Source organism: Thermus tengchongensis (assembly GCF_021462405.1).
GTDB classification, from domain to species: Bacteria; Deinococcota; Deinococci; order Deinococcales; family Thermaceae; genus Thermus; species Thermus tengchongensis.
Genome location: NZ_JAKEDU010000002.1, coordinates 55,058 through 107,917, shown reverse-complemented (window position 1 = coordinate 107,917; position 52,860 = coordinate 55,058). Strand labels below are relative to the sequence as shown.

Below are 52,860 nucleotides of genomic sequence, written 5' to 3'. Positions count from 1 at the left end.
TCGTGGGCAGAGAGCCACCCCTCCAGGCAGGCCCGGGCCCTTGGCTCGTCCTCCGCCCCGCGGTAGTGGAAGGCCAGGGCAAATCCCTTATCCTCCAGCCAAACCCCCGGGCAGGAAGGCAACACCCGCCGCAGGGGACCAAGGTCCACAGGGAAAAGGAGGCGGCTTTCCCCTCCCACCTGGCCCTCCTCGAGGCCATGACCCCCCACTACCCTTAAGCCCGGAAGGGGAAGAAGCCTGGCCAGATCCGCCACCCGCCTACCCGTGATCACATAGAGGGGGTAGCGGGCCATCAGGGCCCTGAGGACCTCAAGGGCTTCCGGGTGAGGGAAGGCCTCCTCAGGCCTTGGGGCGATGGGCGCCAGGGTGCCGTCGTAGTCCAGAAGGAAGAGGGGGTTTTCCACCCTCATCCCGCCTCCAAAGAGGAGAGGAACCGATCCGCCCAGCTTTGGGCATCCAGGACCTGGATCCTTGCCTTTAGGGCCAGTAGCCGCTCCCGCCGCTCCCCCTGGGGCATGCGCAGGGCCCTGTCCAAGGCCGCCGCCATGCCGTCCAAATCGTAGGGGTTAACCAAGAGGGCCTCCTTGAGGTACTCCGCAGCCCCTGCCAGGTTGGAAAGAACCAGGACTCCTTCCGAGGAGGTGTAAACGTACTCCAGGGCCACCAGGTTCATCCCGTCCCGCAAAGGGGTAATGAGGGCCACGTCTGCGGCCCGGTAGAAGGCGGAAAGCTCTTCCTGGGTGTAGGTCTGGTAAAAGTACCGGAGGGGTACCCAGTCCTCCCGCAGGAAGCTCCCCAGGATCCGCCCCACCACCTCGTCCACCTGCCGCTTAAGCTCTCGGTAGGCGGCCACCTGGGTACGGCTCGGGGTGGCGATCTGGAAAAAGGCCACCCGGCCCCGCCAGTGGGGGTAGGCCTGGAGGAAGCGCTCATAAGCCAAAAGCCTTTCCCGGATCCCCTTGGTGTAGTCCAGACGGTCCACCCCCAGGATCAGGCGGTCCACCCCGGCCAGGCGCCGCAGGCTCCTGGCGTGGGCCCCCACCTCTGGGCTTTGCGAAAGCTCGTGGAACCGGTGGGTATCGATGCCCAAAGGATGGACCTCCACTCGTACGGTGCGCTCCCCTATCCGCACCCGGTTCCCCTCCACGGGAAAGCCGTAATGGGCAGCGGTGCGCAGGAAGTTCTCCGCATACTCCCAGGTGTGGAAACCCACCAGATCCGCTCCCAAGACGCCCGCCACCAAGGCCCGTCCCCAGGGAAGGATGCGGAAGACCCCACTGGAGGGCCAGGGGATGTGGAAGAAAAAACCCAGGGGCCCCCGGATCCTCTCCCGAAGAAGCCCAGGAAGAAGCAGGAGGTGATAGTCCTGAACAAAGACCGTATCCCCCTGCCGGTAGATGCGGACCACCGCCTCGGCAAAGCGGCGGTTCACCCGCAGATAATCCTGGAAATACTCCCGCCTAAGTTCGATCTTATCCAAGAAGTAATGACAAAGGGGCCAGAGAACCCGGTTGGAAAAGCCACCGTAATAGCCCTGCCACTCCCTTTCGCTGAGGAAAACCCTCTCCAGACGAATCGCGCTCTGCCGTGGCTGTGCCGTCCGGCCCTTTTCGCCCCACTCGGCCGCGGCCACCCAGGTTCCACCCCGGGCCTCGAGGACCGGGAGCAGCGCGGTGGCCAGCCCCCCCACTGCGGGAACCAGCCCCTCGGCGGTCAGGCGGAAAGGGGCACGGTTGGCCACGATGATCAGGCTCATGAGGGCTAGTATAAACCGCAAGGGAGGGGCTTTTTTGGATCCTCTGCACGATCCACAGGGTTCCTCCTTTTGGAAAGACTTCCATACCCAGCCCCTCCGGGTGTAGACTCCTTGCATGTGGTGGAAGGAAACCGTGATCTACCAGATCTATCCGCGAAGCTTCCAGGACACCAACGGGGACGGCATCGGCGACCTGGAGGGGATTCGCAGGAGGCTTCCCTACCTGAAGGGCCTGGGGGTGGGGACCCTCTGGCTCTCCCCCTTCTACAAGAGCCCCATGAAGGACTTCGGCTACGACGTGGCCGACTACTGCGACGTGGATCCCATCTTCGGCACCCTGGAGGACTTTGACCGCCTCCTAAAGGAGGCCCACGCCCTGGGCCTCAAGGTCCTCATCGACCTGGTGCCCAACCACACCTCGGACCAGCACCCCTGGTTTTTGGAGTCCCGAAGCTCCCGGGACAATCCCAAGCGGGATTGGTACATCTGGAAGGACCCAGGGCCGGATGGCGGCCCCCCCAACAACTGGCAGAGCTTCTTCGGGGGCCCCGCCTGGACCCTGGACGAGTACACCGGCCAGTACTACCTCCACCTCTTCCTCCCGGAGCAACCCGACCTCAACTGGCAAAACCCCGAGGTGCGGGAGGCCATCCACGAGGCCATGCGCTTCTGGCTAAGGCGGGGGGTGGATGGTTTTCGGGTGGACGTGCTTTGGCTTTTGGCCAAGGACCCCCTCTTCCGGGACGAGCCGGGCAACCCCTCCTGGCGGCCAGGGCTTCCCGATCGCCTGCGCCACGAACACCCCTACACCGAGGACCAGCCGGAAACCTACGCCTACGTGCGGGAGTTGCGGTATATCCTGGATGAGTTCAGCCAGCCCGGACAGGAACGGGTCATGGTGGGGGAGATCTACCTCCCCCTCCACCGCCTGGTGCGTTACTACCGGGCGGGGTGCCACCTTCCCTTCAACTTCAGCTTGATCACCGAAGGCCTACCCCACTGGCAGCCCGAGACCATTGCCCGCATCGTGGAGGCATACGAAAGCCTCCTCACCCCCTGGGACTGGCCCAACTGGGTTCTGGGCAACCACGACCAGCCCCGGTTGGCCTCGAGGCTCGGGGAAGCCCAGGCCCGGGTGGCCGCCATGCTCCTTTTCACCCTGCGGGGCACCCCCACCTGGTACTACGGGGACGAACTGGCCCTGCCGAACGGAGAAATCCCCCCGGAAAAGGTGCAGGATCCAGCGGCCTTAAGGCAGAAGGACCGCACCCCTGCGGGCCACCACACCCTGGGCCGGGACCCCGAACGCACCCCTATGCCTTGGGACGCCTCTCCTCACGCGGGTTTCTCCACGGTGGAACCCTGGCTACCCCTAAACCCCGACTGGCCGCTGAGGAACGTGGCCGCTCAGGAGCAGGATCCCCGCTCCATGCTCCAGCTGGTGCGCCGCCTCATCGCCTTGCGGAAGGATCCTGAGCTCCTCTACGGAGCCTACCGCACCTATCAGGCGGCAGGCGGGGTCTACGCCTACCTGCGGGGGGAGGGCTGGCTGGTGGCCCTGAACTTCACCGACAAGGAGCGGGCTTTACCCCTTCCCCGGAGGGGAGGAGTGGTCCTCTCCACCCACTTGGACCGGGAGGAGGCCGTGGAGGGCATCTTGCGCCTGCGCCCAGATGAAGGGGTGGTGGTGCGACTAAGCTAAGGCCAGGATGCGGGAAGATCCCTTTGCGACCCTAGCCGAAGGCTACGAGTCTTGGTACGAGACACCCTTGGGAGCTTTTGTCGTCGCGGAGGAGGAAAAGGCTTTGGAAACGCTTCTTCCTCCGGGGGAAGACCTCTTGGAGGTGGGAGCAGGAACTGGCTACTGGCTTAAGCGCCTTCCCTATGCCCGTAAGGTGGGGCTGGAACCCTCTTCGGCCATGCTCCAGGTGGGGCGAAGAAAGGTGCCGGAAGCCACGTGGGTGGAAGGCCAGGGGGAAGCCCTTCCTTTTCCCGAGAAAAGCTTCGACGTGGTCCTTCTCTTCACCGTGCTGGAGTTCGTGGAGGACGTGGGGAAAACCCTTTCCGAGGCAAGGAGGGTCTTGAAGCCCGGGGGAAGCCTCTTGGTGGGGATCCTTGAGGCCCTCTCCCCCTGGGCGGCCCTGTACCGGAGGCTCGGGGAAAAGGGCGTTCTCCCCTGGGCTCAGGCCCGTTTCCTCACCCGCGAGGACCTGCAAGACCTCCTGGGCCCGCCGGAAGCGGAAAGGGAGGCGGTCTTCCTAGCCCCTGAGGCCGAGCCCCCCTTCCCCGACGCGGATCAGGCAGGCCTACGGGCAGGAAACCGTGGGGCCCTATACTTGGGAAGATGGCGGTGAAGGTCCTGTTCGCCCTCTACCCCCTTCTGCAGGGGGATTACCGGGCGGTGGAACAGGCTCTTTCCACCCTGGAGGCCAGCGGGGTGGAGCACCGCGTCTACCCCACCCACACGGAGCTTTCCGGGGAAGAGGGGGCGGTCTTCCGGGCCCTCGAGGCGGCCTTCCAAGCCGCTGCGGCGGAGGGGGCCACGGTGATGTGGGCCCTGTTCACCAATGCCTGCGAGGCCCAGGACCCCTTCCGTAGCCCTGAGCGCCTCAAGCGCTTTCCCCCTTTGGAAATCGTCCAAAAAGCCCTGGAGGGCCTTAAGGCCCAAAGTGCCCTGGACATCGGCACGGGCACCGGGGTTTTCGCCGAGGCCTTCGCCTCCCTGGGCCTTTTCACCGTGGGGGTGGACCCCAGGTCCGACCGCCTCGAGGTGGCCCGGGCCAAGGTAAGAGAAGCCCACTTCCTGGAAGCCCGAGCGGAAAGCCTCCCCTTCCCCGACCACAGCTTCGACCTGGCTTTCTTCGGCCTCAGCCTCCACCACCTAGACCCCATCCCTGCCCTGAAGGAGGCAGCCCGGGTGGCCAAGCGGGTGGCGGTTTTGGAGTGGCCCTTCCGCCAAGAGGAGGAGGGGCCCCCTCTCGCCCACAGGTTTTCCCCCGAGGAGCTGAGCGATCTCCTTCAAAAAGCGCTCGGTAGCCCACCCCAGCTGGAGTCTGAACCAGGTTACATTCTGGCCCTGTGGGAGAAACCGAGGACCGGCGAGGGAGGGTAGCCCCATCCCCGCCTTGGTAAACCCCCGTAAAGATCCTCCTTGGCGCCACCCCTCTCGCGGTCCCAAGGCAGGATTCCAAGGAATCCCGAAGGGCAAAGGGGGGAAATACGGCGCGATCTTCACTTTTGTTGGGCAACTTCGTGGAAGACAAGACTACGAGGTCATGGTGCCCTTCCAAGCCCTGAAGATGCTGGGCTTTGAGGTGCACGCCGCCTGCCCAGGCAAGCGCTCTGGCCAGCGGATCCGCACCGCGGTGCACGGCTTCGAGGGGGACCAAACCTATTCGGAAAAGCCCGGCCGCAACCTCACCCTGCTGAACCCCACCTTTGACGAGGTGGACCCTGCCCAATACGACGCCCTAGGGGTACCTGGCGGGCGGGCCCCGGAGCACATCCTTGGACGCCCATGGTCCTGGAAATCGTACGCCACTTCTTGCCGCCAATAAGCCCGTGGCCGTCATCTGCCATGGCCTTCAGGTGCTTACAGCCGCCGGGGTCATGAAGGGGCGTAAGGCCACCGCCTACCCCGCGGTAGGCCCGGAGCTTACCCTGGCCGGGGCCCAGTACTGTGGAGGTGCTGGTGGACCAGGCGGTGGCGGACGGCAACCTGGTTACCGCCCCTGCTTGGCCTGCGCACCCCGTCTAGCTGGCCCGGCTTTTGGAGGTCCCGGGGATGCGGGTGGAAGGGGTATAAAAGCCTAAGGGCCAAGCCCTTCAGGCCTGACCCTTTTGGTGCCGGGGGCGGGACTCGAACCCGCACGTCCTTGCGGACAGCAGATTTTGAGTCTGCCGCGTCTACCGGTTCCGCCACCCCGGCGCGCGCATCCTAAGGATAAGGCCCAGGAGAAAGAGCGTCAACGCCAAGCCCACCGCCCAGTCCCCGAGGCGCACATAAGGGGTCCTCCCCTCCCGGAAGGCGAAGGGGGCGAGGAGGTACCCCTCGCGGTGCGGGGGGATCTGGGCCACCACCCGGCCCAAGGGATCGATGCTGGCGGTGATCCCATCGTTGCCCGCCCTTAGCAGCCAGCGTCCCGTCTCCACCGCCCGCAGGCGCCCTAGGGCGAAGTGCTGCCTCCCCCCGAAAGAGGGGCCGAACCAGGCGTCGTTGGTGAGGAGAACCAGGACCCTGGCCCCTTCCCCGGCCAGGGCCCGGGCCACGGAGGGGAAGACCGACTCGTAGCAGATCATGGCCCCGTAAGGGCCCAAGGGGGCCACCCCCTCCCCAGGGATGCGGTCGGTGAGCCCCTCCAGCCCGAAGACCCGGAAGAAGAAGCCGTAAACCCCCCCCAAGGCCTCCCGGAAGGGGAACCACTCCCCGAAAGGCACCAGGCGGGTTTTGTCGTAGTGGGCCAGGACCTCCCCCTCCCCGTAGAGGACGGCCCGGTTGGGGCCCAGGAGGTTGAGGCCGGTGAGGAGGGGGCGCCCCTCCAGGACCTGGGCGGTGCCCTGGGGGATGCGCCACACCGCGGTCTCGGGCCAGACCACGATCCGGGCCTCGGGATGGGCCTCGAGGCCCGCCTCCGTGAGGCGGAGGTAGGTGGCCTCCTCCAGCTCCCCGTGCACCTTCTGGAGGGGGTTGATGTTCCCTTGGACCAGGAGGGCCCGCTCCTCCCCAGCGGCCCCGGGCAGGGGGAGGAGCCAGAGGACCCCCCAGGGCAGGAGGAGGGCCCAAAGCCGCCTCTGGAACCCCCAGGCGAAGAGGAGGACCAGGAGGGAGAGCAGGTAGACCCCGCCCAAGGCGGCGAGCAGCCGCCCCGGGGCCTCCACCAGGCTGTAGCCCAAAAAGCCCCAGGGGAAGGCGAAGGCCCCTTGCTCCGTGAGCCACTCCAGGACCACCCAGCCCCCCACCCGGGCCAGGGGCGTGGGGGTCAGGGCGAAGAGGAGGCCAAAGGAAAGGGCCTTGAGAAGCACTAGGGGAAGGAAGGGCAGGGCGCCTAAGGGGCCGAAGAGGGCGGTGAAGCTCTGGGGGAGCCAGATGAGGTGCAAACCCCAAAACCCAAGGCCCGTGAGGAATCCCGTGCGGAAACCCCCTTGAAGGAGAAAGGCCAGGACCACTGGGGCGAAAAAACCGAAAGGGAAAGGAGGCAGGGTAAGGGCCAGGAGGAGGCCCAGGAGAAAGGGCCGCACCCTTTTAACATAAGGGGTAGGCTCAGGTTCTTTCACAGGTCTTTCCCAAGTTGCGTGGGAAAATGAACCCATGCGGCTAGGGGTCCTTTCCGACATCCACGCCAACCTACCGGCTTTCGAGGCCGCCCTCGAGGCCCTGCGGGAAGAAGGTGTGGACGAGGTCCTGGTGCTCGGGGACCTGGTGGGCTACGGCCCCCATCCCAAGCAGGTCATCGCACGCCTGATGAAGGAAGGGCTTCCCACCATCGCCGGGGCCTGGGACCTGAGGGTAGCCTACCCCTTGCCGGGCACCCTACCCGAAGGGGTGGGCAAGGCCACCTTGGAATGGACCCGGTCCCAACTTTCAGAAAGGGAGCTCAACTACCTCCGCTCCCTAAGGCTTTCCCACCGGAAAGTTTACGGGGAAAACCGGCTGGTGGCCTTCCACGGCACCCCTGGCAACCCCGAGAAACACCTGGACCTCCTGGGCCCCGCCAACCAGCTCCTGCCCCATCTGGAGCGCTACGGTGCCGCTACCCTCCTCCTGGGAGGCCGGCACCTTCCCCTATCCCGCCGGGTGGGCCTGGGCCTGGTGGCGGATCCGGGAAGCGTGGGCCTCTCCTTGAGTGGGGAACCCGGGGCCGACGCCATGGTCCTGGACACGGAGACCCTCGAGGTCCGCTTCCTCAAGGTACCCTACGACCTAGGCCCTCTGATCTTTGACCTCAGGGCCTGGGGACTCCCTCCGGTTCTGGAAAAGGTCTACCGCACCGGGCGCTTCCCCCAGCAGGACTAGGGCCTCGGCCCGCACCTGGGGGTCGGGGTCCTGCCGGAAGGCTTCAACCCCCAGGCCGGCCCGGTGGAGGGCGTGGAGGGCGGTGCGCCGCACCAGGGGGTTGGGGTCCTTGGCCGCTTCCCGCATCAGGCCCTCCCCCAGGCCCAGGTTGCTGAGGACGATGAGGGCGTTGCGGGCCATGCGGGCCCTCCCGGGGCGGGCGAAGGCGGTGCCCCCGTACTTCCTTTGGAAAGCATGCCCGGAAAGGCGGAAGAACTCGGTGAGGTCAGGGTGGGCCAGCTCAGGCTCGGGGCGGAAGCCCCGCCAGACCTTGCCGAACCGCTCCCAGGGGCATACCTCCGTGCACCCGTCGCACCCGAGGAGCCACTCCCCCATTCCCCGCCACAGGGCCGGGGGGATGAAGCCCCGGTGCTCCACCGTGAGGTAGCTCACGCAACGCCGGGCGTCCAGGGTGCCATCCCCCAGGAGGGCCCCCGTGGGGCAGGCCGCCAGGCAACGGGTGCAGCGGCCACAGCGGTCGGGATGGGACGGGGGGGCTTCCACCTCCAGGGGCGTGAGGAGGACGCCGATAAAGGCGTGCACGCCGAAAGCCGGGGAGAGGAACATCCCGCTTTTTCCAATCCAGCCCACCCCAGTTAGGGCTGCCAGGGTGCGCTCGGGGAGGGGCCCATGGTCCACGTAGCCCTTGGCGGGAAGCCCCAGGCCCTGCACCAGGGCCTCGAGGCGCCTCAGCTCCTCCCCCAGGAGGAGGTGGTAGTCCCGCACCCAAGCGTACCGGGCTACCCGCCCCACCCGGAAGCCCCCCTTGGGCACCCCGGGGTCGGGGTAGGCGTAGGGGGCGAGGAGGAGGAGGGCGCTCCTTGCCCAGGGGAAGCGGCTTTGGGGATGGAAGCGCTCCGCCACCCCCCGTTCCAGGTAGGCCATCCCCCCGTGCCGCCCTGCCACCAGCCAGCGGCGGAAGCGGGCCTCGGCCCCGGCCATGGGTTCCAGGGGAGCCCAGGCCACCTCCAGGCCCCGCTCCCGTGCGGCTTCCTCCAGGAGGGCCTTGGGGTCCACCTTCCTAGCCTAAACCCCGAGGGTAGGGGAGGGGCCACCTCTCCGTATAATCTCCCCCATGGAAACCCTAAAGATCGCCCTCTTGGGAGGCGGCACCGTGGGAAGCGCGTTTTACCGGCTGGTCCAGGAGCGCCTTTCGGACTTCCACGCCCTGGGTTTTTCTCCCCGCTTTCTGGGGGTCTTGGTGCGGGATCCCGCCAAGCCCCGTCCCATTCCGGCGGAACTCCTCCGGCTAGAGCCCCCCGACCTCTTGGAGGCGGACGTGGTGGTGGAGGCCATGGGGGGGGTGGAAGCGCCCTTGGGGCTAGTCCTTCCCGCCCTCGAGGCCGGCATCCCCCTCATCACCGCCAACAAGGCCCTTCTGGCGGAGGCTTGGGACAAGCTCCGCCCCTTCGCCGAGGAGGGGCTCATCTACCACGAGGCCAGCGTTATGGCCGGCACCCCAGCCCTTTCCTTTTTGGAAACCCTTAGGGGAAGCCAGCTTCTGGAACTCCACGGCATCCTGAACGGCACCACCCTCTTCATCCTGCAGGAGATGGAGAAGGGGCGCACCTACGGGGAGGCCCTCCTCGAGGCCCAGCGCTTAGGCTACGCCGAGGCCGACCCCACCCTGGACGTGGAGGGTATAGATGCCGCCCACAAGCTCACCCTTCTCGCTAGGCTGCTCGTGGACCCCGGCTTCCCCTTCCCCGAGGTGCGGGCCAAGGGCATAAGCGGCCTCACCCCGGAAGCCCTGAAAGGGGCGGAGGCCCAAGGGGAAAGGGTGCGCCTCTTGGCCAGCCTCTACGGGCAAGGAGGCCGCTGGCGGGCGGAGGTGGCTCCGAGGCGCCTTCCCCAAGGCCACCCCCTGGCCCAGGCCCGGGGGAACGCCCTCCTCGTGCGGGCGCACCCCTTGGGCGAGGTCTTCGTGACGGGACCGGGAGCCGGGGGCGACGCCACGGCCAGCGGCCTCCTCGCCGACCTCTTTCGCCTCCTTTCCGGGGCCCCCGGCCACCTGCCCGCTCCCCAGGCCAAGGCCCCCCTGGCGGAGGGAAGCCCCTTCCCCGAGGTAGAATGAGGGCGTGCCTGTCCTGGACCTCCTGCGCCCGGTGAGCGATGAGGAGCTCCGGGCCCTTTTGGAGCGCAACCCCGGCTGGCAGTTTGAGCGCGGGGCCGATGGGAGGCTTCTCGTGTCCCCCACGGGCGGCGAAGGCGGCAGGATGGGCGCGGCGGTGCTGGGCCAGCTCTACCGCTGGAACGAGGCCCAGTCCCTGGGGGTGGTCTTTGACGCTTCCACGGGCTTTAAGCTGCCCGACGGCTCCGTCCTCTCCCCCGATGCGGCCTTCGTGCGCAAGGAGCGCTGGCTGGCCCTTACCCCGGAGGAGCGGGAAGGGTTTCCTCCCTTGGCCCCTGATGCCGCCTTCGAGGTTCGTTCCCGGAGCCAAAGCGTGGAGGAGCTTCGGGAAAAAGCGGCCCTTTACCTGAAAAATGGAGTGGGTCTGGTGGTCCTCCTGGACCCCTACGCTCACCGGGTGGAGGTGTTTCGGAAGGAGGGGGCGACCTCCTACCAGGACCAGGAGGCGGTGTCCTTGGACCCCGAGCTTCCCGGCTTCCAGCTCCGGACCCGGGGGCTTTTCCTCTAGCCCTTGACGCCCTCCCGCCCTTGGGGGAAGCATATGGCCATGCGCCTGCCCCTCATGGAGCGTTACCGCGCCCACCTGCCGGTTTCCCCAAACACCCCGGTGGTCTCCCTCCTGGAGGGCTCCACCCCCCTCATCCCCCTGAAGGGTCCCGAGGAGGCCAGGAGGAAGGGCGTCCGCCTCTACGCCAAGTTCGAGGGCCTGAACCCCACGGGAAGCTTCAAGGACCGGGGCATGACCCTGGCGGTATCCAAGGCGGTGGAGGCGGGGGCCAAGGCGGTGGCGGCTGCCAGCACGGGAAACACCGCCGCCTCTGCCGCCGCCTACGCCGCCCGCGCGGGGATAAGGGCCATCGTCATCCTGCCCGCGGGGTACGTGGCCCTGGGCAAGGTGGCCCAGAGCCTGGTCCATGGAGCGCGGATTATCCAAATCGAAGGCAACTTCGACCAGGCCTTGGCCCTCACCAAGGCCCTCACCGAGGCCTACCCCGTGGCCTTGGTGAACTCCTTAAACCCCTACCGCCTGGAAGGGCAGAAGACCCTGGCCTTTGAAGTGGTGGACGAGCTGGGGGATGCCCCCCACTACCACGCCCTCCCCGTGGGCAACGCCGGCAACATCACCGCCCACTGGATGGGGTACAAGGAGTATTTCGCCCTAGGGAGGTCCACCAGGCTCCCCAAAATGCTGGGCTTCCAGGCGGCGGGCGCTGCTCCCTTGGTCCTGGGGCGGCCCGTGGAGAAGCCGGAAACCCTGGCCACCGCCATCCGCATCGGCAACCCCGCCAGCTGGCAAGGGGCCATGCGGGCCAAGGAGGAGTCGGGGGGGCTTATAGAGGCGGTGACGGACGAGGAGATCCTCCTCGCCTACCGCTACCTGGCCCAGGAGGAGGGGATTTTCTGCGAGCCCGCCAGCGCCGCCGCCATGGCCGGGGTGTGGAAGCTCCTTAGGGAGGATCGGCTGGACCCGGGAAGCACCGTGGTCCTCACCCTCACGGGCCACGGCCTCAAGGACCCGGCCACCGCGGAAAAGGTGGCCAAGCTCCTATCCCCAGTTCCGGCGAACCTCGAGGCGGTGGCCCAGGCCGCGGGGCTCGTGTGATAAGCTTGGGCCATGTCCGAGGCCAAAAGCACCCCCAAAAAGCCCAAGGAGCCCTTCCCCGGAGCCTACTACCTGGCCGGGGCCATCACCCTCGCCCTCATGCTTCTCTTCATGGTCCTGGGAGCCACCCTTCCCCCAGGGGCGGCGGGGTTCCTGGTGGCCTTCGTCCTGGGCCTTACCGTAAACCCCAAGTACGTCCCCTTCTTTTTCGTGGCGGGGGTCTTCTCCGCGGTCATGGGCTTTTGGGGGCAGGAGCCCCAGGTGGCCTGGGGCGGGGTGGCCCTGGCCCTTTCCCAGGTGCTGGTCAAACGCCTTAACCGGACCGGATGAACCCTAACCGCCTATCCCAAAGCCTGGCCCTCCTGGGTGTGGCCGCCTACGCTTACTTCCTCTTCCTGCGCCCCAACCAGGAGGGCATGGCCCTGGCCGTGGGCCTCTTCGTGGGCACCATGGGTGTAGCCTACGGGGAGAAGCCCTTTCTTGTGCCCTTCTTTGTGGGGCTTTTCGCCTTGCTCTTCCTCCTCCAGCTCTTCTTCGGCCACCCCATCCCCTTCCTCACAGGGGGTGCCCTGGGGGTAGGCCTTCCCTATCTGGTCTACCGCTTGCGAAAGCCCGCCAAATAGAGGAGCGCCCCCAGGAGCATCCCTTCTCCCAGGGCCGGTAGGTAAAGGAGGAGTTCCCGTACGTCCAAGCGCAAGTAGAGGAGGAGGGGCCAAGGGAGGAGGGCCCAGGCCAAGCCAGGCTGCCCGTACCCCGCCGCCAGGAAGATTCCCGCACCCAGGCCCCTCAGGTAGGCCAGCCACCCCGAGCCCAGCTCGTTTTGATACACAAACCAGATGAGATTGACCCAGACCCCCAAGGCCCAGAGGGGAAGGCGGTTCTGCCAGCGGAAGGCCAGGAAGAGGAGGAGCAAAAACCCCAGCACCTCAAGCACGGGCTGCCTCCCGGGAGCCATGGGCCTCGAGGTAGGCCACCAGGACCTCCAAGGCCTTCTCCACTGCCTCATCCAGGTCCTCGCCCGGGATCACAGGAATCCCCTCCTCCTGGGCCCAGCGGAGGAGGTGCTCCTGGATGAGGCGGATCTCGGCGAAGTGGGTGAGGTACTTCTCCTGCGGCCGGGCGTGGGCCGTCTCCCAGTCCCTAAGGAGAAAGCGGTCCCGGTGAAGCTTCTCGTCCTGAAGCACCACCAGCATGGGCACGGTGAGGACCCGCTCCCGGTAGGGATGCTCCAGGTAGCGGGGGACCACGTGAACCCCTTCCAGAACGATGGAGGTCCCCTCGAGGGCGCTTCGTTCTTGGATGGCCCTAAGGCCCACCGCCACCCGGGCCACCTGGTCCAAAAAGCCCCGCATCACCCGCTCCTCGTGGCTTTCCTCCCCGCCCAGGTCTGGCAAAAGGGCCTTCCAGGCCTCAAAGGTGGAAAGGTGCAGGGTGGGAAGGAGATCCTGGGAAAGGGAGGCCCGGAAGACCTCCCGCACGGCATCCGAGGGAACGATGTGGGTGATGCCCAAGCGGTAGGCTAGGGCCGAGGCCAGCACGCTCTTCCCCACCCCAGTCACCCCACCGATGAGGATGTGCACCGGGCGGGCGCTTCGCCTCAGGCTTCTAAGGAGCAGGTACCGCCTGGCCACCTCCTCCCCCGCCTCCTTGAGAAGGGCCTGGTACACCCTTTCCCGAAGCTCATTCCGCCGGATAACCTTACGCCCCTCCTGGCGCAGGGCCTTTTCCATCTCCCGGGCCAGCTGGTATGCCCGCTCGGGGGAGAACCCAATGCCCATCAGGGACTGGGCCAGGATGCCTTTGGAGAAAGGCATCCGGGGTTCGCCGCTTTCCTCTTCCACAAAAAGTTCCCCGGCGAAGGCCTGGCGCTGGAGGTAGCGCCTCCTGGCCCCTTTCCCCAGGGCCCGGCCCACCACCTGGGCCACCACCTCCTCCAGGCGGCGGGCGGAGATCTGCCTGACCCCTTCCTGCCTGAGGAACCCTTCCACTTCCTTGGCCAGGTCGTGGGCTTCCTTCAGGGAAAAACCCGCCTCCTCGAGGCTCCTCGCCAGAAGCCCTTTGGAGAAGGGACGGCGCTTCCTCCCCTGGAGCACCAGGATCTCCTCAAAGGGAAGGGTTTGCCTGGAAAGCCTATCCGCCACCCCCTCCCCCAGGGCCCGGGCCACCTCCTCCAGGAAGACCTTGCGCAGGACCCTAGGGGGCACGGCCAGTTGCCCTTCCCCCTTCAGCCGCTCCTCCACGGTGTGGGCCACGGCCTGAGCGGCCTCGAGGGGCACCCCCAAGGGCAGAAGGGCCTCCACCAAAAGCCCTTTGGAAAGAGGCCACCGGCCTCGCCTTAGGCGCACGAAGACCTCAGCCACTGTCTGGCATCATAGCATCTTCCCTTAAGGAAGCGGCTTTCTTGACAGACTTTTTCCCAGCGTGCTATCCTAACTTACGGCTTGGCGCCGTAGCCAAGTGGTAAGGCAGAGGTCTGCAAAACCTCCATTCGCCGGTTCGAATCCGGCCGGCGCCTCCAGAACATGGGCGCGTAGCTCAGGTGGCCAGAGCACTACCTTGACACGGTAGGGGTCGGTGGTTCAAGTCCACTCGCGCCCACCAAGAACCCCCGGGGCCAGCCCCGGGGGATTTTCCTATCCCAGGCGCGCCACCGGCGCCAGGGGGTGGAACTCGGCCTCCTCCGGGAGAAGGCGCCGCTTCTTGGCCCGCCGGTAGGCCGCGTCCCACATGCGGCAGAAGGAGCAGACCGCCCCCGTGGTGGGGTAGCCGCAGCGCTCGCACTCCCGCAACTGCACCTCCTCAGCCGCCTGCAGGCGGGGCTGGATCCTATCCAGAAAACCCTCCAGGAAGCGCAGCTTGGCCCCGGGCATTTCCCGCTCCACCAGATTTAGGGCCTCCTTGTAAAGGAGGCTCTTGGCCCCCTTGGCGTTGGGGCACTCCTCGTGCAGGTAGCGGATGCCCCGAAGCAGGGTGTAGGAGAGCACCTCCCTCTCGCTGAAGCGGTAGAAGGGCTTGACCCGGGCGGCAAGGCCGGGGCGCTCGGGCAGGACCGGCCCCTGGCGGGTGAGGGCGTCCTCCTGGGGGTTGAGGAGGTTTCCGAAGAGCACCGCCGCCTCGTCGTCCAGGTTGTGCCCCGTGGCCACCACCCTAAAGCCCCCTTCCACCGCCACCTGGTTGATGACGTAGCGCTTGGAAAGCCCGCAGGCGGAGCAGGCCACCCGCCCCGAGAGCTGGGCCAGCTCCGGCACCCCGAAGCCGTAGGCTTGGCGCAGGTCCACCACCAGGAGTTCCAGGCCCCGCTCCCGGGCGAAGGCCTGGGTGACCTCGAGGCTCCGCTCCGAATACGCCCCGATGCCCAGCTGCAGGTGGAGGCCCACCGCCTGGTACCCGAGGCGGTGGAGCACGTCCCAAAGGGCCAGGGAGTCCTTCCCCCCCGAAACGGCCACCAAGACCCGCTCCCCCGGTTGGAGCATCCGGTGGCGCCGGATGGCCCTCTCCGTTTCCTTCACGAACCAGTCCAGGTAGTGCGCCTTGCAGAGGGCGAAGCCCCGGGCGCGGAGTTCCACCTGCGCCTTCTCCCCGCAAACCTTGCAGACCATCCTAACCCCCCGAGATGGCGGAGAGGACCTCGAGGGTCTCCCCTTCCCCCACCCTCTCGTCCGGGGTGAGGAGCTCCTCGCCCCGGATCACCACCACGGTTTCCGGGTTCAAGCCCAGCTCCAGGAGGACCTCCTTTAGGGGCCTATCCCCTTTTACCTCCACCTCTTTGCGCTCGGGCAGGCGCAGAATGACCTTCACTCCGCTAGTCTAGCAGGTGAGGGCCCACCAGCTCCGTAAGCCTTTGCAGGGTGAGGCGGTTGCGCTTTTCGATCTCGGGCTTTCGGGGAATTGCCGGGTAGGGGGCCTCCGGGTCGTGGAGGGTAGGGGTGAGGGGCTTCCCCAGCCTCGCCTCCCACGTCGCGCGCCAGCCTTCGGGCAGGCGCTCGGGGAGGGAAAGGCCGTGGAACACGTGGTAGAGCAGGGCCCAGACCCGGACCGCCGCGTCCAGGCTGTACCCACCCCCCAGGGTGAAGAGCACCCTGCCCCCGGCGTAGGCTTCGGCATACTCCAGAATGAGGCGGAAAAGCCTCTCGTAGGCCCGGGTGGTGAGGAGAAGGTCCGCCAAGGGGTCCAGGAAGTGGGCGTCCGCCCCCGCCTGAACCACCAGGACATCTGGGCGGAAGGCCCCTAGGGCCCACGGCACCAGGGCCTCGAAGACCTCGAGGTAGCTTTCGTCCTCGGTAAAGGGCTCCAAGGGCAGGTTGAGCTTCCGCCCCACTCCTTCCCCCTTACCGATCTCGTGCACGTGGCCGGTGCCGGGAAAGAGGTAGCGCCCGGACTCGTGAAGGCTCAGGGTGAGGACCTCCTTCTCCTCGTAGTGAAGCCACTGCACCCCGTCCCCATGGTGGACGTCTATATCCAAGTAGGCCACGCGAAACCCGGCGCGGGTCAGGTGGCGGATGGCCACGGATAGGTCGTTGTACACGCAAAAGCCCGAGGCGCGGTCGTACTGGGCGTGATGTAGCCCCCCGCCCAGCTGGAGCACCCGCTTCTCCCCGGCCAGGATCCGCCGCGCCCCCTCCAGGGTGCCCCCCACCAGGATCCTGGCCGCCCGGTCCATGCCCGGGAAAACCGGGGTGTCCCCCGTGCCCAGGCCGTAATGCTCCAAATCGGGCACCCTCTCCCCCTGGCCTGCCGCCTCCACCCGCCGCACCAGCCGCTCAGAATGCACGGAAAGCACGTCCTCCCGGGTGGCCTCTCCTGGGACCAGGGGTTCACGCCACACCCCCAGGGCTTGAAGAAGGGAGGTGAGCATCTCCAGGCGCACCGGGCTGAAGGGGTGGCTGGGACCGAAATTGTACAGGCGGTACTCGTCCCGGTAGATCACCATGGCTTCTTGGGAGGCCAGATCACCTCAAACCCCTCCTGGCGTAACCCCTCCGCAAGGAGATGGGTCTCCAGGGTGTTCACCCGTACCACCGCCCGCACGAAATCCCCGTCCTCGGGGTAGGAGAGGAGGGAGTGGATGTTGATCCCCTTTCCGGCTAGGAAGCCGGTGAGCCGGGCCAGTTCCCCAGGGCGGTCGGGCAGGCGCACCTCAAGCCGCCCGGAGGGCTCCGTGACCCCGGTGAGCTTCAGGAGGGCGTCCAAAAGGTCGATCCCCGTCACAATCCCCACCAGGCTGCCGTCCTCCAGGACCGGCAACGAGCCGATCTTCCGCTCCCGCATCACCCGGGCCGCCTCCTCCACCGGGTCTAAGGGGTGGGCGGTGATCACGTCCTTGGTCATCACCTCCCCCACCTGGGTGCACCCCGGGCAGGGGCCTTTGGGGTTCAGGTGGCTGGTGGCCAGGCGGATGTCCCGGTCGGTGATGATCCCCACCAGCCGCCCGTCCGCCACCACGGGGAGGTGGCGGATGCCTCGTTCCAGGAGGAGCTTGTAGGCGTCCTCGAGGGTCCACTCCGGCCCCACGCTGAGCACGGGGGCCCGCATCACGTCCTTGACCAGCATGGGAAGAGTATACCCCGGCGGGGACCAACCCGCCGGGGCCCCCACCCTGACGGCGTCAGGGTGGGTTGGCGTTAGAGGATGTCATCCCGGATGCAGGCCTTGAAGTGGCCGGGGCTCACCTCCTTGAGCTCGGGCACCACCTGGGCGCACTCGGGCAGGGCGTAGCGGCAGCGGGTGCGGAACACGCATCCGGAAGGTGGGTTGATGGGCGAGGGGATGTCCCCCTGGAGCACGATCCTCTCCCGCTTCACCGTGGGGTCGGGGATGGGCACCGCCGAAAGCAGGGCCTCGGTGTAGGGATGCTTGGGATTGCGGTAAAGCTCCCTGGAGGAGGCGATCTCCATCACCTTGCCCAGGTACATCACCGCCACCCGGTCGGAGATGTACTCCACCACCGCCAAGTCGTGGGCGATGAAGAGGAGGGTCAGGCCTAGCTCCTCCTTAAGGTCCTGGAGAAGGTTCACCACCTGGGCCTGGATGGACACGTCCAGGGCGGAAACCGGCTCATCGGCCACGATGAAGTCCGGGGCCACCGCAAGAGCGCGGGCGATGCCGATCCTTTGCCTCTGGCCGCCCGAGAACTCGTGGGGGTAGCGGCGCATGTGGTCCGGGGAAAGCCCCACCAGCTTAAGAAGCTCCGCCACCCTTTCCGTGCGCTCCTGGGGCGTCTTACCGATCCCGTGGATGATGAGGGGCTCGGCGATGATGTCCCCCACGGTCATGCGGGGGTTCAAGGAGCTGAAGGGGTCCTGGAAGATGATCTGCATCCGGCGGCGGTAGGGCCTCAGCTTGTCCTTGGGCAGGTCAGTGATGTCCTGCCCGTCAAAGAGGATGCGCCCCCCCGTGGGCTCGATGAGGCGCAAGAGGGTACGGCCCACGGTGGTCTTGCCGCTTCCCGACTCCCCCACCAAGCCCAAAACCTCCCCCTTCTTGATGGCGAAGGAAACCCCGTCCACCGCCTTCACGCTCCCCACCACCCGGGAGAGGATCCCGCCGCGGATGGGGAAGTGCTTCTTAAGGTCCCGGATTTCCAGGAGGACATGGTTGCCGTTCATGCCCGCACCTCCCGGATCTCCCGCCAGCGCACGCACCGCACCTGGCGGCCGTCACCCGTGTCCTCCAGGGGTGGCACCTCCCGGTCGCAGAGGCCCTCCAGGTAGTGCTTGCACCGGGGGTGGAAGGCGCAACCCGGGGGTAAGTACAAGGGGTTGGGTACGTTGCCGGGGATGGCCTCGAGGCGCTCCTTATGCTCCGCCGCCAGGTCCAGCCGGGGTACGGAGTGGAGAAGCCCCCGGGTGTAGGGGTGGAGGGGTTCCTTGAAGAGGGGCACCACGTCCGCCTGCTCCACCGCCCGGCCCGCGTACATCACCACCACCCGGTCGGCCATCTCCGCCACCACCCCCAGGTTGTGGGTGATGAAGAGGATGCTCATGCCAATCTCCTCCTGAAGCTTCTTCATAAGCTCCAGGATCTGGGCCTGGATGGTCACGTCCAAAGCCGTGGTGGGCTCGTCGGCGATGAGCAAGGAGGGGTTGCAGGAAAGCGCCATGGCGATCATCACCCGCTGCCGCATCCCGCCGGACATCTGGTGGGGGTAGTTGGCGAGCCGCTTCTTGGGCTCAGGGATGCCCACCAGGTCCAGCATGTGGGCCGCCAGCTCCATGGCCTCCTTGCGGCTTTTCCCCTGGTGGAGCATGATGGCCTCGGCGATCTGGTCCCCCACCGTGTACACGGGGTTTAAGGAGGTCATGGGCTCCTGGAAGATCATGGCGATGTCGTTGCCCCTGATCTTCCGCATCTCCGCCTCGGATAGCTTGGTTAGGTCCCGGAGCTCCCCGTCCTTACCGCGGAAGAGGATCTCCCCGGCCACGATCCTACCCGGAGGCGTGGGAATGAGCCGCATAATGGAGAGGGCCGTCACGCTCTTCCCCGAGCCCGACTCCCCCACCACTGCCAGGGTTTCCCCTTTATCCACATGGAAGGAAACCCCGTCCACCGCCTTCACCACCCCGTCGTCGGTGAAGAAGTGGACTTTAAGGTCTCTCACCTCCAGTAACCGCTTTTCGTCCATGCGTACTCCTTTGGGCACCGCCGTCTAAACACCTCATCCGTTATACGCCATACCAGGTCAAAAGAGAAGGGCCTACTGCCTCCGCCGGGGATCCAAGGCATCCCGCAGGCCATCACCCAGGAAGTTCCAGGACAGCACGGAAAGGAAGATGAAGAACCCGGGCCACAGCACCCACGGGCGATCGGTAAAGGAGGCAAACCCCCCCTGCTGGGCCGCCTGCAGAAGAAGGCCCCAGCTGGTATAGGGCTCCGTGACCCCAAGCCCCAGGAAGGAAAGCCCGCTTTCCCCCAGGATGAAGCCGGGTATGGTCAGGGAGAGGCTCACGATCACATAGCTGGCGGTGGCAGGCAAGATGTGGCGAGCGATGATGCGCCCATCCGAAGCCCCCAAGGCCCTCGCTGCCTGCACGTAATCCATCTCCCGCACGGAGAGGACGATGCCCCGCACCACCCGGGCCAACCCCCCCCAGCCGATGAAGCCCAAAAGCCCCACCACCAGGTAAAAGGTGAAGAGGGGATCGATGTTGGTGGGGAACACCGCCCGCAAGGAGATGAGGAGGAAAAGGCTGGGGATGGCGGCGATGATCTCCACGGTGCGCATGATGAGGTCGTCGGGATCGAGCTTCAAAGGCTCCCGGAAAACCTTCCAAAGGATAAGAAGGGCCCCCCCCAAACCCAGGAGCAGGACGAACCCATCCACCGCCAGGGAAAAGACACCCTTGCCCGGGCTGAGCCGCACAAAGGACCAGGCCAGGTACAAAGCCCCCAAGGCCACGGCCACCCACAGGGCGAGGCTCATTGGGCCCAAGAGCAAGCCGACGCCCCGCCACTGCCTAGGAGGAAGGGAAAGGGCGAAAGGGCGCCCAGAGAAGTAGCCGGCAATACCCCCCAGCAATAACCCCAGGGCGAAGGAAACCAAGGCGGAGAGGATACCGATGGTAAGAGACACCTGTCCGCCGTAAACGATGCGGCTATAGAGGTCCCGGCCAAAGTTGTCCGTACCCATAAGGAAGATGCGCCCTGGGGGATCCACCCCAAAGAGCCTGAGGTCCGAGCGGAACACCTTAAAGATGGTGTAAGGCTGGTCGGGGGTGCGGACGAAAAAGCGCAGGTAGAACTTGCCCTGGGATGGATCCTCCTCGTAACGGGGCTGGAGGGTTACCGGATCAATGCTCCGTTTGGTGGCGTAGACAAAAGGCCGACTGAGTCTTCCCGTTTCGGGGTCCACAAAGTGGATTCGGGTGGGCGGGTGGTTTCCCTTGGGGGGATAGAGCTCATAGTAGTTGGGATCGTAGGGGCTGAAAAACCCAGCGAAGGCGGCCATCAGGTAGAGCACCATAAGAATGCGCCCACCCCAGACCGCCAGGCGGTGCTTGCGAAACTGGCGCAAAACCAGCTGGGTTCGGGTGGTAGAAGACGAAAGGCGTTCCACAGGTCACCCCTATTCATAGCGGATCCTGGGGTCCACCCAGGCCAGGAGGAGATCGGAGATGAGGTTGCCGATCATCAAGAGGACCAGGCTCACCGTGAGAAAACCGGCGATCACGTAAAGGTCCTGGTTGGCGATGGCATCCAGGAAAAAGGGGGTAATACCCGGCCAGGCCATAACCACCTCCACGAACCCCGCCCCCGAGATCAGGCTGGGGAGGAGCCCCCCCAACGTGGCCACAAAGGGAATCACCGCGTTACGAAAGGCGTGCTTATAGAGCACCACCCGCTCGGCAAGCCCCTTGGCCCGAGCGGTGCGGATGTAGTCCTGGCCTAAAACCTCCAGCATTTGTCCCCGCATGAGGCGGGAAAGCCCCGCGATATCGTTGGCGGTGGCCACCAGCACGGGCACCACCGCGTGCCAGGCGATGTCCAGAAGCTGGCGCAAGGGCGGTAGCTGCTCAAAGCCGCTGGAGGTCATGCCGGAAACTGGGAAGATCAAGGTACCGGTGCGAAACTTGATCTGCAGAAGGATGTAGATGGCGATGAGGGCCAGGAAGAAGCTGGGAATGGAAAGGCCGATATACGCCAGAAAGGAAAGGATCCTGTCCCCCAAGGAGTACTGGCGCACCGCTCCATACACCCCGATGGGGATGGCCACCAGGTAGAGAAGGATGGTGGAGGGGATGACGATGACCATGGAGTTCACCACTCGAGGCCAGATCACCTCCAGCACCGGGGCCTGATAGGCGAAGGAATAACCCAGGTTCAGGTGCAACAGGTTATCCATCCAAAGCAGGTACTGCTCGTAGATGGGGCGATCCAGGCCGAACTGGGCCCTAAGGCGGGCGATGGTCTCCGGGGTTACCTTGGGATCCAGCTCCAGCTGGGTCAGGTAATCCCCCGGGGCCAGCTGGATGATGAGGAAGGCCAGAAACGTAGCCCCGAAGAAGGTGGGGATCAGGTACAGGATGCGGCGAAGGATGTACGCGGTCATGGCTTCCCAAAGTATCCCCGGGGCCGATGGACCCCGGGGATACCCTACGGCTAGCTCATTTCTTGATGAAAGTCAGCTCCAGCTCCCGCTGGCCCCAGATGGCGCTGATGATGGCGTCGGGGTGCTCCCCGCCCAGGCGGTTGTTCCAGGCGGGGTGGTAGTTGGGCCCGGCGATGTAGATGACGGGAAGAAGCTGGGCCTCAATCTCCTGCATGCGGTAGCCGATCTCCACCCGCTTCTTGAAGTCCAGTTCCGTGCGCCCGCGGGAGTAGAGGGCGTCCAGCTGGGTCTCCCGCGGGTCGATGCACTGGCCCGACTTGTTCCACATGTGCAGGTTGCCCTTGCAGGGCACCACGTTGGACCCAAAGGGCCAGTCCAGGTCCCCACCGGAAAGGCCGATGATGATGGCATCGAAGGGCCGGTCAGGACCAGAGGACAAGAGCTGCCCCACCAGGGTGTTGAAGTCGATGGCGGTGAAGTTCACCTTCACCCCCACCTTTTTGGCCTCGTCCACAAAGAGCTTGGCCATCTGCTCCCGCTGGGCGTTCCCGGCGTTGGTGGCGAGGTTGAACTCCAGCCGCCGCCCCTTGCCGTCCACCAGGTAGCCTTCCTTGTCCTTCTTGGTGAAGCCCAGCTCCGCCAGGAGCTTGGCCGCCTGTTGCGGGTTGTACTCGTACTTGGGCACCTTGGGGTTGATCCACTGGGTGAGCACGGGGTAGACACTGGTGTACATGGGGGTGCCCAAGCCGCCGTAGACGATGTCGATCACCGCCTGGCGGTTGACGATGTGGCTCATGGCCCGGCGGAACTTGTCGGAGCGGAAGAGGCTTTGCTTGAAGGGATCCGAGGCCTTGTTCCAGTTGAAGACCATGAACTGGCTGCTGGCCACCGGGGAAGCGTTCACCTTGATGGTGGCGTCCAGGCGCCCCTGCTGGATGGCCTGGCGGATCTGGGAGATGTGATCCACGGTGGCAGGGGCCATGAGGTCGATGTTCCCCGCTAGGAACTCCGCCAGTTGGGCGTTGGTGTCCTTGACGATCTTGATCTCGTAGCGGTCCAGGTAGGGCAGGGGGTTGCCCGCCTCGTCCTTGTTCCACTCGCCGAAAGCAGGGTTGCGCTTCAGGACCAGGCGCTCCCCTGGGCGGTAGCTTTCGATGAGCCATGGCCCGCCAGAAACAATGTTTTCCGGCTTCTCGTTCAGGGTCCACATCTTCTTGATGCCTTCAGCCCCCTCCCTCTGGTACACAGGACCGAAGACATGGGCAGGCCAGGGCACGAAGGCAGCCACGGCAAACGCTGTGGCATCAGGCTTGGGGTAGGTGAAGCGGATGGTGTAGTCGTCGATCTTCCGCAGGGTGATGGGCTTGCCGTCAATGAAGAAGGAATCGTAGCTGTTGGACCCCACCGCCTTGTCGGTGTGAATGCGCCAGGTCATGATCCAGTCGTCGGCGGTGATGGGCCGGCCATCCGACCACCTCATGCCCCGGCGGATCTTGAAGGTGATCTCCAGCTTGTTGGGGCTCACCGTGAAGGACTCGGCCATGTAGGGGATCCAGTCCCCGGTGGTGGGGTCGCGGGTAACCAGGCCCCTGCCTCCGGAGATAATGCTGGGCACATTCCCCGACTCCGCGGTGATGAAGGGGTTAAAGGTGCGGTAGTCGGAGATAACCGCTGCCCTAAGGGTACCGCCCCTCTTGACCTCGGAGGGCTTGGCCACCGTCCACTTTTGCGGCCAAACAAAGGTCTGGGCACTGGCCACTCCTGCCAGGGCTATAAGGCCCGCCAAAACTGCCAAGGCTCTTCTCATATCGTCTGCCTCCTCTGCTACCTTACGCTGGACAGGGTACCCAGTTATTCTGAACCCTGTCAAGGGTGTGGCCTTCAACTTGACCCCGATGTCGGCGCGTGAAAGAATCCCCTCCATAAGGAGGTGGTGATGAAAGCCGTGGTCATGGAGGCTCGAGGTGGCCCAGAGGTTTTAAAGGTAGCGGAGATGCCTACCCCTGAGCCGGGTCCCAAGGAAGTAAGGATCCGCGTGAAAGCCGCAGCCCTCAACCACCTAGACATCTGGGTCCGCAAGGGAGTGGCTAGCCCCAAGCTTCCCCTACCCCACATCCTGGGAGCCGATGCCTCGGGGGTGGTGGACGCAGTAGGACCCGGGGTAACGGGCTTTGCCCCCGGGGACGAGGTGGTGGTCAACCCCGGCCTTTCCTGTGGCCACTGCGAGCGGTGCCTGGCAGGAGAGGATAACCTCTGCCCCAAATATGAGATACTGGGCGAGCACCGCTTTGGAGCGTACGCCGAGTACCTGGTGGTACCCGAGGCAAACCTCCTCAAGAAGCCCCCAAACCTCTCCTTTGAGGAAGCCGCTGCCATCCCCCTCACCTTCCTCACCGCTTGGCAGATGGTGGTGGACAAGCTCCAGGTACGGCCAGGGGAGGACGTTCTGGTTATGGCGGCGGGTAGCGGGGTGAGTGTGGCCGCCATTCAGATCGCCAAGCTCTTCGGCGCGCGGGTCATCGCCACCGCCGGCTCAGAGGAAAAGCTCCGGAAGGCTAAGGAGCTGGGAGCCGACGAAACCGTGAACTACACCCACCCCGACTGGTACAAGGAGGTGCGCCGCCTCACTGGGGGTAAAGGGGCGGACAAGGTGGTGGACCACACCGGAGCCCTCTACTTCGAGGGGGTGATCCGGGCCACGGCCAACGGGGGCAGAATCGCCATCGCCGGGGCTTCCTCGGGATACGAGGGCACCCTTCCCTTCGCCCACGTGTTCTTCCGGCAACTTTCCATCCTGGGCTCCACCATGGGCTCCAAAAGCCGCCTTTTCCCCATCCTGCGCTTTGTGGAACAGGGAAGGCTAAAGCCCGTGATAGGCCAGGTTCTGCCCCTGGAGGAGGCCGCAGAGGGACACCGCCTCCTGGAGGAGCGGCGCATCTTCGGCAAAGTAGTGCTACGGGTGGACTAGGCCTCTCCAGGCAGGAGCAAGATCCCGCCATAATAGCGAGCTGGCAGGCCAAAGGGCGAAGATCATGGGATGGGGTCAAGACCTTTGTCCCTAACCGGAAGCCGCCGCCCATAGGGCTTCCTCAAGGGTAGAATGCAGGGCGAGGTGAGGCCATGGAGCACACCGACGTGATCATCATTGGCGCGGGCCCCGCTGGGCTTTTCGCGGGTTTTTACGTGGGCATGCGGGGGCTTTCCTTCCGCTTCATCGACCCCTTGCCCGAGCCAGGGGGACAACTTTCCGCCTTGTATCCGGAGAAATACATCTACGACGTGGCGGGCTTTCCCAAGGTGTACGCCAAGGACCTGGTGAAGGGGCTGGTGGAGCAGGTGGCCCCCTTCCACCCCATCTACAGCCTGGGGGAGCGAGCGGAAACCCTGGAAAAGGAAGGGGACCACTTCAAGGTGACCACTTCCTCCGGGAACACCTACACCGCCAAGGCGGTAATCATCGCCGCTGGGGTAGGTGCCTTTGAGCCCAGGCGCCTGGGTGCCCCCGGGGAAAAGGAACTGGAGGGCAAAGGCGTCTACTATGCGGTGAAGACCAAGGCCGAGTTCCAGGGCAAGCGGGTGCTCATCGTGGGAGGTGGGGATAGCGCCGTGGACTGGGCCCTGAACCTCCTGGGCACCGCCCAGGAGATCACCCTGATCCACAGGAGGCCTCAGTTCCGGGCCCACGAGGCCAGCGTGAAGGAGCTCTTCAAAGCCCACGAGGAAGGGCGCCTTACCGTGCTCACCCCCTACGAGGTCCGGCGGATTGAGGGGGATACCCAGGTGCGCAAGGCGGTGATCTTCCACAACGGGACCCAGGAGGAAAAGGAGCTGGAGGTGGACGCTGTCTTGATCCTGGCGGGCTACCTCACCAAGCTGGGGCCCTTGGCCAACTGGGGGCTGGAACTGGAAAAGAACAAGATCAAGGTGGACACCACCATGGCCACCAGCATCGCCGGGGTCTACGCCTGCGGGGATATCGTCACCTATCCGGGGAAACTCCCCCTCATTGTGCTCGGCTTCGGGGAAGCCGCCATCGCCGCCAACCATGCCGCCGCCTACGCCAACCCCGCCCTTAAGGTTAACCCCGGCCACTCCTCGGAAAAGGCCGAGGAGAAAGCCCCCGCCTAAAGACCCCTCCTCCCTTCAGGCCCCGGGCTACCCCGGGGCTCCCCTTTGCTCTAAGATGGGGCATATGCGGGTTGCCCTTTTCATTGACGGATCCTACATGTACCTGGCCACCAAGCGCCTGGGTTGGAACGTGGACCACCGCCGGGTCCTCACCCAGTTCGCCACCCCGGAGCAGCTTTACAACGCCTTCTACTACGTGCCCATCACCGATCCCGAGGACGAGCGCCAGCAGCGCTTCATCGACGCCCTGGTTTTCATGGGGTACACGGTGCGTAGCCGCCTGGTACGGGGGGATGCCCGGTTTGAGGCCATGATGGCCACGGACCTCCTCACCACCGCCCCCCGCTGGGACCGGGCCATCGTGGCCAGCGGTTCGGGAGAACTGGCCCACACCTTCAGCGTCCTGAGGGCCATGGGGAAGGAGATCCACCTCCTCGGCGTGCACGAGCTAGCGGACCTCGAGCTCCGCAACCAGGCGGACCGCTTCCTGAACCTCCCCGAGTGGCGGGAGGTGCTGGAGAGAACCCTGGGGGGCCGCCGCACCTATGTGGGCTATCCCGTGGAGGCTACGGTGGAGGTACCCCCTGCCCCGGTAGAGGACGCCCAGCCCTAACCCATGCCCCCAGGCCCCTGGCTCGTGTTGCTGGCAGCGGGCCTTTTTTACCTGGCCCTTCCCATCCCCCCTACCCTACCCCCCTCCCCCAGCCTCAGGGACCTTCTCCCCTACCCAAAGGAAGAGCGGGAGGCTTGGGTCAGCCTCCACCTGGGCTTGAAGGCCAGCCTGCACCTCCTTCTGGGAGGGAAGGCCGCCCGGGCCTACGACCGCCTGCTCCGCCTCGAGCTCAAAAACCAGCGCTCCGGCAAGCGGTCCGCCTACCCGGAGCCCAAGGGTGCCCTCCTGGCGGCCAAGCGCTGGGTGGAGGCCATCGGCCAGGCCAAGCGGGGCCAGAAGGTGGACCTCGAGGGCCTGCCCACCGCCCCCCACCACGTACTTCCCTACGCCCGGGAGATCCGCGCCGCCGCCTCCGCCCTCGGCATTCCTTATGGGGTGCTGGCCGCCATTGTGGATAACGAGCAGTATGGGGGGGACAAGGCCTTGGGGCTTTCTCGGGGGGTGCGCCAAGCGGCGGATGGCTTCGCCCAAGGCCTGGCCGAGGTCCAGGGCCACGCCCCCTTGAGCCGCACCCTGGGCCTGGCCCAGATGAGCTGGGAGGATGCCCTCAAGCAACAAGACCGCCTGCGCCTCTTCGGAGCTTGGGACCCAGCAAAACCCTTCCCCAAGACCGAGACCGAGGCCAGGAAGGCCCTCGAGGATCCCTACCTCAACCTCCTCTTCACCGCAAGCCGGCTTAGAGGCTACTTCAACGCCCTCCTCGGCCTCCCCCCACGGGATACCCGCCTTCTGGATGACCCCTGGCTCTACTACCTGGGCCCCGCCTGGCACAACTACCCCCTTAGGGCGCAGAACCTGGAAACCTGGGAGGACAGCTTCCACGGCTTTTTCAAGGGCCTCCTCTACCAGGTGGTCCTGGAAGGACGCTGGCACCTGGAAGGCCACACCCTTCTTCCCCTCAAAGCCTGGGGGCCTGGGGCGCAGGACCCCCCTCCGCCTTCTCTCCCCAGCCTGATCCCTTAGATCCGCTCCATCCAGGGAAGGGGCTCCCCGGGAGGCAGCACCGGCCACCTTCCCTGCCGCATGTGGCGGAAGATGGCCTCCACCGCCTTTTCTGCCTCCTCCACCCAATGCCTTGGGTAAAGGGAATGTTTGGCCAAAAACTCCTCCCGGTCAAAGACCTGGCAGGTGTGGTCGGCTCGGCACTTCACATCCAGCTCGAGGTCATACTGGCGAAACCCGTTTCCCGCCCACTCCGCTGGGGTCTGCACGTTCCAGTAGTACTCCAGCACCCGGCCTTCCCGCACGTCCGGCCCCCCGGAATACCAGGCCCCTGGGAAGAAGGCCACGTAGGCGTCGTGGTCCAGCACCACCCTCCTACCCTTGGCCACATGGTGGAAGGTTCCCCCTTGGGGCAAAAGGGTGAGGATCCCTTCGGGGCGCACCTCCACCACCTTGGCCTCCCAGAAGTAATGCAGGTTATCCCCCGGGAACTTGTAAAACTCCACCCGCACGAGGTCCCCGGGAGCCACCGGCCAGGGCAAGGCCCCCATGCAAAGCGCCCAACGGGCCCTGCGCCCCGTTTACTTCTTGGTGCTGATGCCCAGGACCTTGTAAAGGGCGCAGAAGCCAGTGATGGCCGTGAAAAGCAAAACGACGCCCACGATGCCCAAAATCCAGTTCCAGGGCGAGGCCGACTGGAAGGCGAAGTAGAAGAGGACCAAGGCCAAGACAAAACGAATGACCCGGTCGGTGGTGCTCTCGTTCACCGTCATGTTCCACCTCCGCCATCCAGCTTATACCAGAGCGGACCGGGACGTTTGGCCCCCTAGGCCCCTTGTGCTAAAATAAGCCTTCGGCGCGGGCCGTTAGCTCAATCGGTCAGAGCGGCCGGCTCATAACCGGTTGGTTGCAGGTTCGAGTCCTGCACGGCCCACCAGCTTCCCTGTCCGCCAAAGTCCCGCCTCCCAAAGGGGCGGGAAACGTGTTTGTACCAGCCCCTTCTTCTGGCACAATCTAGCCATGGAGGCCCTGCAAGCCTTTCAAATTCTGGACCTGCGCATCGGCCGCATCTTAAAGGCCGAACCCCACGAGAAAGCCCGTAAACCCAGCTACAAGCTTTGGATCGACCTCGGACCCTTAGGGGTTAAACAAAGCTCCGCCCAGATCACCGAGCTTTACCGCCCCGAGGACCTGGTGGGCCGCCTGGTGGTATGTGCGGTGAACCTGGGCACCCGCGTGATCGCCGGCTTCCCCTCGGAGGTCCTGGTCCTGGGGGCCAGGGACGGGGCGGGGCGGGTGGTGCTCCTGGCGCCGGAACGGGAGGTGCCCTTGGGGGAGAAGGTGTTCTGAGGGCTCGTGTGCGAAAGCTGCCCCACCGGTTAAAGCCGAGGCGGCTTGTTCATGGTTTTTCTGGGGCCCCCGTCGTGGCCTGGGCCACGACGGGGTACTTAGCGGGTCCGGGTCACCTTGCTGAGGTGCCGGGGCCGGTCCGGGTCCAGGCCCCGGGCCCGGGCCAGGGCCTCGGCCTTGGGGTAGAAGGCCTGGACCAGGAGGAGGGGGGTGAGCTCCGGCTCCAGGGCCACGGGAAGGGCCAGGGGGGTGTGGGCCAGGGCCAGGGCGTCGGGCTCCGGGGAGAGCACCAGGAGGTGGGCCCCCTTGGCCCGGAGGCCCTCCAGGGTCTTTAGGAAGCCCTCCAGGGCCTCATCCCCCTGCACCAGGGCCAAGAGGGGAAAGCCCTCCTCCAAAAGGGCCTGGGGCCCGTGCAGGAACTCCGCCGCGGAAAACCCCTCCGCGTGCAGGGCGGCCACCTCCTTGAGCTTGAGGGCCGCCTCGAGGGCCACGGGATAGGTGAACCCCCGCCCCAGGACGAAAAGGTTTTCCGCATCCTCCAGGTAGTCCAGTTCGCCCGAGGCCTCCAAGGCCCGGTGGAGGGCCTCGGGCAAAGCCGGCAAAGCCTCCCGGAGCCTCGCCTCCTCCAGGAGGTGGGCGAGGAGCTGGGCGGTGGCGGCCAGCATGGCCAGGAAGCTCTTGGTGGCGGCCACCGCCTTCTCCTCGCCGGCATGGAGGGGAAGGACCACCTCAGCTATTTGGGCCAGGGGGCTGTCCTCCCGGTTCACCAGGGCCACGGTGAGGACCCCCTGGCGGCGGTAGGCGGCCACGGTTTCCACCACGTCGGGGCTTTCCCCGCTTTGGCTATAGGCAAGAAGGAGCGAGGGGAAAGGCACCCGCAGCCTGGCCTGGTAGAGGGTAAGGACGGAAGGGGCCAAGGAAAGGACCGGCCATTCCAGGCGGGCCTCGAGGAGGTACTTGGCAAAAAGGGCCGCATGGTCGGAACTCCCCCGGGCCACGGTAAGGGTGAGGGCCGGGGGGCGCTTCCTCAGGAAGCTGGCCAGGCTCCTTACCTCGGCCTCGTTCTCCCTAAGGAGGCGCTCTATGACCTTGGGAGCTTCCTCCGCCTCGGTACGCATCCAAGAGGCCATAGGTTCACTATAGGGCACGGGAAGCCACCTCCTGCCACCTGGTCCTTCCCAGAAGATGGTGATATACTTCCACGGATGGACCGCATCGTCATCCGGGGGGCACGGGAGCACAACCTCAAGAACATCAACCTGGAGCTCCCGCGGGGCAAGTTCATCGTCATCACCGGGGTCTCGGGCTCGGGCAAGAGCACCCTGGCCTTCGACACCCTCTACGCCGAGGGGCAGCGGCGGTACGTGGAAAGCCTCTCCAGCTACGCCCGCCAGTTCCTGGGGGTCATGGACAAGCCGGAGGTGGAGAGCATCGAGGGCCTCTCCCCCGCCATCTCCATCGACCAGAAGACCACCAGCCACAACCCCCGCTCCACCGTGGGCACGGTCACGGAGATCCACGACTACCTGCGCCTCCTCTTCGCCCGGGTGGGCACCGCCTACTGCCCGGAGTGCGGCCGCCCCATCGAAAAGCAGTCCGCCAGCGAGATCACCGACCGCCTCCTGCAGCGCCCCCCAGGCACCCGGGCCATCCTCCTGGCCCCCTTGGTCCGGGGGCGGAAGGGAGAGTACCGGAAGCTCTTCCAGCAGCTTATGAAGGAGGGATACGCCCGGGTGCGGGTGGACGGGGTCATCTACCTCCTGGAGGAGGCCCAGAACCTAAACCTGGAAAAATATGAGAAGCACGACATCGACCTGGTGATCGACCGGGTGGTCCTCAAGGAGGAGGAGCGCCCCCGCATCGCCGAGGCGGTGGAGCTGGCCCTCCTCCGGGGGGAGGGGCTCATGCGGGTCCTCTACCCCGACACGGGGGAGGAGGAGCTCCTTTCGGAGAAGTTCGCCTGCCCCGAGCACGGGAGCGTGCTGGAGGAGCTGGAACCCCGCATCTTTTCCTTCAACGCCCCCTACGGGGCTTGTCCCGCCTGCTCTGGCCTGGGGTACAAGCAGGAGTTTGACCCCGAGCTCATCGTGAACCCCGAGCTCTCCCTGGCCGAGGGGGCCATCCTGCCCTGGGCCCGGGGCCGGGACACGGGCCGGAGCTACCTCTGGGACCGGCTTCGGGCCTTAGCGGAGCACCTGGGCTTTGACCTCAGGACCCCCTTCAAGGACCTGCCGGAGGCGGCTAAGCAGGCGGTGCTCTACGGCCTGCCCGAGCCCTTTGAGGTGGTCTTCCGCCGTGGGGGGAAGGAGACCTTCCGGGTGGAGGTCCACTACGAGGGGGTCATCCCTTGGCTACAGAAGCGGTACCAGGAAGCGGAGTCCGAGGGGGTCAAGGAGGTGCTGGAAGGCTTCATGTCGCAAAAGCCCTGCCCCGTGTGCGGGGGCACCCGCTACAAGAAGGAGGTGCTCTCGGTGCGGGTGGCGGGGCGGAACATCGCTGAGGTTTCCGCCCTGCCCGTGCGGGAAGCCCTGGAGTTCTTCCAGAACCTCGAGGAGAAGCTCACCCCCTTCCAGGCCCAGATCGCCCGGCCCATCCTGCGGGAGATCGTGGAACGCCTGGGCTTTTTGGTGGGGGTGGGCCTGGACTACCTGACCCTGGACCGGGCGGCCAACACCCTCTCCGGGGGGGAGGCCCAGCGCATCCGCCTGGCCACCCAGGTGGGAAGCGGGCTCACCGGGGTCTTGTACGTGCTGGACGAGCCCTCCATCGGCCTCCACCCCCGGGACAACCAGCGCCTCATCCAAACCCTCAAGCGCCTCCAGTCCCTGGGCAACACCCTCATCGTGGTGGAACACGACGAGGAGACCATGCGGGCCGCGGACTGGATCGTGGACATGGGCCCGGGGGCGGGGATCCACGGGGGGGAGGTGGTGGCCGAAGGCCCCTTGGAGGCCATCCTGCAAAACCCCAGGAGCCTCACCGGGGCCTACCTCCGGGGGGAGAAGAGGATCCCGGTGCCCAAGGAGCGGCGCAAGGGAAACGGCAAGTGGCTGGTCCTTAAAGGAGCCCGGGAGCACAACCTGAAAAACGTCACCCTGCGCATCCCCCTGGGTCGCTTCGTGGCCGTCACCGGCCCCTCGGGCTCGGGGAAGAGCACCCTGATCCACGACGTCCTCTACGCCGCCCTGGCGCAGAGGCTCATGCGGGCCAAGACCACCCCGGGGGCTTTTGACGCCCTGGAGGGTCTGGAACACCTGGACAAGGTCATCGAGATCGACCAGTCCCCCATCGGCCGCACCCCCCGCTCCAACCCCGCCACCTACACCGGCATCTTCGACGAGATCCGCGACCTCTTCGCCAAGACCCCGGAGGCCAGGAAGCGGGGCTACGGCCCGGGCCGCTTCTCCTTCAACGTGAAGGGAGGGCGGTGCGAGGCCTGCGGCGGCGACGGCACGGTGAAGATCGAGATGCTCTTCCTGCCCGACCTCTACGTGCCCTGCGAGGTGTGCAAGGGCAAGCGCTACAACAAGGAAACCCTCGAGGTGAAGCTGAGGGGCAAGAGCATCGCCGACGTCCTGGACATGACCGCCGAGGAGGCCCTGGACTTCTTCCAGAACGTGCCCACCATCGCCCGCAAGCTCCAGCTCATGGTGGACGTGGGCCTGGGGTACATGCGCCTGGGCCAGCCCTCCCCCACCCTTTCCGGGGGAGAAGCCCAGCGGATCAAGCTGGCCACGGAGCTGGGCCGCAAGGCCACGGGCCGCACCCTCTACATCCTGGACGAACCCACCACCGGCCTCCACTTTGACGACGTGGCTAAGCTCCTTTCCGTCCTCCACCGCCTGGTGGACGCAGGGAACACCGTGGTGGTCATCGAGCACAACCTGGACGTGGTCAAGACCGCCGACTGGGTCATCGACCTGGGCCCCGAGGGGGGGGACCGGGGCGGGGAGATCGTGGCCGAGGGTACCCCGGAGGAAGTGGCCCTCACGGGTAGCCCCACAGGAGTCTTTTTGGCCAGAATCCCCGAGATCGCCGAGCGGCTAAAGGTGGCCGCGGACTAAGCGCCCGCGCACAAAGGCTGCCCCATCGGCTAAAGCCAAAGCGGCTTGCTTATCGCCTCTTTGGGGCCCCCGTCGTGGCGCAAGCCACGACGGGGTACTTAAGCGTCCGTACGCAAAGGTTGCCCCATCGGCCAAAGCCAAAGTGGCGCGCTCATGGCTTTTTTGGGGCCCCCGTCGTGGCGCAAGCCACGACGGGGTACTTAAGCCTTGGCTTTGGGGGATTTCCTGGAAACCTGGGCGGGCTGGCTGCGGGCCAGGATCCCCTCCAGGGCCAAGGACAAGGATTTCTCCACCTCCCCCCCGAAGTCCCGGTTAGGGGTATAGGCCGCCCAGCGCAAGGCGGCAAGGAAGTAAAGATCGGCCAAGGTGCGGCCCATGCGTTCCAAGGAAAGGTCCTGCCGCACCACCCCCTTATCCCGCAAAGGCTTTAGGACCTCGGCGATCAGGTCCCCCAAAGGCAGGGCCATGAAGGCCGCCTTGGCCCGGATGGGGTCAGGGTTTAACAGCTCATAGAGGAGAGGCAAGAGGAGATCCTTCTCCGCCTGGGTAAAGGCCGCAAGCCTCCCGAAGAGGTAGCGCAAAAGGGCCAGGGGATCCTCCCCCTGGGCAAGCCGACGCCTAACCTCACCCCGAAGGTCCGCCAACAGGAGACTTCCGTACTCCAGGAGTACCGCCTCCTTGTAGGGGTAGTAGTTGAAGAAGGTACCCCGGGACACATGGGCGGCCTTGGCGATGTCGGTGGCGGTGGTTTCCCGGAAGCCCTGCTGGCGAAAAAGGGCCATGGCCGCCTGAAAGATGCGCTCCCGGCGCCGCTTTTTCTGATACTCCCTCACGGTCATGGGGGTAGTGTACTACCGTATAAACTCAAAGTTCAATCGCTTTTTGCGCCCAATCTTCTAAAGCCTTAAGCAGGGACAATCCCCCCAGGGTGGTATAGACCTTGGCCTCCCGGTGGAAGGAACCATCCGCCACCTGGTAGCCCTGCTTGGCCAAGGCCTGGGCCACCTCGGCCGTGGCCGCCACCCGGGGAGGCAACCGGCCCACCTCCGCCAGGAAGAGGTGGGCGTTGAAGCCCAAAAACACCGCCTCTAATCCCTCCCACATCTCCTCCACAAAGGCCATATAGGAGGGATCCCGGGCCATCCGGCCTGGCCTTTTGGCCCCCGGGATGAGGAGGACTTCCGGGGGTGGGGCTGCGGGGAAGGCGTAGGTGGGAGTCCAAACGGAGCCTGCCAGGGCCGGGGTTCCCTTGCGGCCCTTGGCCACGGTATAGGCGGGAAGGCCTAGGCGCTTGGCCGCCTCGAGGGCTAGGGCCGCCTCCAGCTCGGAGAACTCGGGGAGGAGCAAGATGGCTAGCACTTTAGACCATTATGGCAGAAGCCGGTAGAGGAGAAGGGCCGCCTCCCCCCGGGTCACGGGATCGGCACCTGAAAGCCTGCCCTCCCCCAGCGCCTGCAAGAGCTGATTCAAGGTGAGCCGCTTCAAGGGCTTTTGCAGTTCCTCCCGGAAAAGCTCCCTGGCCTTCAGCACCACCCTGAGGCGCTCCTCAGGACCTTTTGCCCGGTAGTAGTGCTCCAGGTTGGCCAAAAAATCCCCCAGGAGAACGGGTTCAAAAAGGCCCAAGGAGCCTTTTAGGTAGTAGGGTCCGGCGAAGAGCCCCCGCCTCAGGAGGGCCACTGCCTCCCGGTACCCTGGCCTTTCCGCCTCCACCCGGCCTCCCTCGGGAGAGGAAAGCCTGGCCCCCCTTTGGGCAAGCCGCTTGCGCAGGGCCTCGAGGGCCTGCCCGCTTGCGGCCAACTCGTGAAAGTCCGCCAGGGGCACCTTCGTAAGCCCTGCTTGCGGGGCCTTCCGCAAGAGGGCGGCCGCCACCCCTGCCGCCTCCCCCAAGGCCATCTGCAAGGGCACCACCCGGGCGGAAAAGGCGGCCGCACTGTCAAACCCCGCCGCCTGGGAAACCACCAGGAGGTTTCTAAGCTCCCGGGGCACCAGACTCCGGAAGGGCACCCCATAGGGTGCTGGGGTACCCAAAAGGTAAGGGGTTTCCCCCGGAAAGTAGACCTGGCCGTCCAAGGGGTACCCCCCCAGGGCCACGGCATCGGGAAAGGTCCGGCCCAGGAGGACTTCTTCAGCCTTCAAGCGGTAAAGGGCCTTCAGGTGGCGGCTTTCCCGTATGTAGAGGCTAAGCATCCGCACGCAAAGGTTGCCCCACCGGTCAAAGCCAAAGCGGCGCGCTCATGGCCTCTTTGGGCCCCCCGTCGTGGCGCAAGCCACGACGGGGTACTTAGGGGCCACCCCGGCCAGGTGGGCGGTGCCAAAGAGGAGGGGATCCTTCCCCCGCAGGTAGGCCACCACCCGCTCGGCCTCGAGGGCCGCTTCCACGCGCCTGCGCTCCAGGCTCAAAGGATCCGCCCCCTCCACCCCGAAGAGGAGGAGGGCGTTCACCAGGAGGCTTCCATCGTCTTGGCGGCTCAGGTTGAGGCCCCGGAGGGCGTAGCGGCTGGGATCGGAAGGCACGTACCCCCGCACCAGCTCCCCGAAGCCCCAACCGCTTCTTCCCCAGGCCCCGGCCCCTGTGCGCCGCACCTGGCCCTCGTAGTTCAGGGCCAAAAAGACCGCCCCCCAGGGCACCCCCTCCAGGCGGAAGACCAAGGTAGCGGCCATGCTCCGCCGGTCCAGGCCCGTGTCCTCCCGTCCCAGGGTGAAGCCGGCCCCGGCGCGGAAAGCCAGCTCGGCGGTGTCGGTGGCGTCCACGAAGTAGGGGGCCTGGAAAAGGCCCCCAGGGGTAGCCAGGGCCACCACGGTGCCCCCGTCCACCTCCACCCGGTCCAGGGGGCCTCGAGGCGTAGCTCCACCCCGGCCTCCCGCAGCATGGCGAGAAGGGCCTCTTCCGCCCGCTTCACGTCAAAGGAAGCCTCCTCCCCAATGCGGCGGTAAAAGTCCAGGAAAAGCCCCCGCTGGAGCAGGCCCTCCTTGTCCTTGGCCAGGTCCAAGGTGGCCAACCACCCCTGGGTGAGAACCCCTCCCACCCCTCGCCCGGGCTCCAGGAGGAGCACCTTGAGGCCCTCTTGGGCCGCGGCCACGGCTGCCGTCACCCCTTGGGGGGTGGCCCCGTAGACCACCAGGTCATACTGGGCGAGCCCCAGGCCGAAAAAAAGGAGAAAGGCCAGCCACGTGCGCATGTCACCTCAGGAAAAGGCCCGGGGGCGTCCCCAGCGACCTTGCTCAGGATACCGGCTCAGGGCAGAGCTTGCTTGGCCTCCTGGTACTCGGCCACCAGCCGGGCCACCACCTCCTTGGCCGAGGGGATCTCCCGGATGAAGGCCACCCCGTGTCCAGCGGAGTAAACCTCCTTCCAGGCCTTGCCCCCGCCCTGGCGGAAGCGCTCTAAGGACTCCCGGAGGAAGTTGGCGGGCACCCCGGTCACCTCGGGGGTGTACTGGATGTCCTCAGGGGTGGCCCGGAGGAGGGCCTCCTTGTACTCCAAAGGCGCCTCCGACTCCAAGGTGGCGATGAAGCGGGTGCCGATGTAAGCCCCGTCCCCCAGGGCCAAGGCCGCCAGAAGCTGGCGGCCGGTGGCGATACCCCCCGCGATGAGCACAGGTACGCCCAGCTCCTCCTTGAGCCAGGGCCCGAGGACAAAGGGGCTCACCATCCCGGCATGCCCCCCGGCCCCCGCGGCCACCGCCACCAGGGCATCGGCCCCGGCTTCCACCGCCTTTCTGCCGTGGCGCAGGCCCACCACGTCGCACCAGACCACCCCGCCGTAGGCCTTGACCCGCTCCACCACCGGGGTGGGATCGCCCAAGGAGGTGACCACCAGGGGCACCTTGCGCTCGGCCACGGCCTCGAGGTCCTCCCCTAGGCGCGGGTTGTCTTTCAGGATGAGGTTCACCCCGAAGGGCACCCCTTGGGGAAAGTGCTCCAGGAACTCCCGGAAGGCGGCGTGGGTGCGGAAGTTGAGGCTGGGAATGACCCCAATGGCCCCGGCCTCGGCCACCGCCTGAAGGAGCCTGGCTCCGGAAACCAGGAACATGGGGGCAGCCACGATGGGGTAGCGGATGCCCAGCATGCGGGTGATGGCGGTTTCCATGGAGCGGATTTTACCCGGTCCAAGGAGGATCGGAAGGGCCCGGACCTGACCCTCCCCTCTGTCATGGCTCCCGGCGGCCCTCCCCCTAGGGGGAGTCCAGGCCCTTCCGGCGCATCTCTCCCCACACCCCCCGCTTGCGCCAGACCTGGAAGCTGGCCAGGAAGCGCTCCAGGGCGAGGAGCTGGCGGTAACCCAGGGCCTCCAGCAAGGCCAAGAAGAGGAGAGCCAAGCGGTCGGTGAACCTGGGATACCGCTTGAGCAGGAGGGTTTCCATCCCCACCCCCAGCTGGGAGAGGAGGATGCCGTAGCCCACGGCCAGGAGCAGGAAGAGAAGGGCGAACTCGAGGCTGAGGAGGCCCAGGAGGTAGAAAACGGGCAACAGCAGGTAGCCCAACACCTCCACCACCGGGGCCAAGGCCTCGAAGAGCAGGAAATAGGGCATGGCCAAAAGGCCCAGGCGCCCGTAGCGGGGGTTGAAGAGCATGCCCCGGTGGAACCAGAGCACCTCCCAAAGCCCCCGGTGCCAGCGGTTGCGCTGACGGCGGAGGGTTTTCCAGTCCGCCGGCACCTCGGTGTAGCAGATGGGATCAGGGGTGTAGAGGATGCGGTAAGGCCGCCTCTCCTCCCGGGCCCGGCGGTGGAGGCGCACCACCAGCTCCATGTCCTCCCCCACGGTGTCCGTGCGGTACCCCCCTACCCTCAAGACCTCCTCCCGCCGGAAAAGGCCAAAGGCCCCGGAGATGATGAGCAAGGCCCCCATGGCGCTCCACCCCGCCCGGCCCAGGAAGAAGGCCCGGGCGTACTCCAGGACCTGCATCTTCTCCAAAAAGCCCTGGGGCAGGCGCATCGCCTCCACCACCCCCTCCCGGACCACGGCGCCGTTCAGGGGCCGGACAGTCCCCCCCACGGCCAGCACCCGCTCGTCCTCCAGGAAGAGGCGGCTGGCCCGCAGGAGGGCCTGGGCGTCCAGGAGGCTATCCGCATCCACCGCGCAGAAGAGGGGGTAGCGGGCCAGGTTGAGGCCGGCGTTTAGGGCGTCGGCCTTGCCCCCATTCTCCTTGTCCACCACGATGAGGTTGGGATAGATCAGGGAGCGGTAAACCGCCCGCACGGGCTTGGTGAAAAGCGCCCGGCGGTAGACCCATTCCACCTCCACCAGGCGGAAGGCCTCCTTGAGCACCTCCAGGGTACGGTCCTTGGGCCCATCCGCCACCACGATCACCTCAAACTCCGGGTAGTGCAGGCTCAAAAAGGAGCGCACCGAGTGGGCGATGGTCTTCTCCTCGTTGTAGGTGGGCACCAGGATGGACACCGGCAGGTAAGCCTCCCGTTCCAAAAGGTCCTTCAGGGAGAGCTCGGAAAGCTCCCGGGCGTAGCGGGCCACCATCCCTAGGCCGAAGAAGGCGAAGAGGGCATAAAAGAGGTTCAGGAGGGCAAAATACCACAGGATCACCACCTGGTACAAGAACAAAAAGTCCAGGAGAAGGTTCACGCCGCCTCCCGCAACACCTGCTGGGCCATGGCCCGGCCAAAGGGGTCGGGGTGGCCCTCCGCCGCCCGGGCCAGGAATCCCCTATTCATCAGCAAAAGCCCTTCCGCCGCCGCCCGGCGCACGTAAAAGGAAGGGTCAGAAAGCGCCTTCCACAACGCCCTCTGGGCCAGCTCGCTCCCAAGAAGGGCCATGAGCCGGGCGGCGTGGACCCGCAAGAACTCCTGCTCGTCCTTCAGGGCCGCCAGCAAAAGCCCCTCGTACCCCTTGGGTGGGTAGTGCATGCGGTAAAGGGCGCGCATGGCGGCAGCCTTAAGCTCCGCATCCGGATGATCCAAGAAGGAAAGCACCCTCTCCGCCAAAGCAACAAGTTTAAGCCGGCCAATGGCCTCCAGAGCGGCCCACACCGCTTCCCTTCCACCCCGGGAGAGGAAGGCCTCCAACACAGGCATCGCCCGTTCCTCCAGGAGGAGGAGCACCTCCAGGAGGGCCCCACGGGGTAGGCCCGCCTCCAGAAGAGCCTCCGCCAGCCGTCCAAGCCCCTCCCCCTGGGCCACCCGGGCCCCCGCCCGGGCCGCCCCCAGGCGCAGCACGGGATCCCGATGGGAAAGGTAGGGGAGGATGGCCTCCAAGGTTTCCGGCAAACGGGCCTGGGCCAGGGCATCCAAAGCCTCCAGCCGGGCAGGCCGGGAGGCCCACCGGCTTTTCAGAAGGCGGATCCAGCGGGGATAAACCTGGCGGAGCCAGTCGGCTATCCGCTCGGAGAACTCCCCCTTGAGCATCTCCCGAAGGTTCAAAAGGGCCTCGAGGGCCGGACGGGGCCAGGGAAGGGGCGGAGGCGGCCCATGGTTGAAGAGAGCCTCGGTGAACCGGTCCAGCCACTCCTCGTAAGCTTTGCGGTCCAAGCGCTCCTTGCTGGCGGTGTAGGCGTGGTAGAGCATGATGTAAGCGGAAAGGACAATGAGGGCCAGCCCTGTAAGGACCAGGGCCTGGAAAAGGGCCCGGTAGGCCACTGGGGAGCCGACCAGGTTAAAAATCCGCCCCGAGAAGGCCCCCACCAGGCCCCCAAGGGCCAAGGCCTCCAGGAGCACCACCAGAACCACCAGGAGGGCATAAAGCCGCTCACCGCGCCGCCACATACCGCTCCAGCCGGAGGACCAGCTCCTGGGGGCTAAAGGGCTTGGTGAGGTAGTCTTGGGCCCCCAGCTGCAGGGCCTCCACCACGGTGCGCTCCTGCTTGAGCCCGGAAAGGACAAGAACCGGGGTGGTCCGCTTCAGCTCCTGGCGCAGGTGGCGGAGGAGGTCCAGGCCAAACCCCCCGGGGAGGTTCAGGTCCAGGACGATGGCGTCCCAGTCCTGGCCCAGCGCCTCGAGGCCCCCCAGGAAGTCCCGGGCCAGGACCACCTCGTGGCCCGCGCGACGTAGGGCCAGCTCTAGTACCTTGGCCACGGCGAAATCATCCTCCACCACAAGGACCCTCACAAACGCCCCCTCTCTTTGGTAGGCTAAGAGAATCCCTTGAAAAGCTTGTGAAAGCTAAGGCTCCCGGGAAAGGGACCTCAGAAGGGCAGCCACCTCTGGATCGGACCGGAAGCGCAGCTCCTCCTGCAAAAGCCCCTTGGCCTCCTCCACCCGGCCCTGCTCCAAGAGGGCCTTGGCCAGGGTGAAACGGCCCAAGGGATAGTCCGGGGCCACGGCCAGGACCTGCCGCGCCAAAACCTCCGCCTCCTTGGCCCGGCCCAAGGCCAAGACCACCTCCGCCAGGCCCCAGCGGGCGTCCAGGTTGCCAGGGTCCTGGGCCAGCACCCGGCGGTAGCTTTCCTCCGCCTCCGCATAGCGACCCATGTGGTAAAGGAGCCTACCGTAGCGCACCCGGGTGTCGGGGCTATCCAGAAGGGCCAAAGAGCGTTCAAACAGGGGTTTGGCCTCGGCGTAGCGGCCCTGGAGGTAGAGGGCGAAGGCCAGCTCCCCCATGGCCTCGGCGTCGTCGGGGAAGGCGTCCACCGCCTTCCGCAGGTAGGCCTCCGCCCCCGCAGGGTCCTGGGGAAGCCGCCTCCGGCCTTCGTAGAAGCTTCTCCGCTCCCGGAAGGGCACGGGGTCCGAGGGGTAGCCCTCGAGGCCCACCTCGTCCAGGGCCATGGCCCGCACCTGGCTCAGGCGGTCCTCCTGGGGCAAGTAGCGGAACAGGTTGCCCTCCACCTTGGCGGAAAGGACCACCGCCTCCCCGCTCCGCACCTCCACCCGGAAGGCCCGGGTCCCCTCGGGGCCTAAGAGGCGGAAAACCACCTCCCCCTCAGGACCCGGCACCGGACGCACCAAGGGGGCAGCAAGAAGCTTCCGCCTCACCCCTTTACCCAAGACCGCCCCCTCCCCGGCGGGCAGGGGCTCCTGGCCCAGGGCCACCTTCCCCCGGTAGAGGGAAACCCGGGCGGCCTCCTCCCGGGAAAGGCGCAGGTGGGTGCCCGTGGGCCGCACCTCCCCTTCCGGGGTGATGAGGGCCAGGGGCACCTGCCCCTCCCGCACCGCCTCCACCCCGCCCGCTTCCAGCGCCACCCGAACCCGCTCCCCTCCGCCCCAGAGGCTCCGCCAGCGCTGGGCCTCCCCTTTGGCCTCGGGGCTGAAGGCCAGCTCCAGGCCCCTAAGCCGCACCACCTCCCCTGCCGGCACCTCCCCGAAGGCCTTGGAACCCAAGGGAGCAGGGAAGATGGGCAGGCGGGCCAGGGCGATGAGGGCCACCATGAGGAGGAGAAGCCGGCCCACCGGGGCCCGCTGGCCGGGCTTGGGCCTTGGGAGGAGGAGGAAAAAGGTGCTTCCCCGGCCCACACGGCTTCTTAGGCGCACCTCCCCCCCGTGGGCCTCGAGGACCCGCTTCACCAAGGCCAAGCCCAAGCCGGTCCCCTCCACCTCCCCGCGGGTGGAAGCCCGGTAAAAGGGCTCAAAGACCTTGGCCTGCTCCTCCTCGGGGATGCCGGGACCGGTGTCGGACACCGCCACCCCATACTGGTCCTGGCCCACCAGAAGGCGCAGGACCACCCGCCCCCCCTCGGGCGTGTACTTCACCCCGTTGTTGACCACGTTGAGGACCGCCTGATACAGCCACTCCCGGTCCCCGTACACCCAAGCCTCCCGCCGGGGCAAGACCAGCCGTAGGGAAACCCGTTTCCGCCGCGCCACGGGCCTCAGCTCCTCTGCCACCTGGCGCAGAAGCTCCTTCAGGTCCACCCGCTCGCTCTTGAGCCGCACCCCCTGCCCCAGGCGCAGGTACTCCCGCGCCTTCTGCAAGAGCTCCTGGATGCGCCGGGCACTCTTCTCCGCTATGCCCAGGAGCTCCTTGGCCTCCTCCGGCAACCCCTCGGTCTCTAAGGCCAGCTCCAAAGCACCCAGTACGCTCATCAAGGGGTTCTTGATCTCGTGAAGAAGAAGCCCCAAAAGCCGGCTCCCCTCCTCCTGGCTCTTCAGGAGGGCGAGCTCCCGCTCCCTAAGCTCCAAGACCTCCCGGAAGGCCCCCAGGAGGAGGCCAAGGGTCTCCCGGACCTCCTTGGACGGGGGAGGACCTTCCCAGTAAAGGGCCAGCTCCCCCTCCTCCAAGAGCTTCTCCCCCCGCACCGGGCCCTCGGGAAGCACCTCTCCCCGGAACACCAAACGCACCGGGTAGCGCTGGAGCAGGTGCCCGAGAAACCCCAGGTCGGCGGGCAAGTGGGGTTGGACCATCCCTTTTAGGCTAGGCCGGGCGCTTGAAGGCCTTGTGAAAACTCAGGGCTTAGGGGCCATGACCACCAGGAGGAGGGCGGGGTTGGCGGACTCGTTGCGCACCCCGTGGGCCTCCCCCGCCCGGGCTAAAGCCGCCATCCCTGGAACCAAAAGGGCCTCCTCCTCCCCAATCCTCACCACCACCTCCCCTTCCAGGACATAGTAGACCTTGTCCGAGCCCTCGTGGGCGTGCACCTTCTGCGCCTGCCCCGGGAGGAGGGCGTAGAGATCAAAGAACATGCGCTCGGACTCAAACACCGGGATCTTGGCCATCTTCTCCGGGCTGAAGCGGGCCAGGCTTTTCAGGTCCCTGATCTCCATGTCCCCGAGTCTACTTGACGGGGGCCTTAGAGGGTACTAGACTAACCTTTGCGCGCCGGGGAGTAGCGCAGCCTGGTAGCGCACACGCTTGGGGTGCGTGTGGTCGTCGGTTCAAATCCGGCCTCCCCGACCAAAACCCCCGCCCGCACGGGCGGGGTTTTGCTATTGAGGGTCCCTTGGGATCTACGAGGGGGGCTTAGGCCCGGCCCACGGTCCCCATCAGCTCGAACTTCTCCCGGATCACCTGCTTCAGGTACTCCCTCCCCTTGCCGATGATCTTCCGGGGGTCGAATTCCTTGGGGTTCCCCAGCACCACCTCGCGGATGCCCAGGGTCATGGCCAGGCGCAGGTCGGTGTCGATGTTGATCTTGGCGATGCCGTTGGGGATGGCCTTCTTGATGTCCTCGTCGTGGATGCCCGTGGCCTCCTTGAGTTCGGCCCCTGTGGCCAGGAGCTTCTCCTTAAGCCAGTTGGGCACCCCGCTGGCCCCGTGGAGCACCAAGGGGATGGAAACCCGCTTGCTGATCTCCTCGAGGCGCTTGTGGTCGATGTAGGGCCGGCCCTTACCCTTGTAGGCCCCGTGGCTGGTGCCGATGGCGATGGCCAGGTAGTCGATGCCCGTTTCCGCCACAAAGCGCTCCGCCTCCTCGGGGTCGGTGAGGAAGGCCTCCGCCTCGGACACCTGGATGTTGTCCTCAATGCCCTGAAGCCGCCCCAGCTCCGCCTCCACGCTCACCCCCACCGCGTGGGCCGCCTCCACCACCTTCTTGGTCTCGGCCACGTTCTCCTCAAAGGGGTGGTGGCTGGCGTCGATCATCACGCTGGTGAAGCCCGCCCTCAGGGCCTGCATCACCATCTTGAAATCGGCCCCATGGTCCAGGTGGAGGACCACGGGCACCTTGGTGCGGCTGGCCATGTCCTTCACCAGGTTGGCCAAGTTCTCCATCCCGGCGTACTTCCGGGCCCCGTCGGAAACCTGGATGAAGACCGGGGCCCTCAGTTCATCGGCCACCTCGAGGATGGCCTGGGTGATCTCCAGGTTGTTGGTGTTGAAGCTGGGAACCGCATAGCCTTCGCGCCGCGCCTTGTCCAAAACCTCCTTACCTATCACCAAGGGCATAAAGCACCTCCTTCAGCTCCTTAAGGTTATCAGCCACGGGCCGCTTGTTGAAAAGGGCGCTTCCCGCCACGGCCACGTCCGCACCCGCCCGGTACACCTCGGCCACGGTATCCCGGTTCACCCCCCCATCCACTTCAATGAGGCAAGAGGGGTTCAGCCTATCCCGCATCTCCTTGAGCCGGCGAAGCCTTCCCGTGGAGGTGGGAATGTATTTCTGTCCTCCAAACCCCGGGTTCACGCTCATGAGGAGGGCCAGGTCCAGCTCGGGCAAGAGGGGTTCAAAGGCCTCGAGGGGGGTGGCGGGGTTGAGGGCCAGACCCGCCTTCTTCCCCAGCTCCTTCACCTTCTGCACCGCCCGGTGGGCGTGCGGGGTGGCCTCGAAGTGGACGGTGATCACGTCCGCCCCCGCACGGGCGAAGTCCTCCAGGTACCTCTCCGGCTGCACGATCATCAGGTGCACATCTAGGGGCAGGGAGGTCACCCGCCGCACCGCCTCCACCAGGAGGGGCCCGAAGGTAAGGTTGGGAACGAACACCCCATCCATCACGTCCAGGTGGATCCAGTCCACCCCTGCCGCCTCGGCCTCCTGAATCTGGTCCTTCAGCCTCGCCAGGTCCGCCGTGAGGATGGAGGGTGCAAACTTGAGCATCCTTTCCCCCTAGGCCACCCGCAGATGCCCTCGCTCGATGGCCAGCTCCCGCATCTTAACCAGATAGTAGGCGATGATGAGCTGGGTTAGGGCCAGGGGGTAGCTCTGCCCCGCCTTGTCCCAGAAGGTACCCACCAGGCTGGGGTCAAAGTGCTGGGCATGGTGACCGAGGTGCTCCCAGATGATGCGCTCAAAGGTCTGGGCCCTATCAGGGGTCACATTGCCGGTGATGTCCAGGATATCCGCCTCCCGCCGGGTTTCCAGGCGGATCAGGGCCTCATCCTCGTAGGCGGAGTGGAGCACCTCGGAAAGATCTAGGCGAGGCAGGGTGTGCTTCAGAGCGATGCGTACGTTCAGGGTGCTGGGGTTCTCGGGGTTGTAGCCAGGGGGGCGATAAAAGCGCACCACGATGTCGGCATGCTCTTTCTGCGGCCAGATAAAGGCCCGGGAGTCGGGCATGCGCCTTTCGATGTCGGCGATGACCTCCTCCGGGGTGTACCCCCGCTTAGCCACATCCCGCTTTACCTTCCACTCCCGCCTGAGTTCCTCTTCGGGGTCAAGGTATACGGTGAGGTGGTAACGGCTCCTCAAGGCCGGGGAAAAAAGGGTAAGAAGCCCCTCCAGGACCACCACCCGTGGGATGAGCCTTCCCTCCACCTCCACCGCCCGGGGGGCGGGAACGTAGACTGGAGGATCAAAGGTACCCGTGGAGTGGTTGTACACGGGCTTCAGGATGGGCTCTCCCTCGGCAAGGAGCCTAACGTGCTGCTCCATGATGTCCATGTAGTTGCACTCGGGGTTCAAAGGGGTGATGCCCAGCTCCTTACGCTGCTTGCGGTCGTACTTGTGGTAGTCGTCCACGCAGATGCTGGTGGTGCGCTCCACCCCAAGAAGCCGGGCAATGCCGCCGGAGATGGTGGTCTTCCCCGCTCCCGAGTCCCCTGCAATGCCTAACATAAATGGCCTATGGGGCATCCTCTTCCTCCTTTTCCCTAAACACCGAGCTGGCATAGATGTCGTCAGCGGTAAGGGTCATGAGCTCCTCCGCGGTCACCGGCCCCGCCTTCTGGTAAAGTCGGTAAGCCTGCCTAAGCTTGAAGCGGTCCAAGGCGTTGCGCACGCTCCGGGCATAGGCGAAGTTGGGAAGGCGCATGCGGCGTTCCAGGTACTCCAGGAACGCCTTCTCCGCCTCCTGGGTGAAGCGGTAGCCCTGCCTTTCCAGCATGAGCTTGCCGATTTGGAAGAGTTCCTCGGCGCTATAAGGGGGAAACTCAATGTGGTGGGCGATGCGGGAGCGCATCCCCGGGTTTAGGGCGAAGAACTCCTCCATGCGGTCCTTATACCCTGCCAGGATCACCACCAGGTCCTCCCGCTGGTTCTCCATGACCTGAAGGAGGATCTCTATGGTCTCCTGGCCGTAGTCCCGCTCGTTTTCCGCCCGGTAGAGGCTGTAGGCCTCGTCGATGAAAAGCACCCCCCCCATGGCCCGCTTCAAGACCTCCTTGGTCTTGGGAGCGGTGTGGCCAATGTACTGGCCCACCAGATCATCGCGGCTGGCCACCACCAGGTGGTCGCGGCGGATGTAGCCCAGCTTGTGCAGGATGGTGGCCATGCGCATGGCCACCGTGGTCTTTCCCGTGCCCGGGGGGCCCACGAAGGCCATGTGCAGGGTGGGGCGATCGGCGGTAAGCCCCAGCTCCCGGCGGAGCTTGTCCACGGAAAGGTAGGCGGCGATCTCCCGGATCCGCTGCTTGACAGGCCGAAGGCCCACCAGCTCCCGGTCCAGGGTTTCCAGGACCACTTCGATCTCGGGGTTCTTCACCACCGCCAGGTTTTGGCCTTGGGCTTCCTGCATGAGCCTCCTTGGGGTTTTGGGAAGGGGCCCCGGCCAGAGCCGGGACCCCTAGATCCCGGGGGTTACTCCTGATAACGCTCGCCTTCTGGCCTCATGGTGGCGTAGGCCTCCAGGGCGTACTTGAGCCTACGGCCATCGCTCCAAAGCTGCCGGTGCAAGCGGAAGCCGGGTTCGTTCTTGGGGCGGTGGGCGATGAAGGAAACCCTTTGCGCCTGCCACATGGGGGAGGGGTCGTAGCCGTTGATCTTGATGTAGTGGTTGGGGAAGGCCTCGCGGCACTTCTGGAACTCGTACATGGCCGCTGCGGCATCCTCCAGGTCAAACATGGGCAGGCCCCACATGTTCCAGTAGACGTTGTAGGGGCTGGGATCGTCGGTGTACTCAATGGATACCGCCCAGCCGTTTCGGATGATGTACTCAATCTGGGCCCGGATCTCCTCGTCCGTCAGATCAGGCAGGTAAGAGAAAGTACCTTGGGTAATCCGCATCTTCCTCAACTCCTTTCTTAGCTGGTGGGGGTGGGGAGCACATCCGGGGTATCGGTGGAGGCAAAGTCAAAGGTAACGCTGCCCCAGGTTTCCAAAGCAGCCGCCAGGGCCGGGGAGTGTTGGGCTGCCTTCTTGAGGATCTCGGGGCCTTCCGCCAGGATGTCCCTGCCCTCGTTGCGGGCTTTCACCATGGCCTCCAGGGCTACCCGGTTGGCGGTAGCCCCCGCCTGGATGCCCATGGGGTGGCCGATGGTGCCGCCTCCAAACTGCAGGACCACGTCGTCCCCGAAGAGGGAAAGCAGGAGGTGCATTTGGCCCGCGTGGATGCCGCCCGAGGCCACGGGCATCACCGCGGGCAGGTAGCCCCAGTCCTGGTCAAAGTAGATGCCCTTCACCGGATCGGCCTTCACGTACTGCTCCCTGAGGATGTCGTAGTACCCCCGCACCAGGTTGGGGTCCCCCTCCAGCTTCCCCACGGCGGTCCCGGCGTGGATGTGGTCCACCCCCAGCATCCGCATCCACTTGGCCAAGACCCGGAAGTTGATGCCGTGGTTTTTCTGGCGGGTGAAGGTGGCGTGGCTGGCCCGGTGGAGGTGGAGGATCATCCCGTTTCTGTGGCACCAGTTGGACACGGACTGCAAAGCGGTGTAGCCCATGGTGAGGTCCACCATGACGATGATGGAGCCAATCTCTTTGGCAAACTCCAGCCTTTCATAGACATCTTCCATGGTAGGAGCGGTCACGTTCATGTAGTGACCCTTACGCTCCCCAGTGACCTGCTCCGCCTTCATCACCGCCTCCTGGGCGTAGAGGAAGCGGTCCCGCCAGCGCATGAAGGGCTGGGAGTTGATGTTCTCATCGTCCTTGGTGAAGTCCAAGCCCCCTGCCAGGGCCTCATAGACCACCCGGCCGTAGTTGCGCCCGGAGAGGCCCAGCTTGGGCTTCACCGTGGCCCCAAGGAGGGGGCGGCCATACTTATTCAGCATGTCCCGCTCCACGGGAATCCCGTGGGGAGCCCCTTTGAAGGTCTTGAGGTAGGCCACGGGGATGCGGAGGTCCTCGAGGCGAAGGGCCTTGAGGGCCTTAAAGCCGAAGACGTTCCCGATGATGGAGGAGGTCATGTTGGCGATGGAGCCTTCCTCAAAGAGGGCCAGGTCGTAAGCGATCCAAGCGAAGTACTGCTCGGGGTTCCCCGGCACCGGCTCCACCCGGAAGGCCTTGGCCCGGTAGCGGTCCAGATAGGTAAGGCGATCCGTCCACACCACGGTCCAGGTGGCGGTGGAGGACTCCCCAGCCACCGCAGCCGCCGCCTCCTCGGGCTCCACCCCGGGCTGGGGCGTCACCCGAAAAAGGGCGATGGTGTCCGTATCCTTGGGCTCATAGTCCGGGTCCCAGTAGCCCATCTGCTTATACTCCAGGACTCCGGCTTTGCTGTACTTACCTTTTCCTGCGTATCCTGCTGCCATTTTCACACCTCCTAATAGGCCACAGGGCTGATGCCCCGAAGCTTCCCAAGTTGGTGCCAAGCCTCCACCTTCCTGAGGGTCCGGGTGGCCCCGCGGATCACCAGGCTTTCGGTCCAGGCCCGGCTTTCCCCATAGCGCACCCCCCGGAGGAAGGGACCATCGGTGATGCCAGTGGCGGCGAAGTGGGTGTCCTCGGCCGAGCAGAGTTCGTCCAGGGCATACACCCGATCCAGGTCATAACCGGCATGCACCACGTTCCAGCGCTCCTCCTCGCTTTGCGGGTCCAGGCGCATCTGCATCCCACCCCCTAGGGCCCGCACCGCCACCGCGGCGATCACGCCTTCCGGGGTGCCCCCGGTACCCATGAGGACATCAATGCCCGTGTTTGGCAGCACCGCGGCCAAGGCCCCGCCCACATCCCCATCGGTCTGCAGGCTGATGCGGGCCCCTGCCAGGCGGATTTCCTCGATAAGGCGTTGGTGCCGGGGTTTGTCCAGGACAAACACCGTGAGCTCCCGCACCTCCTTTTTCAAGGCACGGGCGATCTCCTTCAGGTTTTCGGCCACCGAGGCCTTTAGGTCAATGGCCTCCTTGGCCTCAGGACCCACCACCAGCTTGGCTGCATAGAAGGCGGGTCCCGGGTTAAAAAGAGAGCCCTCCGGAGCTGCGGCGATCACGCTGATGGCCCCCGGGCGGCCCAGGGCCAAAAGCCTGGTGCCCTCCACCGGGTCCACCGCCAAGTCCCAAAGGGGACCTTCCCCCTGGCCCAGAACCTCGCCGTTATACAGCATGGGGGCCTGGTCCTTCTCCCCTTCCCCGATCACCACCCGGCCGCGGAAGTCCAGGCTGTTGAGAAGAAGGCGCATGGCCTCCACCGCCGCCCGGTCCCCTCCTTCCTTGTCCCCCCGACCCACATAGCGGGCCGAGGCCAAAGCGGCGGCCTCGGTGGCCCGCATCAGGTCTAGGCCCAGGTTGCGCGTGGGCATAGCCATGCGCTTACCTTAAAGGGGGCGTTTTATTATTGCAATCATATGTTTTCGGGCATACCATAAGCCTATGCTCATATCTAGAAACGCTAAACTGCCGAACCCTGCCGCATTACGGGTCTTCGTCACGGTGGTGGAGGAAGGAGGCGTGGGCCGGGCGGCCTTGGCACTGGGCATTACCCAGCCCGCGGTAAGCCAGTACCTGCGGGCCTTAGAGGAACAGGTAGGCCATCCCCTCTTTGAGCGCCAGGGGCGTCACCTGGTGCTTTCCCGGGTAGGAGAGGCCCTCTTGCCCGAGGCCAGGCGGGCGGTGCAGGCCCTGGAGGAGTTCCAGCGGGTTTCCCAGGCCATGGGCCGACTGGAGATGGGAGAGGTCACCCTGGGGGCAGCCACCACCATGGCCACCTACGTGCTCCCCCTTTTCCTAAAAGATTTCCATGAAGCCCACCCAGGAGTGCGGGTTCACGTGGAAAGCGGTTCCTCCGAACGCTTGGCGGAGCGGTTGCGCATGGGCGAGGTGGAGTTCGCCATCCTGGAAGGGGTGGAGCACTGGGAAGGTTACGAGCGACATCTGTTCTATGAGGACGAGCTGGTTCTCATCGTGCCCCCCGACCACCCCTGGGCCGGGCGGGAAACCATACCCCCCGAGTGGTTAAGGGAGGAAACCCTTATCGTGCGCAAGCCCGGCTCCATGACCTGGCGGGCCCTGGAGCGGGCCTTTGAGCAAGCAGGCTTAGAGCTGAAGCCCATCTTCTACACCGACAACAACGAGGTAACCAAGCGCCTGGTACTGGCAGGGGCCGGGGTGGGGATCATAAGCCGGGTGGTGGTCCAGCCCAACCTGAAGGTGGGGAACCTCCGGGCCTTGCGGCTTTCCGCGCCCGTGGGGGAGATCCGCCGCTACTTCTGGTTGGTACACCCCAAGAGTGTGGCCAACCCCGCAGCCCGGGCCCTCATCACGCTGCTGCGTTCTTAGTAAGGCGCATGGCCAGAGCCAGGGCCACCACCATGAGGGAAAGAAGCCCCAGCTTGGCCAACACCGCCATAAAGGCCGGGTCCGCCAGGTCAAACTTTTCACCGCCTCCGCGGTCAGGGCCAGGATGCAGGGAATGGCGGCGACGAGGCCGATAACCAAAAGGGGGTGGCCTCGAGGGTCCCTTCCTTGGAGAAGCGCAGCAGGGTGTAGAGGATTTCCGCCAATATCAAAGCGAGAGGCACGCGGTCCAAAAGGCCCAGGACCACCTCCCCGTAATCCCCCTGCATCAGGTGGTGCAACCCCTCCACCAGGGTGGAAAAAAGCAGCACCGCCGCCCCGTCGGCGACGAGAAAGCCAGCGAAGAGGTAGATTACCGTTATCTGGAGAACCCTGTGGGTGTCCCGCTTCACCGCTTCAGTCTACATCGTTAAGGTAGGTGAAATCCCCCTGCTCCTCCAAAAACTTCTGCATCTCGTAGGGGGAGCGAATCCCTTCCTCCCCTGGGAAAGGACCTTCCATCCAGTGGGGCGGGGCCTCCGGCGGTGGAACCTGGAAGCCGTAGAGGTAGTAAAGGACCCAGTACCCGTGGTCGTCCTTCAGAACCACCGCATCCCCGTAGCCATCCTCCAGCACCTTCACCGCCTGCTTCCTGGCCTCCTGGTAGGGCATTTCCGAGTAGTCCATACCCGCCTCCTACTTGGACTCGTTAATGAAAAGCGTGTAGCCATTATCCTCAAGCCAACGGGCCTGGTCGTAAGGGGCACGGAAATCCTCGGGGGAAGGCTTGGGCCCCTCCACCCAGTCTGGGGTTTCCTCGGGATCCGGGGCCTTGCGCCCGTACCAGCTGTAGAAGTAGTAGAGGGCGTAGTACCCTCCCTCCCCCTCGAGGACCAAACCCTCTCCCACCCCATCCACCAGTATCTTCAGCGCCTTGGCCTCCGCCTCCCGGTGGGCTAGCTGCCGCATAACACCTCCGTCATCACCAGGTAGTCGGTGGTGATTCTGTCCTTGGCCATGGGACGGAACACCCGGTTGGCGAACTCCACGTGCAGGGGATGGTCCCGGTAGAAGGAAACCACCTCCGGACCCTCAAAGAGGACGGAAAGCCAGTAACGGTAACGGGCCCCTTCGGAAAGGGCCTCCCCATAGCGGAGCCCGCACACCCCCGGGATCTGGAGCAGCACCTCCCGGGCCTTCCGCACCATCTCCCTCACCTCCTCCGGACTAGCCTCGGCGTTGAACACGATCAGGTGCTCCACCATCCTCTCACCTCCTCCAAGTAGGAAAGATCCACCACCACCCTTTCCCCGGCCCTTGGTCCCTGGAGCACGGCAGCAGGGTTTCCCGGCTCCCCCAGGTGGGGAAGGAGGGCGGTGGCCTCGTGGTAGTCCTGGCCCAGGGCGTAGAGGCTTGGGGTGATCAGCACGGGAAAACCGGCCCCCATGGCGCTCAGGAGGCCGTTGCGGGAATCCTCCACCACCACCCCCTCCTGGGGTTTTAGACCCAAGCGCTCCTGGGCCAATAGGTAGATGCTGGGATCTGGTTTTTTCCTTGGCACCACATCCCCCGCCAGGACCAAGGAAAACCACCCCCTAAGCCCCGCACCCTCCAAGAAGGCCTCGGCGTTTTCCGGGCTGGTGGTGGTGCAAAGGACCAGGGCTACCCCCGCTTCCCGGGCCTCAGCAAGGAGGCGGCGCACCCCCGGGCGCAACACAATCCCTTCCTCCCGCAAAAGTTGCAGGTAGAGGTCCGTCTTGTACCGGTGGACCTCGCCAATCTCCTCCCAAGAAAGCGTGGGCGCCCCGGGCGTTTCCTCTAGGGCCCGCTTCAGGCGCTCCTTGCCCCCTGGGGTCCAAAGGAGGCGGGCGTAGGTTTCCTGGTCCCAGTAAAGGGGAAGGCCAAAGTGGGCAAAGGCCCGGTTGAAGGCCTCCCGGTGGAGCTCCTCCGTCTCCGCCAAGGTGCCGTCTAGATCCCAGAGGATGGCCTTTAGCTTCCCCACCATAGGCGCATCCGGGCCATGGCCAAATCCTTGAGGCCCTCCTTCATGGCCGCCATCAGGCCCAGGTAGTCTTTCGCTTCCACCTTCCTGAGAACCGAGGCCGCCTCGAGGGCCAAATCGGCATACAAGTTGATCTTGCGAATCCCCCTCGCCACCAAGGCCCGGTACGCCTCCGGGCTCAGGCCCGAGGCCCCGTGGAGGACCAGGGGCACGGGAAGCTGGCCCAGCTCCTCCAAAAGGGGCAGGTTCAGGCGCACCGGCCCCTTGTGCAGGCCATGGCGGGTGCCGATGGATACCGCCAAAGCATCCACCCCGGTTTCCTCCAGGTAGCGCCTGGCTTCCACGGGATCCGTGTAGGCCACCGGTTCCTGGGAAACCTCCCACCCGTAGCCTCCCGGCACCGCCCCCACCTCCCCTTCCACCGTGGCCCCATAGGCCCGGGCCACCTCCACCGCCAGGCGGGTCAAGTGGATGTTCTCCTGAAGGGGCAGGTGGCTTCCATCCAGCATCACGCTGGTAAACCCGAGCCTTAAGGCTTCCACCACCTCCCTCAGGTTTTCCCCATGGTCCAGGTGCAGGGCCACGGGTACCCTGGCCTCTTCCGCCAAAACTCTAAGCCCAGGAGCCAGGGCCCTTAAAGGCGGCCCCCCCAGGTGGGGGGCCACGCTGAGGATGACGGGAAGGCCGAGGGTTTCCGCTCCCTCCAGAATGGCCTCCGCCCACTCCAGGCCCACCACGTCAAAAGCCCCCACCGCCCGGCCCTTTTCCGGCAAAACCTCCCGCAAGGTGGCCAGCATCCCTCCCCCTAACCTCCAAAGACCATGCCCTCACCCCGCATCCCCAAGAAGCGCGGGACAACCCCATGCACGTCCACCCGGGCGCACTCGGCCACATCCTCCTCCAAACCCACCCCCACCAGGGCCTTGG

At 65.6% G+C, this 52,860-nt stretch carries 58 protein-coding genes, 5 tRNA genes and 2 pseudogenes (2 of these 65 only partly in view); 22 read left to right on the top strand and 43 right to left on the bottom strand.

What is annotated here, in order from left to right:
* Together otsB and L1087_RS02870 are read right to left on the bottom strand one after the other, a co-directional pair.
* Positions 1-410, bottom strand: partial view of a trehalose-phosphatase gene (otsB, locus tag L1087_RS02875; RefSeq protein ID WP_038041694.1) — the 5' portion only. Its footprint begins 280 nt before the window's first position; only the first 410 of its 690 coding nucleotides appear in the window; its start codon is at positions 408-410; the stop codon falls past the left edge of the window.
* Entirely contained in the window at positions 407-1,756 is a 1,350-nt protein-coding gene (locus tag L1087_RS02870; protein WP_135343034.1) for an alpha,alpha-trehalose-phosphate synthase (UDP-forming), read from the bottom strand. The genes otsB and L1087_RS02870 overlap by 4 nt, the downstream gene beginning before the upstream one ends.
* Before the next feature lie 115 nt (positions 1,757-1,871).
* On the opposite strand from L1087_RS02870, the gene L1087_RS02865 reads away from it, so the two are divergent.
* The 5 genes from L1087_RS02865 to L1087_RS13140 all read left to right on the top strand — a co-directional run bounded on the left by L1087_RS02865 (position 1,872) and on the right by L1087_RS13140 (position 5,569).
* Positions 1,872-3,458, top strand: coding sequence for an alpha-amylase family glycosyl hydrolase (locus L1087_RS02865; protein WP_135259654.1), 1,587 nt, complete (start codon positions 1,872-1,874; stop codon positions 3,456-3,458).
* 7 nt (positions 3,459-3,465) lie between these two features.
* Positions 3,466-4,110: a class I SAM-dependent methyltransferase gene (locus L1087_RS02860; protein WP_038041690.1), complete on the top strand. Its 645-nt coding sequence runs from the start codon at positions 3,466-3,468 to the stop codon at positions 4,108-4,110.
* Entirely contained in the window at positions 4,101-4,868 is a 768-nt protein-coding gene (locus L1087_RS02855) for a class I SAM-dependent methyltransferase (RefSeq protein WP_234557549.1), read from the top strand. The genes L1087_RS02860 and L1087_RS02855 overlap by 10 nt, the downstream gene beginning before the upstream one ends.
* A gap of 163 nt (positions 4,869-5,031) precedes the next feature.
* A complete protein-coding gene (locus L1087_RS13145) occupies positions 5,032-5,313 on the top strand; it encodes a DJ-1/PfpI family protein (protein ID WP_267964665.1) in 282 nt (93 codons plus the stop codon).
* 52 nt (positions 5,314-5,365) lie between these two features.
* Positions 5,366-5,569, top strand: coding sequence for a hypothetical protein (locus L1087_RS13140; RefSeq protein WP_267964688.1), 204 nt, complete (start codon positions 5,366-5,368; stop codon positions 5,567-5,569).
* A gap of 28 nt (positions 5,570-5,597) precedes the next feature.
* Here the strand turns inward: L1087_RS13140 and L1087_RS02845 are convergent.
* Both L1087_RS02845 and lnt read right to left on the bottom strand, forming a co-directional pair.
* Positions 5,598-5,684: transfer RNA gene (locus tag L1087_RS02845), tRNA-Leu, on the bottom strand.
* Complete coding sequence (gene lnt, locus L1087_RS02840; protein ID WP_234557548.1) at positions 5,663-6,994, bottom strand: apolipoprotein N-acyltransferase; 1,332 nt, start codon at positions 6,992-6,994, stop codon at positions 5,663-5,665. The genes L1087_RS02845 and lnt overlap by 22 nt, the downstream gene beginning before the upstream one ends.
* A 70-nt stretch (positions 6,995-7,064) precedes the next feature.
* On the opposite strand from lnt, the gene L1087_RS02835 reads away from it, so the two are divergent.
* A complete protein-coding gene (locus tag L1087_RS02835; protein ID WP_135343039.1) occupies positions 7,065-7,769 on the top strand; it encodes a metallophosphoesterase family protein in 705 nt (234 codons plus the stop codon).
* On the opposite strand, the gene queG is transcribed toward L1087_RS02835, so the two are convergent.
* On the bottom strand, positions 7,677-8,825 hold the full coding sequence (queG, locus tag L1087_RS02830; protein ID WP_234557547.1) for a tRNA epoxyqueuosine(34) reductase QueG: 1,149 nt from the start codon (positions 8,823-8,825) through the stop codon (positions 7,677-7,679). The genes L1087_RS02835 and queG overlap by 93 nt on opposite strands.
* Before the next feature lie 58 nt (positions 8,826-8,883).
* Here queG and L1087_RS02825 point away from each other — a divergent pair, with 58 nt between their 5' ends.
* The 5 genes from L1087_RS02825 to L1087_RS02805 are packed head-to-tail and all read left to right on the top strand — an operon-like array spanning position 8,884 to position 12,165.
* Positions 8,884-9,882 (top strand): homoserine dehydrogenase, encoded by a 999-nt coding sequence (locus L1087_RS02825; RefSeq protein WP_234557546.1) that lies wholly within the window; start codon positions 8,884-8,886, stop codon positions 9,880-9,882.
* Positions 9,883-9,886: 4 nt separating this feature from the next.
* A complete protein-coding gene (locus L1087_RS02820) occupies positions 9,887-10,447 on the top strand; it encodes a Uma2 family endonuclease (protein ID WP_234557545.1) in 561 nt (186 codons plus the stop codon).
* 39 nt (positions 10,448-10,486) lie between these two features.
* Positions 10,487-11,542, top strand: a complete 1,056-nt coding sequence (thrC, locus tag L1087_RS02815; RefSeq protein ID WP_135259663.1) for a threonine synthase — start codon at positions 10,487-10,489, stop codon at positions 11,540-11,542.
* A 12-nt stretch (positions 11,543-11,554) separates the two neighbouring features.
* Positions 11,555-11,872: a hypothetical protein gene (locus L1087_RS02810; RefSeq protein ID WP_135259647.1), complete on the top strand. Its 318-nt coding sequence runs from the start codon at positions 11,555-11,557 to the stop codon at positions 11,870-11,872.
* Complete coding sequence (locus L1087_RS02805) at positions 11,869-12,165, top strand: hypothetical protein (protein WP_135259646.1); 297 nt, start codon at positions 11,869-11,871, stop codon at positions 12,163-12,165. The genes L1087_RS02810 and L1087_RS02805 overlap by 4 nt, the downstream gene beginning before the upstream one ends.
* On the opposite strand, the gene L1087_RS02800 is transcribed toward L1087_RS02805, so the two are convergent.
* Both L1087_RS02800 and L1087_RS02795 read right to left on the bottom strand, forming a co-directional pair.
* Positions 12,138-12,476, bottom strand: coding sequence for a hypothetical protein (locus tag L1087_RS02800; RefSeq protein WP_038043407.1), 339 nt, complete (start codon positions 12,474-12,476; stop codon positions 12,138-12,140). The genes L1087_RS02805 and L1087_RS02800 overlap by 28 nt on opposite strands.
* Positions 12,469-13,902, bottom strand: a complete 1,434-nt coding sequence (locus L1087_RS02795) for an ATP cone domain-containing protein (protein ID WP_234557544.1) — start codon at positions 13,900-13,902, stop codon at positions 12,469-12,471. Before L1087_RS02795 ends, L1087_RS02800 begins: the two co-directional genes overlap by 8 nt.
* Positions 13,903-13,985: 83 nt before the next feature.
* Between L1087_RS02795 and L1087_RS02790 the strand changes: the two genes are divergently transcribed.
* Together L1087_RS02790 and L1087_RS02785 are read left to right on the top strand one after the other, a co-directional pair.
* Positions 13,986-14,060 (top strand) — tRNA-Cys (locus L1087_RS02790).
* Positions 14,061-14,066: 6 nt separating this feature from the next.
* Positions 14,067-14,143, top strand: a tRNA-Val gene (locus L1087_RS02785).
* Between the two features lie 32 nt (positions 14,144-14,175).
* On the opposite strand, the gene ttuA is transcribed toward L1087_RS02785, so the two are convergent.
* The 9 genes from ttuA to L1087_RS02740 all read right to left on the bottom strand — a co-directional run bounded on the left by ttuA (position 14,176) and on the right by L1087_RS02740 (position 23,394).
* Positions 14,176-15,141 (bottom strand): tRNA-5-methyluridine(54) 2-sulfurtransferase, encoded by a 966-nt coding sequence (gene ttuA / locus L1087_RS02780; protein ID WP_234557543.1) that lies wholly within the window; start codon positions 15,139-15,141, stop codon positions 14,176-14,178.
* Between the two features lies 1 nt (position 15,142).
* On the bottom strand, positions 15,143-15,340 hold the full coding sequence (ttuB, locus tag L1087_RS02775; protein WP_038045609.1) for a sulfur carrier protein TtuB: 198 nt from the start codon (positions 15,338-15,340) through the stop codon (positions 15,143-15,145).
* Between the two features lie 4 nt (positions 15,341-15,344).
* A complete protein-coding gene (locus L1087_RS02770; protein WP_234557542.1) occupies positions 15,345-16,472 on the bottom strand; it encodes an acetoin utilization protein AcuC in 1,128 nt (375 codons plus the stop codon).
* Positions 16,466-17,092 (bottom strand): CBS and ACT domain-containing protein, encoded by a 627-nt coding sequence (locus L1087_RS02765; protein WP_135343042.1) that lies wholly within the window; start codon positions 17,090-17,092, stop codon positions 16,466-16,468. Before L1087_RS02765 ends, L1087_RS02770 begins: the two co-directional genes overlap by 7 nt.
* Positions 17,093-17,163: 71 nt before the next feature.
* Positions 17,164-18,147, bottom strand: coding sequence for an ABC transporter ATP-binding protein (locus tag L1087_RS02760; protein ID WP_135259642.1), 984 nt, complete (start codon positions 18,145-18,147; stop codon positions 17,164-17,166).
* Positions 18,144-19,163: an ABC transporter ATP-binding protein gene (locus L1087_RS02755; protein WP_135259641.1), complete on the bottom strand. Its 1,020-nt coding sequence runs from the start codon at positions 19,161-19,163 to the stop codon at positions 18,144-18,146. Before L1087_RS02755 ends, L1087_RS02760 begins: the two co-directional genes overlap by 4 nt.
* Before the next feature lie 72 nt (positions 19,164-19,235).
* On the bottom strand, positions 19,236-20,594 hold the full coding sequence (locus L1087_RS02750) for an ABC transporter permease (protein WP_234557541.1): 1,359 nt from the start codon (positions 20,592-20,594) through the stop codon (positions 19,236-19,238).
* A 9-nt stretch (positions 20,595-20,603) separates the two neighbouring features.
* The gene (locus L1087_RS02745) at positions 20,604-21,587 is read right to left on the bottom strand and encodes an ABC transporter permease (RefSeq protein ID WP_135259639.1); all 984 of its coding nucleotides are present in this window, start codon (positions 21,585-21,587) and stop codon (positions 20,604-20,606) included.
* A 55-nt stretch (positions 21,588-21,642) separates the two neighbouring features.
* A complete protein-coding gene (locus L1087_RS02740; RefSeq protein ID WP_234557540.1) occupies positions 21,643-23,394 on the bottom strand; it encodes an ABC transporter substrate-binding protein in 1,752 nt (583 codons plus the stop codon).
* A 129-nt stretch (positions 23,395-23,523) separates the two neighbouring features.
* Between L1087_RS02740 and L1087_RS02735 the strand changes: the two genes are divergently transcribed.
* The 4 genes from L1087_RS02735 (at position 23,524) to L1087_RS02720 (ending at position 27,351) form a co-directional block, all read left to right on the top strand.
* Positions 23,524-24,555: a zinc-binding dehydrogenase gene (locus tag L1087_RS02735; RefSeq protein WP_038041656.1), complete on the top strand. Its 1,032-nt coding sequence runs from the start codon at positions 23,524-23,526 to the stop codon at positions 24,553-24,555.
* A gap of 152 nt (positions 24,556-24,707) precedes the next feature.
* Complete coding sequence (locus L1087_RS02730) at positions 24,708-25,715, top strand: NAD(P)/FAD-dependent oxidoreductase (RefSeq protein ID WP_135259638.1); 1,008 nt, start codon at positions 24,708-24,710, stop codon at positions 25,713-25,715.
* 64 nt (positions 25,716-25,779) lie between these two features.
* The gene (locus L1087_RS02725; RefSeq protein ID WP_234557537.1) at positions 25,780-26,328 is read left to right on the top strand and encodes a LabA-like NYN domain-containing protein; all 549 of its coding nucleotides are present in this window, start codon (positions 25,780-25,782) and stop codon (positions 26,326-26,328) included.
* Between the two features lie 3 nt (positions 26,329-26,331).
* Positions 26,332-27,351 carry a hypothetical protein gene (locus L1087_RS02720; protein WP_038041649.1) on the top strand — a complete coding sequence of 340 codons (1,020 nt, stop codon included), beginning with the start codon at positions 26,332-26,334 and terminating at the stop codon, positions 27,349-27,351.
* Here L1087_RS02720 and L1087_RS02715 read toward each other — a convergent pair.
* On the bottom strand, positions 27,348-27,881 hold the full coding sequence (locus L1087_RS02715) for a DUF402 domain-containing protein (RefSeq protein ID WP_038041648.1): 534 nt from the start codon (positions 27,879-27,881) through the stop codon (positions 27,348-27,350). The two genes, L1087_RS02720 and L1087_RS02715, sit on opposite strands and share 4 nt — an antisense overlap.
* A 30-nt stretch (positions 27,882-27,911) precedes the next feature.
* The gene (locus tag L1087_RS02710; protein WP_234557535.1) at positions 27,912-28,103 is read right to left on the bottom strand and encodes a YgaP family membrane protein; all 192 of its coding nucleotides are present in this window, start codon (positions 28,101-28,103) and stop codon (positions 27,912-27,914) included.
* Between the two features lie 87 nt (positions 28,104-28,190).
* Between L1087_RS02710 and L1087_RS02705 the strand changes: the two genes are divergently transcribed.
* Together L1087_RS02705 and L1087_RS02700 are read left to right on the top strand one after the other, a co-directional pair.
* Positions 28,191-28,267: transfer RNA gene (locus L1087_RS02705), tRNA-Ile, on the top strand.
* Positions 28,268-28,350: 83 nt separating this feature from the next.
* On the top strand, positions 28,351-28,680 hold the full coding sequence (locus L1087_RS02700) for a tRNA-binding protein (RefSeq protein WP_038043406.1): 330 nt from the start codon (positions 28,351-28,353) through the stop codon (positions 28,678-28,680).
* A gap of 98 nt (positions 28,681-28,778) precedes the next feature.
* Here L1087_RS02700 and L1087_RS02695 read toward each other — a convergent pair whose 3' ends face one another.
* Positions 28,779-29,810, bottom strand: a complete 1,032-nt coding sequence (locus tag L1087_RS02695) for an SIS domain-containing protein (protein ID WP_234557533.1) — start codon at positions 29,808-29,810, stop codon at positions 28,779-28,781.
* A 75-nt stretch (positions 29,811-29,885) separates the two neighbouring features.
* On the opposite strand from L1087_RS02695, the gene uvrA reads away from it, so the two are divergent.
* Complete coding sequence (gene uvrA, locus L1087_RS02690) at positions 29,886-32,744, top strand: excinuclease ABC subunit UvrA (protein WP_038041641.1); 2,859 nt, start codon at positions 29,886-29,888, stop codon at positions 32,742-32,744.
* A gap of 200 nt (positions 32,745-32,944) precedes the next feature.
* Here the strand turns inward: uvrA and L1087_RS02685 are convergent, their stop codons facing one another.
* From L1087_RS02685 to L1087_RS02645, 10 genes and pseudogenes are all read right to left on the bottom strand, one after another.
* A complete protein-coding gene (locus L1087_RS02685) occupies positions 32,945-33,583 on the bottom strand; it encodes a TetR/AcrR family transcriptional regulator (RefSeq protein WP_234557532.1) in 639 nt (212 codons plus the stop codon).
* Positions 33,584-33,608: 25 nt separating this feature from the next.
* On the bottom strand, positions 33,609-34,103 hold the full coding sequence (locus L1087_RS02680; protein WP_234557531.1) for a DJ-1/PfpI family protein: 495 nt from the start codon (positions 34,101-34,103) through the stop codon (positions 33,609-33,611).
* A 9-nt stretch (positions 34,104-34,112) separates the two neighbouring features.
* Positions 34,113-34,925: pseudogene (locus tag L1087_RS13385) on the bottom strand (FAD-dependent oxidoreductase); the annotation flags it as partial.
* Positions 34,926-34,976: 51 nt separating this feature from the next.
* Positions 34,977-35,923: pseudogene (locus tag L1087_RS13380) on the bottom strand (FAD-dependent oxidoreductase).
* 56 nt (positions 35,924-35,979) lie between these two features.
* Entirely contained in the window at positions 35,980-36,834 is an 855-nt protein-coding gene (locus L1087_RS02670; protein ID WP_234557530.1) for an NAD(P)H-dependent flavin oxidoreductase, read from the bottom strand.
* 85 nt (positions 36,835-36,919) lie between these two features.
* Complete coding sequence (locus L1087_RS02665) at positions 36,920-38,326, bottom strand: glycosyltransferase family 2 protein (RefSeq protein WP_234557529.1); 1,407 nt, start codon at positions 38,324-38,326, stop codon at positions 36,920-36,922.
* On the bottom strand, positions 38,323-39,462 hold the full coding sequence (locus L1087_RS13135; protein ID WP_267964663.1) for a HEAT repeat domain-containing protein: 1,140 nt from the start codon (positions 39,460-39,462) through the stop codon (positions 38,323-38,325). The genes L1087_RS02665 and L1087_RS13135 overlap by 4 nt, the downstream gene beginning before the upstream one ends.
* Entirely contained in the window at positions 39,446-39,805 is a 360-nt protein-coding gene (locus L1087_RS02655; RefSeq protein ID WP_234557528.1) for a response regulator transcription factor, read from the bottom strand. Before L1087_RS02655 ends, L1087_RS13135 begins: the two co-directional genes overlap by 17 nt.
* Positions 39,806-39,859: 54 nt before the next feature.
* The gene (locus L1087_RS02650; RefSeq protein WP_234557527.1) at positions 39,860-42,034 is read right to left on the bottom strand and encodes an ATP-binding protein; all 2,175 of its coding nucleotides are present in this window, start codon (positions 42,032-42,034) and stop codon (positions 39,860-39,862) included.
* Positions 42,035-42,076: 42 nt separating this feature from the next.
* Complete coding sequence (locus tag L1087_RS02645) at positions 42,077-42,394, bottom strand: cupin domain-containing protein (protein ID WP_038041616.1); 318 nt, start codon at positions 42,392-42,394, stop codon at positions 42,077-42,079.
* Between the two features lie 56 nt (positions 42,395-42,450).
* Between L1087_RS02645 and L1087_RS02640 the strand changes: the two genes are divergently transcribed.
* Positions 42,451-42,527 (top strand) — tRNA-Pro (locus tag L1087_RS02640).
* A 63-nt stretch (positions 42,528-42,590) separates the two neighbouring features.
* Here the strand turns inward: L1087_RS02640 and fba are convergent.
* The 7 genes from fba to glpX form a co-directional block, all read right to left on the bottom strand.
* Positions 42,591-43,514: a class II fructose-1,6-bisphosphate aldolase gene (gene fba / locus L1087_RS02635; RefSeq protein WP_038041610.1), complete on the bottom strand. Its 924-nt coding sequence runs from the start codon at positions 43,512-43,514 to the stop codon at positions 42,591-42,593.
* Positions 43,495-44,163 (bottom strand): ribulose-phosphate 3-epimerase, encoded by a 669-nt coding sequence (rpe, locus tag L1087_RS02630; protein ID WP_135259621.1) that lies wholly within the window; start codon positions 44,161-44,163, stop codon positions 43,495-43,497. Before rpe ends, fba begins: the two co-directional genes overlap by 20 nt.
* Positions 44,164-44,172: 9 nt before the next feature.
* Entirely contained in the window at positions 44,173-45,120 is a 948-nt protein-coding gene (locus L1087_RS02625) for a phosphoribulokinase (protein ID WP_234557526.1), read from the bottom strand.
* Between the two features lie 7 nt (positions 45,121-45,127).
* On the bottom strand, positions 45,128-46,018 hold the full coding sequence (gene cbbX, locus L1087_RS02620; protein ID WP_234557525.1) for a CbbX protein: 891 nt from the start codon (positions 46,016-46,018) through the stop codon (positions 45,128-45,130).
* 62 nt (positions 46,019-46,080) lie between these two features.
* A complete protein-coding gene (locus L1087_RS02615) occupies positions 46,081-46,506 on the bottom strand; it encodes a ribulose bisphosphate carboxylase small subunit (protein ID WP_135259619.1) in 426 nt (141 codons plus the stop codon).
* Positions 46,507-46,523: 17 nt separating this feature from the next.
* Positions 46,524-47,972, bottom strand: a complete 1,449-nt coding sequence (locus L1087_RS02610) for a form I ribulose bisphosphate carboxylase large subunit (protein ID WP_267964662.1) — start codon at positions 47,970-47,972, stop codon at positions 46,524-46,526.
* Positions 47,973-47,983: 11 nt separating this feature from the next.
* Positions 47,984-48,958, bottom strand: coding sequence for a class II fructose-bisphosphatase (gene glpX / locus L1087_RS02605; protein WP_234557522.1), 975 nt, complete (start codon positions 48,956-48,958; stop codon positions 47,984-47,986).
* Between the two features lie 70 nt (positions 48,959-49,028).
* Between glpX and L1087_RS02600 the strand changes: the two genes are divergently transcribed.
* Positions 49,029-49,934 carry a LysR family transcriptional regulator gene (locus L1087_RS02600; protein ID WP_234557520.1) on the top strand — a complete coding sequence of 302 codons (906 nt, stop codon included), beginning with the start codon at positions 49,029-49,031 and terminating at the stop codon, positions 49,932-49,934.
* 113 nt (positions 49,935-50,047) lie between these two features.
* Here L1087_RS02600 and L1087_RS02595 read toward each other — a convergent pair whose 3' ends face one another.
* The 7 genes in view from L1087_RS02595 to L1087_RS02565 are tightly spaced (at most 9 nt apart) and all read right to left on the bottom strand, a layout consistent with a single transcriptional unit that may run on beyond the window.
* A complete protein-coding gene (locus L1087_RS02595) occupies positions 50,048-50,344 on the bottom strand; it encodes a hypothetical protein (protein WP_234557518.1) in 297 nt (98 codons plus the stop codon).
* 4 nt (positions 50,345-50,348) lie between these two features.
* Entirely contained in the window at positions 50,349-50,618 is a 270-nt protein-coding gene (locus L1087_RS02590; RefSeq protein ID WP_038041592.1) for a hypothetical protein, read from the bottom strand.
* A gap of 9 nt (positions 50,619-50,627) precedes the next feature.
* Complete coding sequence (locus L1087_RS02585; RefSeq protein WP_234557515.1) at positions 50,628-50,900, bottom strand: annexin VII; 273 nt, start codon at positions 50,898-50,900, stop codon at positions 50,628-50,630.
* Positions 50,888-51,196 carry a Dabb family protein gene (locus L1087_RS02580; protein ID WP_038041589.1) on the bottom strand — a complete coding sequence of 103 codons (309 nt, stop codon included), beginning with the start codon at positions 51,194-51,196 and terminating at the stop codon, positions 50,888-50,890. Before L1087_RS02580 ends, L1087_RS02585 begins: the two co-directional genes overlap by 13 nt.
* Positions 51,181-51,936, bottom strand: a complete 756-nt coding sequence (locus L1087_RS02575) for an HAD-IA family hydrolase (protein WP_234557514.1) — start codon at positions 51,934-51,936, stop codon at positions 51,181-51,183. The genes L1087_RS02580 and L1087_RS02575 overlap by 16 nt, the downstream gene beginning before the upstream one ends.
* A complete protein-coding gene (locus L1087_RS02570; RefSeq protein WP_234557512.1) occupies positions 51,921-52,730 on the bottom strand; it encodes a class II fructose-bisphosphate aldolase in 810 nt (269 codons plus the stop codon). The genes L1087_RS02575 and L1087_RS02570 overlap by 16 nt, the downstream gene beginning before the upstream one ends.
* 8 nt (positions 52,731-52,738) lie before the next feature.
* On the bottom strand, positions 52,739-52,860 hold the end of the coding sequence (locus L1087_RS02565) for a 2-phosphosulfolactate phosphatase (RefSeq protein WP_234557511.1). It continues 565 nt past the right edge of the window; 122 of the gene's 687 nt are visible here — the last part of the coding sequence; the start codon falls outside the window, past its right edge; the stop codon is at positions 52,739-52,741.

Excerpts from the sequence above, each read along its gene's own strand:
- L1087_RS02865 (WP_135259654.1), top strand. The coding sequence starts at position 1,872 with ATGTGGTGGAAGGAAACCGTGATCTACCAGATCTATCCGCGAAGCTTC.
- fba (WP_038041610.1), bottom strand. The coding sequence starts at position 43,514 with ATGCCCTTGGTGATAGGTAAGGAGGTTTTGGACAAGGCGCGGCGCGAA.
- L1087_RS02625 (WP_234557526.1), bottom strand. The coding sequence starts at position 45,120 with ATGTTAGGCATTGCAGGGGACTCGGGAGCGGGGAAGACCACCATCTCC.
- L1087_RS02805 (WP_135259646.1), top strand. The coding sequence starts at position 11,869 with ATGAACCCTAACCGCCTATCCCAAAGCCTGGCCCTCCTGGGTGTGGCC.
- rpe (WP_135259621.1), bottom strand. The coding sequence starts at position 44,163 with ATGCTCAAGTTTGCACCCTCCATCCTCACGGCGGACCTGGCGAGGCTG.
- L1087_RS02585 (WP_234557515.1), bottom strand. The coding sequence starts at position 50,900 with ATGCGGCAGCTAGCCCACCGGGAGGCGGAGGCCAAGGCGCTGAAGATA.
- L1087_RS02720 (WP_038041649.1), top strand. The coding sequence starts at position 26,332 with ATGCCCCCAGGCCCCTGGCTCGTGTTGCTGGCAGCGGGCCTTTTTTAC.
- L1087_RS13145 (WP_267964665.1), top strand. The coding sequence starts at position 5,032 with ATGGTGCCCTTCCAAGCCCTGAAGATGCTGGGCTTTGAGGTGCACGCC.
- L1087_RS02740 (WP_234557540.1), bottom strand. The coding sequence starts at position 23,394 with ATGAGAAGAGCCTTGGCAGTTTTGGCGGGCCTTATAGCCCTGGCAGGA.
- ttuA (WP_234557543.1), bottom strand. The coding sequence starts at position 15,141 with ATGGTCTGCAAGGTTTGCGGGGAGAAGGCGCAGGTGGAACTCCGCGCC.
- L1087_RS02735 (WP_038041656.1), top strand. The coding sequence starts at position 23,524 with ATGAAAGCCGTGGTCATGGAGGCTCGAGGTGGCCCAGAGGTTTTAAAG.
- L1087_RS02710 (WP_234557535.1), bottom strand. The coding sequence starts at position 28,103 with ATGACGGTGAACGAGAGCACCACCGACCGGGTCATTCGTTTTGTCTTG.
- L1087_RS02685 (WP_234557532.1), bottom strand. The coding sequence starts at position 33,583 with ATGACCGTGAGGGAGTATCAGAAAAAGCGGCGCCGGGAGCGCATCTTT.
- L1087_RS02590 (WP_038041592.1), bottom strand. The coding sequence starts at position 50,618 with ATGGACTACTCGGAAATGCCCTACCAGGAGGCCAGGAAGCAGGCGGTG.
- L1087_RS02600 (WP_234557520.1), top strand. The coding sequence starts at position 49,029 with ATGCTCATATCTAGAAACGCTAAACTGCCGAACCCTGCCGCATTACGG.
- L1087_RS02650 (WP_234557527.1), bottom strand. The coding sequence starts at position 42,034 with ATGGTCCAACCCCACTTGCCCGCCGACCTGGGGTTTCTCGGGCACCTG.
- L1087_RS02695 (WP_234557533.1), bottom strand. The coding sequence starts at position 29,810 with ATGGCCTCTTGGATGCGTACCGAGGCGGAGGAAGCTCCCAAGGTCATA.
- L1087_RS02825 (WP_234557546.1), top strand. The coding sequence starts at position 8,884 with ATGGAAACCCTAAAGATCGCCCTCTTGGGAGGCGGCACCGTGGGAAGC.
- L1087_RS02765 (WP_135343042.1), bottom strand. The coding sequence starts at position 17,092 with ATGCTGGTCAAGGACGTGATGCGGGCCCCCGTGCTCAGCGTGGGGCCG.
- L1087_RS02610 (WP_267964662.1), bottom strand. The coding sequence starts at position 47,972 with ATGGCAGCAGGATACGCAGGAAAAGGTAAGTACAGCAAAGCCGGAGTC.
- L1087_RS13135 (WP_267964663.1), bottom strand. The coding sequence starts at position 39,462 with ATGTGGCGGCGCGGTGAGCGGCTTTATGCCCTCCTGGTGGTTCTGGTG.
- L1087_RS02855 (WP_234557549.1), top strand. The coding sequence starts at position 4,101 with ATGGCGGTGAAGGTCCTGTTCGCCCTCTACCCCCTTCTGCAGGGGGAT.
- L1087_RS02810 (WP_135259647.1), top strand. The coding sequence starts at position 11,555 with ATGTCCGAGGCCAAAAGCACCCCCAAAAAGCCCAAGGAGCCCTTCCCC.
- L1087_RS02670 (WP_234557530.1), bottom strand. The coding sequence starts at position 36,834 with ATGGAAACCGCCATCACCCGCATGCTGGGCATCCGCTACCCCATCGTG.
- L1087_RS02745 (WP_135259639.1), bottom strand. The coding sequence starts at position 21,587 with ATGACCGCGTACATCCTTCGCCGCATCCTGTACCTGATCCCCACCTTC.
- L1087_RS02760 (WP_135259642.1), bottom strand. The coding sequence starts at position 18,147 with ATGAACGGCAACCATGTCCTCCTGGAAATCCGGGACCTTAAGAAGCAC.
- L1087_RS02860 (WP_038041690.1), top strand. The coding sequence starts at position 3,466 with ATGCGGGAAGATCCCTTTGCGACCCTAGCCGAAGGCTACGAGTCTTGG.
- L1087_RS02615 (WP_135259619.1), bottom strand. The coding sequence starts at position 46,506 with ATGCGGATTACCCAAGGTACTTTCTCTTACCTGCCTGATCTGACGGAC.
- L1087_RS02755 (WP_135259641.1), bottom strand. The coding sequence starts at position 19,163 with ATGGACGAAAAGCGGTTACTGGAGGTGAGAGACCTTAAAGTCCACTTC.
- L1087_RS13140 (WP_267964688.1), top strand. The coding sequence starts at position 5,366 with ATGAAGGGGCGTAAGGCCACCGCCTACCCCGCGGTAGGCCCGGAGCTT.
- glpX (WP_234557522.1), bottom strand. The coding sequence starts at position 48,958 with ATGCCCACGCGCAACCTGGGCCTAGACCTGATGCGGGCCACCGAGGCC.
- L1087_RS02770 (WP_234557542.1), bottom strand. The coding sequence starts at position 16,472 with ATGGTGATCTACCGGGACGAGTACCGCCTGTACAATTTCGGTCCCAGC.
- L1087_RS02725 (WP_234557537.1), top strand. The coding sequence starts at position 25,780 with ATGCGGGTTGCCCTTTTCATTGACGGATCCTACATGTACCTGGCCACC.
- uvrA (WP_038041641.1), top strand. The coding sequence starts at position 29,886 with ATGGACCGCATCGTCATCCGGGGGGCACGGGAGCACAACCTCAAGAAC.
- L1087_RS02570 (WP_234557512.1), bottom strand. The coding sequence starts at position 52,730 with ATGCTGGCCACCTTGCGGGAGGTTTTGCCGGAAAAGGGCCGGGCGGTG.
- L1087_RS02835 (WP_135343039.1), top strand. The coding sequence starts at position 7,065 with ATGCGGCTAGGGGTCCTTTCCGACATCCACGCCAACCTACCGGCTTTC.
- thrC (WP_135259663.1), top strand. The coding sequence starts at position 10,487 with ATGCGCCTGCCCCTCATGGAGCGTTACCGCGCCCACCTGCCGGTTTCC.
- L1087_RS02575 (WP_234557514.1), bottom strand. The coding sequence starts at position 51,936 with ATGGTGGGGAAGCTAAAGGCCATCCTCTGGGATCTAGACGGCACCTTG.
- L1087_RS02870 (WP_135343034.1), bottom strand. The coding sequence starts at position 1,756 with ATGAGCCTGATCATCGTGGCCAACCGTGCCCCTTTCCGCCTGACCGCC.
- L1087_RS02580 (WP_038041589.1), bottom strand. The coding sequence starts at position 51,196 with ATGGTGGAGCACCTGATCGTGTTCAACGCCGAGGCTAGTCCGGAGGAG.
- L1087_RS02730 (WP_135259638.1), top strand. The coding sequence starts at position 24,708 with ATGGAGCACACCGACGTGATCATCATTGGCGCGGGCCCCGCTGGGCTT.
- L1087_RS02645 (WP_038041616.1), bottom strand. The coding sequence starts at position 42,394 with ATGGAGATCAGGGACCTGAAAAGCCTGGCCCGCTTCAGCCCGGAGAAG.
- L1087_RS02715 (WP_038041648.1), bottom strand. The coding sequence starts at position 27,881 with ATGGGGGCCTTGCCCTGGCCGGTGGCTCCCGGGGACCTCGTGCGGGTG.
- cbbX (WP_234557525.1), bottom strand. The coding sequence starts at position 46,018 with ATGCAGGAAGCCCAAGGCCAAAACCTGGCGGTGGTGAAGAACCCCGAG.
- L1087_RS02700 (WP_038043406.1), top strand. The coding sequence starts at position 28,351 with ATGGAGGCCCTGCAAGCCTTTCAAATTCTGGACCTGCGCATCGGCCGC.